At 70.6% G+C, this 56,935-nt stretch carries 52 protein-coding genes (2 of these 52 running past the window's edge); 18 read left to right on the top strand and 34 right to left on the bottom strand.

Features of this window, described 5'->3' with window-relative positions:
• Positions 1–1,066, bottom strand: partial view of a type VII secretion-associated serine protease mycosin gene (gene mycP / locus EFE23_RS00550; RefSeq protein ID WP_123238851.1) — the 5' portion only. It extends 140 nt beyond the left edge of the window; only the first 1,066 of its 1,206 coding nucleotides appear in the window; the start codon lies at positions 1,064–1,066; its stop codon lies off the left edge, out of view.
• A 152-nt stretch (positions 1,067–1,218) separates the two neighbouring features.
• Between mycP and EFE23_RS00540 the strand changes: the two genes are divergently transcribed.
• Together EFE23_RS00540 and EFE23_RS00535 are read left to right on the top strand one after the other, a co-directional pair.
• Positions 1,219–4,551: an SseB family protein gene (locus EFE23_RS00540; protein WP_233600793.1), complete on the top strand. Its 3,333-nt coding sequence runs from the start codon at positions 1,219–1,221 to the stop codon at positions 4,549–4,551.
• Positions 4,548–4,913 carry a UCP033725 family protein gene (locus tag EFE23_RS00535; protein WP_123238850.1) on the top strand — a complete coding sequence of 122 codons (366 nt, stop codon included), beginning with the start codon at positions 4,548–4,550 and terminating at the stop codon, positions 4,911–4,913. The genes EFE23_RS00540 and EFE23_RS00535 overlap by 4 nt, the downstream gene beginning before the upstream one ends.
• On the opposite strand, the gene EFE23_RS00530 is transcribed toward EFE23_RS00535, so the two are convergent.
• The 5 genes from EFE23_RS00530 to acs form a co-directional block, all read right to left on the bottom strand.
• Positions 4,910–5,842, bottom strand: coding sequence for an alpha/beta fold hydrolase (locus tag EFE23_RS00530; RefSeq protein WP_123238849.1), 933 nt, complete (start codon positions 5,840–5,842; stop codon positions 4,910–4,912). The two genes, EFE23_RS00535 and EFE23_RS00530, sit on opposite strands and share 4 nt — an antisense overlap.
• Positions 5,843–6,006: 164 nt before the next feature.
• On the bottom strand, positions 6,007–8,409 hold the full coding sequence (locus tag EFE23_RS00525) for an immune inhibitor A domain-containing protein (RefSeq protein ID WP_123238848.1): 2,403 nt from the start codon (positions 8,407–8,409) through the stop codon (positions 6,007–6,009).
• A gap of 286 nt (positions 8,410–8,695) precedes the next feature.
• Complete coding sequence (locus tag EFE23_RS00520; protein ID WP_123238847.1) at positions 8,696–11,002, bottom strand: immune inhibitor A domain-containing protein; 2,307 nt, start codon at positions 11,000–11,002, stop codon at positions 8,696–8,698.
• A gap of 367 nt (positions 11,003–11,369) precedes the next feature.
• Positions 11,370–14,174 carry an immune inhibitor A domain-containing protein gene (locus tag EFE23_RS00515; protein WP_199736874.1) on the bottom strand — a complete coding sequence of 935 codons (2,805 nt, stop codon included), beginning with the start codon at positions 14,172–14,174 and terminating at the stop codon, positions 11,370–11,372.
• A 224-nt stretch (positions 14,175–14,398) separates the two neighbouring features.
• Positions 14,399–16,387: an acetate--CoA ligase gene (gene acs / locus EFE23_RS00510; RefSeq protein WP_123238845.1), complete on the bottom strand. Its 1,989-nt coding sequence runs from the start codon at positions 16,385–16,387 to the stop codon at positions 14,399–14,401.
• Positions 16,388–16,765: 378 nt separating this feature from the next.
• On the opposite strand from acs, the gene EFE23_RS00505 reads away from it, so the two are divergent.
• The gene (locus EFE23_RS00505) at positions 16,766–17,512 is read left to right on the top strand and encodes a Fic family protein (protein WP_123238844.1); all 747 of its coding nucleotides are present in this window, start codon (positions 16,766–16,768) and stop codon (positions 17,510–17,512) included.
• Positions 17,513–17,634: 122 nt separating this feature from the next.
• On the opposite strand, the gene EFE23_RS00500 is transcribed toward EFE23_RS00505, so the two are convergent.
• The 14 genes from EFE23_RS00500 to EFE23_RS00435 form a co-directional block, all read right to left on the bottom strand.
• Entirely contained in the window at positions 17,635–18,447 is an 813-nt protein-coding gene (locus EFE23_RS00500) for an HAD family hydrolase (protein ID WP_123238843.1), read from the bottom strand.
• Positions 18,448–18,788: 341 nt separating this feature from the next.
• Positions 18,789–20,060, bottom strand: coding sequence for a tyrosine-type recombinase/integrase (locus EFE23_RS00495; protein WP_233600792.1), 1,272 nt, complete (start codon positions 20,058–20,060; stop codon positions 18,789–18,791).
• Entirely contained in the window at positions 20,060–20,329 is a 270-nt protein-coding gene (locus EFE23_RS00490) for a helix-turn-helix domain-containing protein (RefSeq protein ID WP_123238842.1), read from the bottom strand. Before EFE23_RS00490 ends, EFE23_RS00495 begins: the two co-directional genes overlap by 1 nt.
• A 27-nt stretch (positions 20,330–20,356) precedes the next feature.
• Complete coding sequence (locus tag EFE23_RS00485) at positions 20,357–22,135, bottom strand: replication initiator (RefSeq protein WP_123238841.1); 1,779 nt, start codon at positions 22,133–22,135, stop codon at positions 20,357–20,359.
• Positions 22,135–22,401, bottom strand: coding sequence for a hypothetical protein (locus EFE23_RS00480; protein WP_123238840.1), 267 nt, complete (start codon positions 22,399–22,401; stop codon positions 22,135–22,137). Before EFE23_RS00480 ends, EFE23_RS00485 begins: the two co-directional genes overlap by 1 nt.
• Positions 22,398–23,108 (bottom strand): hypothetical protein, encoded by a 711-nt coding sequence (locus EFE23_RS00475; protein ID WP_123238839.1) that lies wholly within the window; start codon positions 23,106–23,108, stop codon positions 22,398–22,400. The genes EFE23_RS00480 and EFE23_RS00475 overlap by 4 nt, the downstream gene beginning before the upstream one ends.
• Positions 23,098–23,394: a hypothetical protein gene (locus tag EFE23_RS00470; RefSeq protein WP_123238838.1), complete on the bottom strand. Its 297-nt coding sequence runs from the start codon at positions 23,392–23,394 to the stop codon at positions 23,098–23,100. The genes EFE23_RS00475 and EFE23_RS00470 overlap by 11 nt, the downstream gene beginning before the upstream one ends.
• Complete coding sequence (locus EFE23_RS00465; protein ID WP_123238837.1) at positions 23,391–23,741, bottom strand: RRQRL motif-containing zinc-binding protein; 351 nt, start codon at positions 23,739–23,741, stop codon at positions 23,391–23,393. The genes EFE23_RS00470 and EFE23_RS00465 overlap by 4 nt, the downstream gene beginning before the upstream one ends.
• The gene (locus EFE23_RS00460) at positions 23,738–24,037 is read right to left on the bottom strand and encodes a hypothetical protein (protein ID WP_123238836.1); all 300 of its coding nucleotides are present in this window, start codon (positions 24,035–24,037) and stop codon (positions 23,738–23,740) included. The genes EFE23_RS00465 and EFE23_RS00460 overlap by 4 nt, the downstream gene beginning before the upstream one ends.
• Positions 24,034–24,480 carry a DUF6197 family protein gene (locus EFE23_RS00455; RefSeq protein WP_123238835.1) on the bottom strand — a complete coding sequence of 149 codons (447 nt, stop codon included), beginning with the start codon at positions 24,478–24,480 and terminating at the stop codon, positions 24,034–24,036. Before EFE23_RS00455 ends, EFE23_RS00460 begins: the two co-directional genes overlap by 4 nt.
• An 86-nt stretch (positions 24,481–24,566) precedes the next feature.
• Positions 24,567–24,776, bottom strand: a complete 210-nt coding sequence (locus EFE23_RS00450; protein ID WP_123238834.1) for a hypothetical protein — start codon at positions 24,774–24,776, stop codon at positions 24,567–24,569.
• Positions 24,773–25,636 (bottom strand): FtsK/SpoIIIE domain-containing protein, encoded by an 864-nt coding sequence (locus EFE23_RS00445; protein WP_123238833.1) that lies wholly within the window; start codon positions 25,634–25,636, stop codon positions 24,773–24,775. Before EFE23_RS00445 ends, EFE23_RS00450 begins: the two co-directional genes overlap by 4 nt.
• A gap of 83 nt (positions 25,637–25,719) precedes the next feature.
• Positions 25,720–26,610: a hypothetical protein gene (locus EFE23_RS00440; protein ID WP_123238832.1), complete on the bottom strand. Its 891-nt coding sequence runs from the start codon at positions 26,608–26,610 to the stop codon at positions 25,720–25,722.
• A 275-nt stretch (positions 26,611–26,885) separates the two neighbouring features.
• Positions 26,886–27,203: a hypothetical protein gene (locus EFE23_RS00435; protein WP_123238831.1), complete on the bottom strand. Its 318-nt coding sequence runs from the start codon at positions 27,201–27,203 to the stop codon at positions 26,886–26,888.
• Positions 27,204–27,374: 171 nt separating this feature from the next.
• On the opposite strand from EFE23_RS00435, the gene EFE23_RS00430 reads away from it, so the two are divergent.
• Together EFE23_RS00430 and EFE23_RS00425 are read left to right on the top strand one after the other, a co-directional pair.
• Positions 27,375–28,133, top strand: a complete 759-nt coding sequence (locus EFE23_RS00430; RefSeq protein ID WP_123238830.1) for an XRE family transcriptional regulator — start codon at positions 27,375–27,377, stop codon at positions 28,131–28,133.
• A gap of 5 nt (positions 28,134–28,138) precedes the next feature.
• Positions 28,139–28,609 (top strand): NUDIX domain-containing protein, encoded by a 471-nt coding sequence (locus EFE23_RS00425; RefSeq protein WP_123238829.1) that lies wholly within the window; start codon positions 28,139–28,141, stop codon positions 28,607–28,609.
• On the opposite strand, the gene EFE23_RS00420 is transcribed toward EFE23_RS00425, so the two are convergent.
• The 11 genes from EFE23_RS00420 to EFE23_RS28375 form a co-directional block, all read right to left on the bottom strand.
• Positions 28,576–29,163 carry an HD domain-containing protein gene (locus EFE23_RS00420; protein ID WP_123238828.1) on the bottom strand — a complete coding sequence of 196 codons (588 nt, stop codon included), beginning with the start codon at positions 29,161–29,163 and terminating at the stop codon, positions 28,576–28,578. The two genes, EFE23_RS00425 and EFE23_RS00420, sit on opposite strands and share 34 nt — an antisense overlap.
• 577 nt (positions 29,164–29,740) lie before the next feature.
• Positions 29,741–30,514, bottom strand: a complete 774-nt coding sequence (locus EFE23_RS27980; protein WP_148058395.1) for a hypothetical protein — start codon at positions 30,512–30,514, stop codon at positions 29,741–29,743.
• 54 nt (positions 30,515–30,568) lie between these two features.
• A complete protein-coding gene (locus EFE23_RS00410) occupies positions 30,569–32,563 on the bottom strand; it encodes a BbrUII/HgiDII family restriction enzyme (protein ID WP_123238826.1) in 1,995 nt (664 codons plus the stop codon).
• Between the two features lie 312 nt (positions 32,564–32,875).
• Positions 32,876–33,652, bottom strand: a complete 777-nt coding sequence (locus EFE23_RS00405) for a GIY-YIG nuclease family protein (protein ID WP_123238825.1) — start codon at positions 33,650–33,652, stop codon at positions 32,876–32,878.
• 238 nt (positions 33,653–33,890) lie between these two features.
• Positions 33,891–34,319 (bottom strand): very short patch repair endonuclease, encoded by a 429-nt coding sequence (locus EFE23_RS00400; protein ID WP_123238919.1) that lies wholly within the window; start codon positions 34,317–34,319, stop codon positions 33,891–33,893.
• A 26-nt stretch (positions 34,320–34,345) separates the two neighbouring features.
• Positions 34,346–35,476: a DNA cytosine methyltransferase gene (locus EFE23_RS00395; RefSeq protein ID WP_199736873.1), complete on the bottom strand. Its 1,131-nt coding sequence runs from the start codon at positions 35,474–35,476 to the stop codon at positions 34,346–34,348.
• A 340-nt stretch (positions 35,477–35,816) separates the two neighbouring features.
• Positions 35,817–36,515, bottom strand: a complete 699-nt coding sequence (locus EFE23_RS00390; RefSeq protein ID WP_148058394.1) for a hypothetical protein — start codon at positions 36,513–36,515, stop codon at positions 35,817–35,819.
• 1,249 nt (positions 36,516–37,764) lie between these two features.
• Positions 37,765–38,025, bottom strand: coding sequence for a hypothetical protein (locus EFE23_RS00385; RefSeq protein WP_123238823.1), 261 nt, complete (start codon positions 38,023–38,025; stop codon positions 37,765–37,767).
• Positions 38,026–38,029: 4 nt separating this feature from the next.
• Entirely contained in the window at positions 38,030–39,124 is a 1,095-nt protein-coding gene (locus EFE23_RS00380) for a hypothetical protein (protein WP_123238822.1), read from the bottom strand.
• A gap of 9 nt (positions 39,125–39,133) precedes the next feature.
• The gene (locus tag EFE23_RS00375; RefSeq protein ID WP_148058393.1) at positions 39,134–39,493 is read right to left on the bottom strand and encodes a hypothetical protein; all 360 of its coding nucleotides are present in this window, start codon (positions 39,491–39,493) and stop codon (positions 39,134–39,136) included.
• Between the two features lie 321 nt (positions 39,494–39,814).
• The gene (locus EFE23_RS28375; protein WP_233600791.1) at positions 39,815–40,405 is read right to left on the bottom strand and encodes a VHL beta domain-containing protein; all 591 of its coding nucleotides are present in this window, start codon (positions 40,403–40,405) and stop codon (positions 39,815–39,817) included.
• 551 nt (positions 40,406–40,956) lie between these two features.
• On the opposite strand from EFE23_RS28375, the gene ssd reads away from it, so the two are divergent.
• The 7 genes from ssd (at position 40,957) to EFE23_RS00335 (ending at position 46,238) form a co-directional block, all read left to right on the top strand.
• On the top strand, positions 40,957–42,060 hold the full coding sequence (gene ssd, locus EFE23_RS00365) for a septum site-determining protein Ssd (RefSeq protein WP_123238820.1): 1,104 nt from the start codon (positions 40,957–40,959) through the stop codon (positions 42,058–42,060).
• Positions 42,057–43,268 carry a TadA family conjugal transfer-associated ATPase gene (locus EFE23_RS00360; RefSeq protein WP_123238819.1) on the top strand — a complete coding sequence of 404 codons (1,212 nt, stop codon included), beginning with the start codon at positions 42,057–42,059 and terminating at the stop codon, positions 43,266–43,268. Before ssd ends, EFE23_RS00360 begins: the two co-directional genes overlap by 4 nt.
• Positions 43,265–44,182 carry a type II secretion system F family protein gene (locus EFE23_RS00355; RefSeq protein ID WP_123238818.1) on the top strand — a complete coding sequence of 306 codons (918 nt, stop codon included), beginning with the start codon at positions 43,265–43,267 and terminating at the stop codon, positions 44,180–44,182. The genes EFE23_RS00360 and EFE23_RS00355 overlap by 4 nt, the downstream gene beginning before the upstream one ends.
• A gap of 290 nt (positions 44,183–44,472) precedes the next feature.
• Entirely contained in the window at positions 44,473–45,084 is a 612-nt protein-coding gene (locus tag EFE23_RS00350; protein WP_123238916.1) for a type II secretion system F family protein, read from the top strand.
• Positions 45,085–45,106: 22 nt separating this feature from the next.
• Entirely contained in the window at positions 45,107–45,274 is a 168-nt protein-coding gene (locus EFE23_RS00345; RefSeq protein ID WP_076470820.1) for a DUF4244 domain-containing protein, read from the top strand.
• 113 nt (positions 45,275–45,387) lie between these two features.
• Positions 45,388–45,705: a TadE family type IV pilus minor pilin gene (locus tag EFE23_RS00340; protein WP_123238915.1), complete on the top strand. Its 318-nt coding sequence runs from the start codon at positions 45,388–45,390 to the stop codon at positions 45,703–45,705.
• 113 nt (positions 45,706–45,818) lie between these two features.
• On the top strand, positions 45,819–46,238 hold the full coding sequence (locus tag EFE23_RS00335; protein ID WP_123238914.1) for an Rv3654c family TadE-like protein: 420 nt from the start codon (positions 45,819–45,821) through the stop codon (positions 46,236–46,238).
• 139 nt (positions 46,239–46,377) lie between these two features.
• On the opposite strand, the gene EFE23_RS00330 is transcribed toward EFE23_RS00335, so the two are convergent.
• The 3 genes from EFE23_RS00330 to EFE23_RS00320 form a co-directional block, all read right to left on the bottom strand.
• Complete coding sequence (locus EFE23_RS00330; protein ID WP_123238817.1) at positions 46,378–46,956, bottom strand: LURP-one-related family protein; 579 nt, start codon at positions 46,954–46,956, stop codon at positions 46,378–46,380.
• Between the two features lie 96 nt (positions 46,957–47,052).
• Complete coding sequence (locus EFE23_RS00325; protein WP_123238816.1) at positions 47,053–47,259, bottom strand: hypothetical protein; 207 nt, start codon at positions 47,257–47,259, stop codon at positions 47,053–47,055.
• A 182-nt stretch (positions 47,260–47,441) separates the two neighbouring features.
• The gene (locus tag EFE23_RS00320; RefSeq protein WP_373683947.1) at positions 47,442–50,048 is read right to left on the bottom strand and encodes a DEAD/DEAH box helicase; all 2,607 of its coding nucleotides are present in this window, start codon (positions 50,046–50,048) and stop codon (positions 47,442–47,444) included.
• A 124-nt stretch (positions 50,049–50,172) separates the two neighbouring features.
• Between EFE23_RS00320 and EFE23_RS00315 the strand changes: the two genes are divergently transcribed.
• The 6 genes from EFE23_RS00315 to topA all read left to right on the top strand — a co-directional run.
• Entirely contained in the window at positions 50,173–50,529 is a 357-nt protein-coding gene (locus tag EFE23_RS00315; RefSeq protein ID WP_089011584.1) for an STAS domain-containing protein, read from the top strand.
• Complete coding sequence (locus EFE23_RS00310) at positions 50,529–50,963, top strand: ATP-binding protein (RefSeq protein WP_123238815.1); 435 nt, start codon at positions 50,529–50,531, stop codon at positions 50,961–50,963. Before EFE23_RS00315 ends, EFE23_RS00310 begins: the two co-directional genes overlap by 1 nt.
• Positions 50,964–51,283: 320 nt before the next feature.
• Positions 51,284–53,632 (top strand): sodium-translocating pyrophosphatase, encoded by a 2,349-nt coding sequence (locus tag EFE23_RS00305; protein WP_123238814.1) that lies wholly within the window; start codon positions 51,284–51,286, stop codon positions 53,630–53,632.
• 109 nt (positions 53,633–53,741) lie between these two features.
• Positions 53,742–54,281: a hypothetical protein gene (locus tag EFE23_RS00300; protein WP_123238813.1), complete on the top strand. Its 540-nt coding sequence runs from the start codon at positions 53,742–53,744 to the stop codon at positions 54,279–54,281.
• Entirely contained in the window at positions 54,272–54,883 is a 612-nt protein-coding gene (locus tag EFE23_RS00295; RefSeq protein ID WP_123238812.1) for a hypothetical protein, read from the top strand. The genes EFE23_RS00300 and EFE23_RS00295 overlap by 10 nt, the downstream gene beginning before the upstream one ends.
• A gap of 326 nt (positions 54,884–55,209) precedes the next feature.
• Positions 55,210–56,935 carry the 5' portion of a type I DNA topoisomerase gene (gene topA / locus EFE23_RS00290; RefSeq protein ID WP_123238811.1) on the top strand. 1,097 nt of this gene lie beyond the right edge of the window, so only the first 1,726 of its 2,823 coding nucleotides appear in the window; the start codon lies at positions 55,210–55,212; the stop codon falls past the right edge of the window.

Raw genomic sequence — 56,935 nt, 5'->3', positions numbered from 1 at the left:
GCTGCGCCGCCCCGGCCGGATCGGGCCGCTCCACCGCCAGCGCGGCCCGCTGCTCCGGCCGGGCGGCCACCGGACCGGGCGACTCGACGACGGCCCGGTACGGGTTCAGCACCCCGGCGCCGTATCCGTCGCCGCGTCCCGGTGCCGGATCCGTGCCGGCCACGATCCGCCCGGCGACCTCGGCGGCGCTCAGCTCCGGGCGGTACTGCCGCAGCAGGGCCGCGGTGGCGGCCACGAACGGCGTCGCGTAGCTCGTCCCCTCCGCCCGCTGGTGGCCCTGCCCGGGCGCGGCCATCAGCACGTCGCTGCCCGGGGCCACCAGGTCCACGTACGGGCCGGTCTGGGAGAACGGGGCGCGGGTGCCGTCCGCCCCGATCGCGCCCACCCCGAGCACCCCGTCGTACGCGGCCGGGTACGGCCGGGGGTCACCGCCGTCGTGCAGGTTGCCGACCGCGGCCACGACCACCACGTCCCGGCGTACCGCGTAGGCGATCGCGTCCCGGACCGCCGGGTCGTCCGCGTACAGCACGACGGAGAGGTTGAGGACGTCGGCGTCGTGGTCCACCGCCCAGCGGACGGCCCGGGCGAAGCCGGCCGCGCCGACCGTCCGCCCCGACTCCCGGCCCTCGACGACCTGCTGCTCGCTGACCCGTACCGGCAGGATGCGGGCACCGGGGGCGAGCCCCCGGAACGCCACGCCGGGGCGGCTGCGCGCCGCGATGATGCTCGCCACCCCGGTGCCGTGTCCGGCGCAGTCCCGGGTGCCGTCGCCGCCCCGGTCGAGGAAGTCGGCCCCGTCGAGCACCCGCCCGGCCAACTGCGGGTGGGTACGGTCCACGCCCGAGTCGATCACCGCGACGACCACCCCCGTGCCGTCGGCGAGCGGGCTGAGCCGGTCCGGCGCGTACCGTTGCTGGGGCCACGGGGTGGCCGCGACGGGGCGGGCCGGCGCCGGTGGCGAAGCACACCCCGACGGCGCCCGGGCCGCCGCCGGTGCGGCCGGCACTGCGGCGGCGACAATGGTGACCAGGGCGGCCAGGACCGGGTGTGCGGTGGGCCGGAACATCGACCGCCTCCGTAACGTGTCGGCTCCGGAACGGGATGTTAGCGCCTCACGCGACCGGCGGCGGACCGGTGATGGCCAGCCATTGTGATCTTGTTACCACCTTGTAGGTTGTAGGCGATGCCTGTGGCCTGCGCGCGGAAGGAGAGGTGGCCGTGACCGAATGGGAGCCGGCCACCGAGGCCGAGGCGGCGATGCGGGACGCCCTGCGTGCGCAGGACCAGCAGCTCTACTTCCGCATCCTGACCAGGGTCGATCTGCTGCTGCCGGTCGCCGGGCCGGCGCCCGCCGGGCCCGCCGCGGCCGGCTGGGGGACCTGGACGACCGGCGGCCGGACACACGTCCTGGCATTCACGTCCGTCACCGCGATGCGGGCCTGCCTGGGCGGCGACGCGGGAGCCACCCGCCGCGTCCCGTACGCCGACCTGGCCGCCGGCTGGCCCAACCACGAGTGGTGGCTCGCGGTCAACCCCGGCCTGCCGATCGAGGGTTACCTGCCCGCCTGGTTCGTGGCCCAGCTCTCCCGGGGCGACGTCCGGTTGCCGGGGCGGACCATGGGGGCCCGCGCCCGGTTGGAGCGGGTGGAGAAGGCCGCCCGGCCCCGTCCCGACGCGCCGGGCCGGGACGTTCCCCCGGCCGCCGTTCCCCCGGCCGCCGTTCCGCCGCAGGCCGGCGCGTCGACCGGCCAGGCGCCGTCGGCCCCCGCCGGTCGAGTGCCGGGCGAGCCCGCCACCGTGCCGTTCCCGGCGGTGCCGGGCACGCCGACGCGCGCCCCGGTCCCCGGCCGGGCCGAGCCGTCGGTGCCACCGGCGGTCCCCCGTCGCCCGGACCCCGCGAACGGTCAGCTCACCGCGGAGCGCCTGGCGCGGCTCGGTCCGCGCGAAGTGGACGAGGGCGCCACCCGCGACGGGTGGTCCGGGCGCGTCACCAGCGGCGATCCCGCCCGCCGTGCCGGTGACCTCGCCGCGCCCGTCGAACGCGTCGCCGACCGCCCCGACCCGGGGCCGGCCCCGGACAGTCTCGCCGGCTGGGTCAGCGACCTGCGGCGGCGCCAGGACGAGCCGGATCCCTTCGACACCGCGGCCCGCTCCGGCACGCCCAACGGCCGATCCGCCCCGCCCCCGGCCCGGTCGTTCTTCGAACCCGCCTCGGGCCGGACCGCCCGCCGTCCGTCCCCGCTGGACCAGCCGCACCAGGCCGGTGACCGGGCCGTCCCGCCGTCCCGGTTCGCCCAGGGCACGCAACCGTTCCCCCGCCGCCGGCCGCTGCACGAGCCGGTGCCGGAGGATCCCACCCAGGCGTTTCCCATGGACGCCGCCGAGGCCACGCCGGCGCTCGGCCCGAGCCGGCCGGAGGAACCGCCCCGGCCGTTCCGCCCTGCGCCGCCACCGGCCTCGGCGGCTGAGGCCACCCAGGCGTTGCCTCGGCGCCGCCCCCAGGCCGGGGACGCCTCCGACGTGGACGAGCCCACCCAGCCGATCCCGGCAGGGGACGACCGGTCCGCCGTACCGCCCGAGGCGGAGGAACTGCCCCCGTCGATCGCCGAGCCGGTGTCCGGGCCGCCCGCCGGGCGTCGGGGCTTCTCACCGATCGTCATCGAGGGCACCATCATCGAAGCCCGCGACCTCACCGGGCCGGTGGAGGCGCCGACGGCCCGCGCGGGCGCCGGCGCGGGTCCGGTGGTCCCCGAGGCGTACGCGGTGCCCACCGTTCCCGCGGCCGCCTCGGCGATGGCCACCGCGACGGCGCCACCGGCGTACGGGGCGGACGGCGAAGGCCATGCCGAGCCCTGGGCGGGCCCCGCCGAACCCACCGTGCCGTTCCACATCGACCCGGCCGCCCGGGAGAGCCGGTCCGAGCCGACCGTTCCGGCGGCCCGCCCCGCCGAGACCACGGACGTGCCGGCGTCGGCTGCCGAGCCGACCGCGCCGCTGTCCGGCGGCTCCGCCACGGCGGACCGGCCGCCGTTCGAGCCGGTCGCCCCGACCGGCGAGCCGACCGAACCGTTGCTCGACGCCTCCGCCTCGGCGGAGAGGCCCCTGTTCGAGCCGGCCGGCCCGGCGCAGCGGCGAACGGAGCCGCCGTACCCGCGTGCCGCGGCGGTGGCGGACCGGACCGAGCCGCTGTCCGCGCCCGCCGTGCCGTTCCCGGATGAGCGGACGGAGCCGCTGTCCACGCCGGCCGTGCCGTTCCCGGACGAGCGGACCGAGCCGCTGTCCGCGTCCGCCGGGCGGCCCACGGCGGTCGCGCCGCCCGCCTGGACGGCACCCTCCGGGGATCGGGCGGCGCAGCTCTCCGCTCCCGACGAGCGGCCCACCGCCACTCCGTCACCTGCCGCGCCGCTCGCCTGGACCGCGCCGACGCCCAGACCGACCGACGGCACGCCGCCCGCCGACCCGGTCCTGCCCGGGCACGCCGACCCGGTCCCGGGCGGGCACGCCGACCCGGTCCCGGGCGGGCACGCCGACCCGGTTCCGGGTGCGGAGCCCGGCCCGGCTGCCGTGGTCCCGGCGCCGGCCGACTTCGTGCCGGCGAACGAGGTCGAGGAGGAGCTGCTCGGTGCAGTGGGCAGCGGCAGCACCGACGGATTCCTCTCCACTCTGCTGCTGGCCCGAGTGCTGCTGCCGGTCGCGGCCGAATCCGCCGCCGGCAGCCGGCCGGGTGACCCGGGCTTCGTCTGGCACACCGAGCAGCTCGACGGCGGCCCGTACGTGGTGGTCTACACCTCCCCGGAGCGGCTGGCCGACCGCGCCGACGGTCCGGTCGACACCGTACGCGTGAAGTTCGTCCAGCTCATCCGGCGCTGGCCGGACGAGAGCTGGTCGTTCGCGGTGAACCCGGGCACCCCGGTCGGCGCGACCTATCCCGGCGAGCAGGTGCTGGCCCTGGCCAACTGGGCCGCCGAGGTCGGGCTCGGCGACGACCCGGAGGGCGATCCCGAGCCGGCGGCCACCGGGACGACGTCGGCGGAGACTCGGCCCGCCCCGCCGCCGGTGGATCCGACCCGGCCGGTGACCATGCAGAAGGCTGTCGCCCCGAGCCAGCTCGCCTACTACCTGGAGCGCGGCTACGACCGGGTGTCCGGCTTCGTGCACCGGGCCAACGAGCTCGCCCATCTCGGCACGCCGGCCGAGCTGTACGACGCGCTCGGCCTCGGCTACCCGGACACGCCGTTCTCCCGTGACGCCGAGGAGATCTACGTGCTGCGCTGGCCGGCGTACCGGCCGAGCCTCTACCGCATCCCCTACGGGGGGCAGAATGAGGCCGCGATGCGGGCCATGGAGGGCTGGGTGATCGAGCGCCCGCCGTTCCGGGGCAACGGTTTCGCGCCGGGGGAGAGCAGCGACGTCGTCGCCGAGTTCAAGGTGGACAGCGCCCGGCTGCCGCACGGGGCGCAGCTGTGGCGGATCGGCGCGGACCGTAGCGAGCGGGTGGTGGCCACCCTGGACACCGACGCGCTGCTCTGGCGCCGGGTCGGTGCGCCGTGAGCCGCGACGGCTACGTGGCCCGCTGGCGGGGCCGGGAGTACCAGGCCAGCCCCGACGGCGAGGACGTCCGCCTCTACCAGCCGGAACCGGGCGAGAGCTTCGAGGAGGTACGCCCCGGTCGGTTCGTCCGGGTGGTGCCGGCCGCCGAGGTGGAGGACCTGGCGTACGTCCGGACCACCTGCACCTGGCAGGGGCAGCCGTTCATCGTGCTGGCCGAGCACGAGGGCTGGCTCCGGGTGGAGTACACCGGCGGCCGCTGGCCGGTGGCCCGGGCGATGGGGCTGGAGGCGTTCGACTTCGGCGTCTACCAGGGCTGGGCGCCGGCCAACGAGGTCGTCGACCTGCGCGAGAAGCGGGTCTAGGCCTTCGCCCAGCGCAGGATCTCGCCGAGCACCACGTCCCGGGCCTCCACGTGCGGGAAGTGGCCGACCCCGTCGAGCAGCCGCCACTCGTACGGCGCGCTGACGTAGCGGCCGGACCCCTGGGCGGTCCGCGGCAGGGAGGCCTCGTCCAGCGCGCCGTGCAACTGGAGGGTCGGCGTGACCAGCGGCTTCTGCATCAGCTTGACGAACCGGTAGCCGTGCAGTCGCAGCACCGACCGGAACGCCCAGCGGTAGCCCTCCATGGCGCAGAAGGCGGCCTGCGGGATCTGCATGGCCACCCGGCAGCACCGGGCGTACGCCTCGAACTCCGGGCCGGCGACCCAGCTCGGCCCGCCCCAGCGGCGCAGGATCGACTCCACCTCGACGGCGTCGTCCCGGGTCAGCACGTGCTCGTAGCGGGGCAGCTGGAACTTCAGCGTCCGGGTGGCGGCGGCGAACTGGCCGCGCGGGTCGGCGAAGATGGCCGCGCGTAGCCGGAGCGGGTGCGGCGCCCCGAGCACCACCAGCCGGCGGACCAGGGTGGGGTGGAACGAGGCGGCGGTCCACGCGATGAGCCCGCCGGCCCCGGAGCCCACCAGGGTCGCCGACCGCTCGCCGAGGGCGCGGATCAGCCCGGCCACGTCGGCGGCGAGGGTGTAGCCGTCGTACCCCCGGGGTGGCTTGTCGCTGGCGCCGTACCCGCGCAGGTCGGCCGCGACGGCCCGGAATCCCGCGTCGGCGACCGCCGGCAGCAGCTCGTGCCAGGCGTACCAGTATTCCGGGAAGCCGTGCAGGAAGAGCACCATCGGGCCGGTGCCGGCCTCGACGACGTGGAAGCGGCTGCCGTTGGCGCCGACGAACCGGTGCGTCCACGGTCCCTCGGGGAGGACGCAGGACTCGTCGACGGGTCCGCCACGCTGGTCGGTCATGGGGCACAGCCTAGGGCCGGCGATCCGTTGCCGGCCCCGCAGGTGGCGAGGATCAGGGGATTCTCCGGGACACCCGGGCGGGTGCCGCGGGCCGGCCGGAAAGGGCGATGCCCGGGCAGGTGGCCCTGCCCGGGCATCGCGTGGGTGTCGCGGCGATCAGCGGCTCAGGAGAAGCGCACCTTCATCGAGGTGCCGTTCTGCTCGAGGACCTTGATCTTGACGCCGACGGCGGGGAGCTTGACGCCGTGGTTCGGCAGCTCCGGGTACCAGAACTGCTTGGTGTCGTCGAACAGCGGCTGCGCGGCCTGGCCACGGATGTACTGCGGCTGGCTGTTGATGTGCAGCGTGAACGAGTCCGCCTTCTGGAGGCTGAACGGCGCGTCGTAGACCTGGACGCGGGCCCGCCAGGGGTTGCCGGTCAGGTTGTAGATCGGCCGCGGGTGCGCGTCGATGATCATGTTCCGACCCTCACCCGGGTGCTGGAACGTGTCGTTGTCCGCCCAGCGCAGGTTCCAGTAGGAGATCAGCAGACCCGTCTGGTACGCGTAGTGGTCCACGTAGTCCGGGCGGGTGTTCGCGTACCCGAAGTAGTACGGGCCGGTCTTGAGGTACTTGTCGTACGAGACGTACGACCGGTTGCCCGCGATGTAGTAGTTGTCGAAGTCGCGGGTGTAGGTCGCGGCCTGGATGCTGAAGCCGTTCAGCGCCCAGTCACCCGCGCCCGCCTCCGCGCCGTCGGTGAAGACGGGCGCCCCGTCGGCGGTCACGGTGATCGCGTCACCGTAGAAGCCGCCCATGGAGACGCCGCCGTCGGTCTGGTAGCGGAGCCGGAACTGCACGGTCTTGCCGGCGAGCGAGTCGAGCGGGATGTTGACGTCGACCCACTTGTCGTCGCTGGAGCCGTCCAGGGCGAAGCGCCCGGGCGAGATCTCCTTGAGGGCCTTGCCGTCGACGGTGCCCGGCAGCGCGGACCAGTTCTGGCCGCCGTCGGTGGACGCCTCGAAGAAGAGGTAGTCGTAGTCCTCTTCGATGTTGTAGCGACCCTTCATGGTGAGCGCGGCGCTGGTCTTCCCGGTGAGGTCGATCGTCCGCGTCATCGACGTGTTCAGGTCGTCCTCGTTGCCGGAGAAGTACTGCTTCTCGCCCTCGAACGGCTGGCCGTTCTCGAAGGTGTACGTCCGCTTCGGCAGCACGACGACCGCGCCCTGCGCCTCCTTGGAGTTGTACTCCTGCGGGCCCAGCTTCAGCGTGCGCTTCTGGCCGGCCTTGATGACCTCGTAGTCGAGCCAGTTGAGCTGGAGCTTGTTCCAGGCGCCGAGGTCGCCGCCCCGCTCGCCGATGCCACCGTCGTTCTTGCCACCGAGCCGGCTCTGGGCCATCAGGGTCCAGTGCTCGTTGTTGTTGTCCCCGCCGCTGGTGACGTTGTAGTCGTCCGGCAGGCCGAGGTCGTGACCGTACTCGTGGTAGAAGACGCTCCGGCCGCCGTTCTCCGGCTGGATGGTGTAGTCACCGATCCACACACCGGTGTTGCCGATCTGGGTACCGCCGGCCGGGAAGTTGGCCGGGCCGGTGTTGCCCTGGTCGGACGCGAAGGCGTACCAGCGGTGGCTCCAGATGGCGTCCTCACCCTGGTACGGGTCGCCGTCGGCCTCGTCACCGCCGGCGTGGACGATCTGGAAGTGGTCGATGTACCCGTCCGGCTCGTTGAAGTTGCCGTCGCCGTCGTAGTCGTACCGGTCCCACTGGTCCATCGACTTGACGTCGGCGGCGATCTGCTCGTCCGTGCGGCCCTGGGCCTTCTGGTCGGCGACCCACTGGTTGGCGGCGTCGCGGACCAGCGCCCAGGTGTTGGTGCAGACGTTCGAGGCGCAGGGGTAGCCGCCGGAGCGGCCGTACCGGGCCTCGTTGTACTTCACCTTGACCCAGTCGGTGACCTCGCCGTCGACGCTGTACCGGCCCGAGGACTGCGCCTCGTAGTACTGCTTCAGCGACTCGTCGCCGGGTGCGGTGCCGAAGTAGAGCTGCCGGTAGTGGTCGGCGTCGAAGTTCGGCTGCCAGACGGTGGAGTTGTCCACCGCCCGGTTGGGCTGCGGGATCTCGTTGTTGAGCGGGCCGTCGAACCGGGTCGGGCCCGGGGTGTTCGGGTTGGTGTCCTGGTCCGGGTAGTTCGGGTGCCGCTCGTTGCCGAACTCGGCGAGGATCACAAAGATCTTGTCGGTCCGCTCGCGGGAGAGTTCGACGTACTGGTCCTTGACCGGGCCCTTGCCGGCCTTGGTGCTGCGGGCCGAGCGACCGGCCGCGGCGCCCTCGGCCGCCTTCTCGCCCACCTTGACGACCGTGCTGCCGTTGATCCGCTGCGGCGTGGCCTTGCCGGACAGGACCTCGCTCAGGCCCTCTTGGCGCAGCGCCCGCCGCTTGGTCTCGAGTGGGTTCGGCAGATCGTGATCAGTCTGCGCGGGCTCGGCGACCGACGGAGCGGCGGCCGGGAGCTTCGGCACCGGCGCGGCACTGGCGGCCGTGCCCGCCACCAGTCCCGTCGCCGTCAACGAAAGCCCGAGCAGACCCACTGCGACTTTGCGCACGTGGTACCTCCGGTGTGAGGGAACCGGCCCAACGGGGGTACGGGCCGGTGAAAACGTCCCACGTGTGGGACCAATGGTGAACATAGACATTCCGGTGACGCGTGGGAAGAGTGGTGCGTCGATTTGTGGCAACTTTTTGTGGGGAACGCTCCTCACCGTCACATCCGGATCGGTCGATCGGACGGGATGAGCAGGGCGAACTGTCCCGGGGTACGCGAAAGGGGCCGGTGGCGTCGCCGCCACCGGCCCCTTCCGGTCTGGTGCTACCCGATCAGTTGGTGATCTTGATGACCATGTCGCTGGTCGGGGTGGTGCCCTGCTCCAAGATCTCGATCTTGGTGCCGGTGCCGGCCACCTTCACCGAGTTCCACGGGTTGTTGCTGTTCCAGTACTTGTTGATCCCGTTGTCGGTGAACACCGGGGTCGGGTCGAGCTCCGGCACCGTGACCTCCACGCCGTTCTTGTGGAAGGTCTGGGCCGGCTTGGCGTACAGGCTGAACGTGGCGTCGTACCCGTTGCGCCGGTTGGTGATGGTGCCCTGGTTGCCGACCTGGATCTTGCCCGGGCGGACGTCGACCGGGAGGTTCAGCCCGTAACCCGGGTGCTGCGACGTGTTGTTGTCGCCGTACGCGTAGTTCACGTACCAGACCAGCATGCCGGGCTGGTTCGAGAACCGCTCCACGAAGTCCGGCCGGGTGTTGCCCCAGCCGAAGTTGTAGCCACCGGTCCGCAGCGTGTCGTCGTAACCGAAGTACGTCCGGTTCTCGGCGATGTAGAAGCGGGGGTAGCTGGCGGTGACCGAACCACCCATCCGGGTCCAGCCCTTCGCGGTCCACTCCGCGGCGAGGGTTTCCGCGTCGTCGGTCCAGGCGATGGTGCCGTTCTTGGTCAGCGAGATGTTGTCCAGGAACGGACCGGCCAGGTGCACGCCGCCGTCGGTGGCGTAGCGGTAGCGGAACGTCACGCTCTTGCCGGCGTACGCCGACAGGTCGTAGGTCAGGTCGACCCAGTTGCCGCTGGTGGAGCCGTCGACCCCGGTCTCGCCGGCGTCGATGAGCGAGTTGTGCAGGGCGGCCCAGGTGGCACCGCCGTCGGTCGACACCTCGGCGTAGAGGAAGTCGTAGTCCTCCTCGATGTCCCACTGGGCCTTCGCCGTGATCGACGCGGAGGTCGCGCCGGTCAGGTCCAGGGTGCGGGTCAGCGTGGTGTTCAGGTCGTCCGCGCTGCCGCCCCACCACTCGTACGACCCGCCGAACGGCGTGTTGTAGTTCGTGGTCTGGGTCTGGGCGGGCAGGTTGACCACGACCGCCTGGGCCTTCGGCCCGTCGCTGTCACCGGCCGGGCCGAGGGTCACCTTGGTGGTGCCCGAGCCGTAGTCGACCGTGCTGTGGTTCAGCCAACCCAGGTAGAGCTTCGACCACGGGTCCATGTAACCCGGGGTCGAGCCGATGTCGTCGATGCCGTGGCTCAGCCACGAACCCGAGGACATCAGCGTCCAGAAGCCCGTGCCGTTGTCGCCGCCCGCGGTGTCGTACAGGTCCGGCAGACCGAGGTCGTGACCGTACTCGTGGGCGAAGACGCCGAGGCCACCGTTCTCCGGCTCCGTGGTGTAGTCACGGATCCACATCCCGGTGTCGCCGATCTGCACCCCACCCGCGAGGTTGCCGGCCGGGCCGGCCTTGCCCTCGAGGTTGGGGAACGCCGCCCAGCGGTGCGACCAGATGGCGTCCTCGCCCTGGGCGCCGCCGCCGGCCTCCTCGCCCTCACCGGCGTGCACCGCCTGGAAGTGGTCGATGTAGCCGTCGGGCTCGTTGAAGTTGCCGTCGCCGTCGTAGTCGTACCGGTCCCACTGGTCGAACTGGGCCAGGTAGTCCTTGATCTGCTGCGGCGTCTTGCCGGCCTGGACCTGGGCGTCGTACCAGGACGTGGCGCTGTCCTTGACAAAGTTCCAGTAGCCGTCGGCCTCGGAGATGGCGTTGCTGCCGTACCGGGCCTCGTTGTAGGGAACGGTGACCCAGTCGCTCACGTCACCGTTGACGGTGTACCGGCCGCCGGACTGCTTGAGGTAGAAGTCCCGGAACGACTCGCCCTCACCGTAGAACATGTCCATGTAGTGCTCGCGGTGGAAGTCGGAGCGCCACAGGGTGCTGTTGTTGTCGGTGGAGCTGCCGTCCCAGTTGCGGTCCGGCTCGGGGATCTGGTTGACCACCGGGCCGGCGGAGCCGCCGGTACGGGGGTCGGTCTTGTCACCGAAGTTGACCAGCATCGTGAAGATCGGGTCTTCCTTCGGCGCCTGCTGGTACTCGACGAACAGGTCGTCCTTGACCTGGATGACCTTCGAGCCGTTGCGCGTCTGGAGCTTGGCCTTGCCCCGCAGCAGGTCGGAGATCGCCTGCTTCTTGATCTCCCGCTGCTGATCCGCCTTGGGATCCGGGAGATTGTCCTTGCCGTGCTTGGCCTTGTCGGCGCCGGGGGCGGCCTCCGCCACCGGGGCGGCGGACGCCGGCGCCGTGACGACACCGGCCGCCAGCAGCGCGGCCGCGGCCGAGGCCAGGCCCGCTGTGACTCGTCTCCTCAAAGGTCCTCCTCCTTTGTGGATCTGTTACACGACAGAGACAGCTAAAGCCATCGCTGTCATGTCATGCGTCACTCACAATGACAGGTGTTTTCATCGTTGTCACCGGTCAATCACCGGGAAGACCGCCCCATTTTCCTGGGCAAAACGGGACCAAAGCGTTCACTGATTCGGCGTCGAATTACATTACGTTTTGGCCACGATCACCGAAAGTGACGGTGATTATGAGGTCCCCAACAGGGAGCGCTGTCGCTCCGAGAAATGTCACGCGGATTCGAAAGATATCTGTGCCGCGCAAGACGACGGGGCCCGTCCGGAGCAGTGTGCTCCAGGCGGGCCCCGCAGGTGTCCCGACGCGCGGGCGGTCAGGTCACGGGGTCGCCGAGGTCACGTACACCGTGGCGTACGAGTTGTCCTTGGCGGCCCGCTTGATGGTGATCGAGACGCCGTACGCGACGCCCGCGTCACCGGGGTTGCCCGTGCCCAGCACCGTGGACCCGACGCGGGCCCCGTACAGGCCGGTCGCCGGCGTGCCGTCCGGGTTGGTGATCCGGGTGGTGTACGGCTGGTTCTGCCGCGACGGCACCACCACGGAGGCGTCCGCGTCCCGGTAGTACAGGCTGCTACCGCGGATCTCGATGCCCGGGTACCAGCCCTTGGCGTCGGTGAACGCCGGCACCGGGGCCTGGGCGCCGAAGTCGGTGCAGTACTCGCTGTACGGCTCGTTCGCCGCCTCCAGGCACTCCCGGAAGGGGTACGTCTGGTTCAGTGAGAAGGCCGCGTTCGACGACTGCGGGCGGCTGGGCAGGTTGTCCTGCAGCGACGTGTCCTTGACCGCCGCCTCGCCCTGCCGGCGCAGCGGGTCGTTGTGCGAGTCGACGATCAGCAGGCCGCCCTTGGCCCCGTAGCTGGGCAGCGAGGTCAGCTGGGCGGTCGTGTGGTTGACGTTGCCCAGCGCGGTGTCCCGGTACCAGACCAGCATGCCCGGCGCGTTGTAGGCGACCTTCTCCACCTTCCACGCGTCGCGCGAGTAGTTGGTGTCGTAGGCGTACTTCAGGCCCTTGTCGAAGCCGTCGAAGTTGCGCCACTCGGCCAGGTAGTAGTGCGACTTGACCTGGGTGCCCGAGTCGGTGTGCCAACCGGTACCGGTGGTGTCGGTGAAGGTGCCGAGCGCCTGGCTCCAGCCGTTGGCGCCGCCCTCGACGTCGTCGCTCCAGGTGGTGGCGCCGCCGCCGGTGACCGAGAAGTCGTCGGCGAACCAGCCTCGCTCCACGAACGCCTCGTCGGTGGCGTACCGCAGCCGCAGCTGGACCGTCTGGCCGGCGAAACCGGACAGGTCGACGTAGTCGTGCCGCCAGCCGCTCGTGCTGCCGGTGAGGCCGTACTTCTTGCCGCCGAAGTCGACCATGCGGCCGTTCGGGTCGGCGTAGCCGTCGTTGGTGGTGACCAGCTTGCCGCTGGCGTCGTAGACCTTCTGCTCGGTCCAGGTGTTGCCGCCGTCGGTGGAGACCTCGACGAAGCCGAAGTCCCAGTCCGCCTCGATGACGTAGTTGTTCCACATCCAGAACTTCGCGTCGGCGGCGTTCGGGACGGTCACCGTACGGCTCAGCTTGACGTCGGCCCAGTTCTGGTCGGCGCCGGAGTACCACATGTTGGCGCCGCTGTGCGGCTGCGCCAGCGTGACCACCTTGTCCGGCAGGTTGATCTTGATGCCGTCCTTGGTGCCCACCGGGGTGTTCGAGGTCTGCCCGAGCTGCACCGCGCGGGCGTCGTCACCCGGGTTGATCTGCAGCGGGTCGGCCCAGCCGAGCACCCACTTGTCCCAGATGCCCATGTGGGTGGGCAGCGCCTGGAAGACCTCGCCGGAGTGCGAGCCCGAGGCCATCAGGTCCCAGAAATCGACGTCCGAGTCGGCCGCGCCGGAGGTGTCGTACAGGTCCGGCAGGCCGAGGTCGTGGCCGTACTCGTGGGCGAAGACGCCGACGCCGGAGTCCTCCGGCTGCACGATGTAGTTCGACACCTTGAGGTTGGTGCCCGGGACGGTGTAGCCGCCGGCCACCGTCGAGGAGTGCGCCCAGATCGAGTAGGGGCCCTGGGCGCCACCGCCACCGGACTTGTCCTCACCCGCGTGCACGAGCACCAGGTGGTCGATCACGCCGTCGGGCTCGTTGTAGTTGCCGTCGCCGTCGGCGTCGGCCTGGTCCTCGATGTCGTAGTCGGCCCACGGGAAGTTCGGGTCCATCTTGGCCAGCGTGTCCACCGCGTCGGTGGCGAGCCGGCCGGCGCCCTGCGGGTTGTCCGGGTGGCCGTTCATCGACTGCTCGCGGCCGGCGACCCAGTTGCCGTTCTCGTCCTGGAAGCAGCGGGAGGCCGCGTACCAGCCCTCCGAGTGCGGCACCGTGATCCACGGGCTGGCCTGCCCGTCCACCGTGTACGCGCCCTTGGACATCTCCAGGTACATGTTGTGCATGGTGCGCCCGGAGATGTCGACGCCCGGCTTGCCGTCCGGCCCGGTCAGGTCGGTGCGGACCCGCTCGGTGATGCCCTCCTTGCTGTAGAGCATCTTGTCGAAGTGCTCGGGCGAGAAGTCCGGCACCCACATGGAGTTGTTGTCCTTGTGGGGCAGTGCCGCCGGGTTCGGGATGTTGTTGTGCTTCGGGCCGTTCTGGACGCTGCCGAGGACACAGCTCCGGTCCTCGAAGACCGTCTTCGGCACGTACACGTTGCTGAAGTCGTCGTTCGCCTGGTCGTTGAACTCCACCAGCAGGGTGAGCAGCTTGGCCGTCTGGGTGCTCTTGGCCTTCTTGATCTGCCGGGGGCTCTGGCCCGTCTTGATCGCCTTGGCCTCGAGCTTGGCCAGCTCCCGCGCCGCCACCGGGTTGCCGCCGGCGAACTTGCGGTCGTAGGCCCGCGCCTGGTCGACCGGCGAGGTGTAGATGCCGTCCTTGCCCTTGACCTCCTTGCCGGCCGTGTCCGGCTGCACCTGCGGCTCGGCGTAGTTGATGTAGAACTCGTCCGCCCCGATCGTCCGGCTGACACCGGATTCCTGGGCGGCCGCGCTGCCGGTCACGGTCAGTGACGCGGCGGCGAGGGCGATGGCGGGCAGCGCGACAAGTAGTCGTCGGCGCGACCCGGACTGCGGAAATGTGTGCATGCCGCTCCGTTCGTGGGGCATGGGAGGAGAGAACCGGCCGGTCGAAGTGACGCCCGTCGACCCGGCCCGGTGCGGCTGAACCTAGAGGAAGCAGCGCTGCCACTGGGAGGGGTGACAGCGTCCCTCTGCCCGTTCAGCCCGGCACGCCTCCACCGAACCTCCGATGGGCGCCCTTCCCCGGAAACGACGGTGGGTGACGGCCCGCCCGGGCCGTCACCCACCTTCAGGGGTACGTACGTCTGCCGTCAGTCCTCGTCGGACTTCCCGCCACTCATGCCCGAGGAGATCAGCTCCATCACCGACGAATCCTGGAGGGTGGTGACGTCACCCAGCGAACGGTGCTCCGCGACGTCCCGCAGCAGCCGGCGCATGATCTTGCCGGAGCGGGTCTTCGGCAGCTCCGGCACCAGCATGATCTGCCGCGGCTTGGCGATCGGCCCGAGCGTCTTCGCCACGTGGTTGCGCAGCTCGGCGATGAGCTGCTCGCCCGCCTCGCCCGAGGTCTCCGCGCTGCCGCGCGGGATGGCGAACGCGACGATCGCCTGGCCGGTGGTCGGGTCGGTCGCGCCCACCACCGCCGCCTCCGCCACCGACGGGTGGCTGACCAGCGCCGACTCCACCTCGGTGGTGGAGATGTTGTGGCCCGACACCAGCATCACGTCGTCCACCCGGCCGAGCAGCCAGATGTGCCCGTCGTCGTCCTTCTTCGCCCCGTCACCGGCGAAGTAGACCCACTCGTCGCCGGAGTTGGCGCCGGCCCCGAACCGCGACCAGTAGGTCTCCAGGAACCGGTTGTCGTCGCCCCACACGGTGCGCAGCATCGACGGCCACGGCTCCCTGAGCACCAGGTAACCGCCGCCGCCGTTGGGCACCGACTGGCCCTGGTCGTCCACCACGTCGGCGACGATGCCCGGCAGCGCGGTCATCGCCGAGCCCGGCTTGGCCTCGGTGACGCCCGGCAACGGAGAGATCATGATCGCCCCGGTCTCGGTCTGCCACCAGGTGTCCACGACCGGCAGCTCACCCCGGCCGACGTACTGGCGGTACCAGATCCACGCCTCCGGGTTGATCGGCTCGCCGACGCTGCCCAGCAGCCGCAGCGAGGAGAGGTCGTAGCCGGCCGGGATGTCCTCGCCCCACTTCATCATGGTGCGGATCAGGGTCGGCGCGGTGTACAGGATGGTGACCTGGTATTTGTCCACCAGCTCCCAGAACCGGCCCTTGTGCGGGGTGTCCGGGGTGCCCTCGTACATGACCTGGGTGGCGCCGTTGGAGAGCGGGCCGTACACGATGTAGGAGTGCCCGGTGACCCAGCCGATGTCGGCGGTGCACCAGTAGACGTCGGTCTCCGGCTTCAGGTCGAAGACCGCGTGCGTGGTGTACGACGTCTGGGTCAGGTAGCCGCCGGTGGTGTGCAGGATGCCCTTCGGCCGGGCGGTGGTGCCGCTGGTGTAGAGGATGAAGAGCGGGTGCTCGGCGTCGAACGGCTGCGCGGTGTGCTCCGGGGCGGCGGTCTCCACCGTCTCGTGCCACCAGTGGTCCTTCGCCGACCAGGCGACCTCCTCGCCGGTCCGGCGGACCACCAGCACATGCTCCACCGAGGGGCACTTCGCCACCGCCTCGTCCACGGTCGGCTTGAGCGCCGACGGCTTGCCCCGGCGGTAGCCGCCGTCCGCGGTGATCACCACCTTGGCGCTGGCGTCCTGGATCCGGTTGGTCAGCGCGTCGGCGGAGAAGCCGCCGAAGACCACGCTGTGCGTGGCGCCGATCCGGGCGCAGGCCAGCATCGCCACCGCCGCCTCGGGGATCATCGGCAGGTAGATCGCCACCCGGTCGCCGGCGGTCACGCCCAGCTCGGTCAGCGCGTTCGCCGCCTGGCAGGTGAGCTTGTGCAGGTCGGCGTAGGTGAGGGTGCGGGTGTCACCCGGTTCGCCCTCCCAGTGGATCGCCACCTTGTCGCCCCGGCCGGCCTCCACGTGCCGGTCCAGGCAGTTGTACGCCACGTTGAGCTGCCCGCCCACGAACCACTTCGCGAACGGCGCGTTCGACCAGTCGAGCGCCTGGTCCCACTTCTTCGCCCAGGTCAGCCGGTCGGCCTGGCGCTCCCAGAAGGCGAGCCGGTCCTCGGCCGCCTCGGCGTACGCCTCGGCCTTGACGTTGGCGTTCGCGGCGAGCTCGGCCGGCGGCGGGAACTGGCGCGTCTCGTTCAGCAAGTTGGCCAATGCCTCGCTCATGCGATGACTCCTTCGTCGCGTGACCTGCGTCTCCTACCCGGGAGAGGTTAGTCCGGCCGTACCTCCGCCGCGAGCGCCCAGGGACCGGCCACGCGCTCAGCGGCCCTCGCCACGCGCCGGACGGGCGCCCACCCCGCCCGGTCGCCGGCCGGCGGCCTGGCCCGGCCGAGGTCGGTCCCGGCCCGCGGCCTGGCCGAGGTCCGTCCCGATATGCGGCAGACCGGTCCTTCCCGGGCCGGGGAGGGCCCGGTTCGCCGCAATCGGTGCCGATCACCGAGGACCGCGTCGCCTGCCCGCCGGGTGCCGGTCACCGTGGCCCGGGTCGCCTTCCGGCCGGGTGGCGCCCGGCGGGCAGAGTGCGATGGATAGCGTGGCGGGGTGACCACCGATCCGCTCGCTCCGCTGCTCGCGCTCGCCGATATCGCGCCCGCCGTCGAGCGGGCCCGCGAGCGGGTCGACGAGGCCCATCGGCACCGCGCGCTGCGCCGCCACGGCGGTCAGGTGGCCGCCGAGGTCAGCCTCCGTTCGGCGGTGGCCAGCGCCGCCCTGGAGGGCCGCCCGCACGACCGCGAGGAGGTACGCGCCGGCACGGTCACCGACCCGGTGCTCCAGGGAGCCTTGCGGGTGGCCGGGGCGCTGCCCGGGTTGAGCGAGCTCTGGCCGAAGGCCCCCCGGCAGGCCCTCGCCCGGCTGCACGTGCTCGCCGCCCGGGACGTCGTCGCCGAGGCGGAGTTGGGCCGGCCGGTGGCCGACCCGGTGGTCGCGGGGCGCCTCGACGGGCTGGCCGCGCTGGTCGCCGGCGGGACAAAGGTGCCCCCGCTGGTGCTGGCCGCGGTGGTGCACGGCGAGCTGCTGAACCTGCGTCCGTTCGCCGGCCCGTCCGGGGTGGTGGCCCGGGCCGCCGCCCGGCTGGTGCTGATCTCGACCGGCTTCGATCCGCGCGGGCTGGTCGCCGTGGACGTCGGCCACCGGGAACGGGAGCCCGAGTACGTCGGTGCGGCCGGCGCCTTCGCCACGGGTACCCCCGACGGCCTGCGCTCCTGGCTGCGCCACTACATGTCGGCCGTCGAGGTCGGCGCCGACCAGATCCCCCTGATCGGCGACGAGATCCTCGCCGCCTCCTGAGGACTCTCGCCGACCTCACCACCCACCCGGTATCCGCGCTGATTCGCGGAAAGAGTGGTCATTCCACGGTGAATGACCACTCTTTCTCTGTATGAGCGCCCTTCCCCGGGGGCGGGGGCGGGTCAGGCGGTCGGGGCGGTGGTGGTGGTGCGGGTGCGGCGGTGCCGGCCGTACCAGGCGATGCCGATGGCCACACCGACGCCCACCCCGAGCGCCGCGGCGGCGACCGGGACGGCGGGGCGGGCGCGCAGCCGGCGGCCCAGCGGGACCGGGTGCCGGAACTCCAGCACCGGCCACGAGTTCTCCACGGCCAGCTTGCGCAGCGCCCGATCCGGGTTGACCACGGTCGGGTGGCCCACGCACTCCAGCAGCGGCCGGTCGCTGTACGAGTCGGAGTAGGCGTACGAGTCGGCGAGGTCGTACCCGCGGGCGGTGGCCAGCTCCCCGACGGCGTCGACCTTGCTCGGCCCGGCCGCGTAGAACTCGACCTCGCCGCTGTAGCGGCCGTCCTCGACCGCCATCCGGGTGGCGATCACGTCGGTCACCCCGAGCAGCTCGCCGATCGGCCGGACCATCTCCTCGCCGGAGGCGGAGACCAGCACGACGTCCCGGCCGGCCGCCTGGTGCTCCTCGATAAGGGCGGCGGCTTCCGCGTACACGTAGGGGTTGATGAGCTCGTGCAGCGTCTCCGCGACGATCTGGCGGACCTGCTCCACCTGCCAGCCCTTGCAGAGCGTGGCCAGGTAGTCCCGGGTGCGGGCCATGGTCTGCTCGTCGGTGCCGCCCAGCCGGAACATCAGCTGCGCGTACGCCGACTTGACCACGTCACGCCGGGTGATCAGCCCGTCCCGGTAGAACGGCCGACCGAACGCCAGAGCGCTCGACTTGGCGATGACGGTCTTGTCGAGATCGAAGAAAGCGGCACTTCGGCCCACGGCGCGAAAGTCTAGCCGGACGGGCGGCCTCCGGCGGGTGCCCGGGGGCATCCGGAGCGCGGGAGTGATCGTCACGCTCTGCACAGAGTGATGGCGGTCACACTCTGCGAACATAATTTAGCAATGGGTGGAGCGGGGACCACTCGACGTATACGGGTCCGCTGCGGCATGCTTGTGCGCGACGAGAGTTCACTTCTCGTCGACCGAGAGGCCCTCGGCGGTTGCACCCCCCGTGACCGCTGAGTCGGTTCGGCTCGACCCCCCCGGAGCCGAACCTCCGACGACCCCCGTCTCCCCCCGACGGGGGTCGTCCCTATCTGGGAGCGATGCTCCGTAGGAGGTCACAGGCCCTCCTCGTCCTCGTCCAGAGCCTTCTCCGCCCCAGTTTCCTCGGCCTGAGGCAGCAGAGAGGCAGCAGAGCTGTCGAAGGCCGCTAGGACGCGGGCCGCGTAGTCGTCCGGGGTGTGCGTATAACGATCGAGCGTCGTGGACGCCTGCTCGTGGCCCATCACCCGCTGCACCAGGTTGATCGGCACGCCGTCGGTGACCAGCCAGGTGGCGTAGGCGTGCCGCAGGTCGTGAAACCGCATCCCGCCGGCAGCCTTGGCCGCCACGCAGGTGACGGCCTCCCGCTCGCTGGTGAACTCCGCCGACCACTCCATGCCTTCCCGGTCGGGCCAGGTCGCGCGGTAGCGGTGTGGGCCGGTGCTGACGACCTGGCCGAGCAGGCCGGCGCGGACCAGCGAGGGCAGCCAGACCCGGCGGCGGAAGTTCGAGCGGCGCAGTGGGCGGCCGACCCGGTCGCGGAAGACGAGCGTTCGCGGGTCCGGGTCACCGGACTCGGTGTGCAGCTGGCGCAGCGCGGAGGCGAGGAAGTCGGGCAGGGGCACGGTCCGGACGCCGGCCCGGCTCTTGGGGTACGGGCGGAGCAGGATGCCGCCGTGGGTTTCCTCGGCGACCTGGACCACGCGCAGCAGGGCCCGGTCGAGGTCGACCGACGACCAGGTCAGCCCGGCGCATTCGCCCCAGCGCAGGCCCGCGCCGGCGGCGGCGCAGACGATCGCCCGGTGGCGGGGCGGCACGGCCGGGAGCAGCTTGCCGAAGAAGTCTTCCCGGCTGATCGTGACCGGCTTGACGTCTCGCGAGCGGTCCCGTGGCAGCTTCACGCCGTCAGCCGGGTTGGTTCCGATCAACCGGGCTTGAACGGCTGTGCGGAGGATCATCGAGAGCAGTTGGTAGCACTTGGCGACGGTGGTCGGAGCCAGGTCGCGGCTCAGGCCCGTCACCCACTCCTGCACCGACATGAAGTCAACCTTCCCGAGCGGCCAGTCACCCCACTTGGGCAGGATGTGCGCGCGGAGCATGGAGACCGTTCGCTCGGTGGTGCGCGCCTCGACCGTCCTGGTGGCAAGCCACTGCTGGGCGAAGTCACCGAACCGGGTCCGGCCGGCGTGCGGGTTGACGTAGGTGCCCCGGTTGAGGCTGCCCTCAACCTCCGTCAGGAAGGCGTTGGCCTCCCGCTTGGTGCGGAAGCTCCTCGACTTCTGCTTGCCGGCCGGGTCACGCCAGCAGGCCCGAAAGGTGCCGGCCGGGGTCTTGCGGACGAATCCCATCAGCGCCCTCGCCCGTCGGTGCCGGTGGCGGCCGTCGTCTCGGTGACGCCGTCGAGCCAGGCATGGAAGCGGGCACGCGGGATCAGCCAGCGGCCACCGAGGCGGGTCGCGGGGATGGTGCCGTCGCGGACGAGGGCGTAGGTGCTGCCCAGCGAGATGCCGAGCAGCTTGGCGACTTCTCGCACGGTGTAGGTGACCGGCTCGACGATGACTGCGCCGGAGCGGGGAACGAGCCGGACGACTGGACTGGGGCGGGCGGCGGTGCTCATAGGGGTGACCTCCTCAGGTCTGTGGGGTCAGGCGGCAGCCGGCACGGTGCCGGCCGGGGTGGTGGCGATTTCGTGGGCGAGTTCTTCGCAGCCGGTGGTTCGTCGCTCTCTGGCCATGGCGGCGGCGGTGTTGGCGAGCAGCGCGTCTCCGGTGGTGTGCCAGCCGACTCCGGCGAAGGTGAGGGTCCCGACGATGAGCGTGGTGTCCTCGGCGACCTGGTCGACGGGCTGGCCGCCGGCGGCGGGGTGCTGGTGGGCTTGGTGCTCGTGCCGCCGGTACGCGATGCGGGTGTCGCGGAGGAGTTGGAAGGTCACCGAGTAGCGGCGGCCTTTGGTGAGGAAGTGGCCGCCGTAGCCGAGCATGTGCGCCCAGCGGCGCAGCCGGGCGTATGGGTTGGCCGTCGCTGGTTTCGTCGGTTCGATGTCAAGGGCGGCTTGACGCGCGGCGGTGCAGACGGGGCAGGCGGCGTAGCGGGTGTGGGTGCCGCAGTCGGGGCATTCCCAGCGCTGGACGAAGCCGGGTCGGGGCCGAGGCTGGCGGGGCCGCTCAGACAGGGGAACCGGTGTGCCGGTGGGTCGGCCGATGCGCCAGCAGGCGTCGATGAGGCGGGCGGTGTGGTCGCCGTCGGGGTCGGCGTAGTCCCCGATCGAATCGGCGGTGAGGCGGGTGGAGGTGTGCCCGGTGGCCTCGGTGCTCTTGGTGGCGTACTTGGCAAGGTAGCCCGCGACCATGCCATCGGTGACTTCACCCGAGCCGTCGGTGGCGATCGGTTCCAGGTCGATCTGCTCGCCCCAGGCGATGAGCCAGCCTTCCGGCCGGTCGGGGTGCGGCGGTGAGTCGAAGGCGATCTGTCCGGCGGCGTGGCGTAGCGCGTCGACGAGGTCGGTAACGGTGAACCCGGCCGGCGGGGGTACGACCTTGTCGGGGTCCTGGCCGTTAACGCCGTCGAGGCGGGCGATGGCGTGGAAGTGGACCGCTCCCCGCGCCTGGAGTTCGGCGACCTTGCCCGGCGACAGCCGCACCGGGGGCACCTTGCGAGTCTTGCCGGAGGCGGTGACGACCTCGACGCGGGGGATGCCGCGGCGGCGGGCGAGCTTAGCCAGCCACCGTTCCGCGGCTTGCTTGGTGCGGTGCCACAGTTCGCCGGAGAAGATGTTCCAGACGACTTGGTGGTTGTGGTCGTAGCAGTCCAGGCACAGCGGATGCCCGAGCGCCGCATCACCGGCCTCATGCCGTGCCCAGCAGACAGCCGGCCGACCGTGGGGGCAGAGACCGGTGTCGCGGCGAGCGTGGCAGGGCTCGGCGCGGCAGTCGCAGCGGCGGCGGTTGGCGCAGGTGTGCCGCTTGACCACCCTGGCGTGAACGGTGCCGAATGACGGGGCGGTGAAGGTCGCGAACACCGCCGGGTGCTGCGCGACGGACTCGGGGACGCCCTTGCCGCCGACGAGGCCGGCGCGCAGGAGTTGGAAGGCGTCGCGTTGGTAGGTCTGGGCGCAGGAGGGGCAGACGGTGGCGCGGCGGTTGCCGCAGGCGGTGTAGATCGCGGCGTCGGGCATGCCGTCGGTGTGCCGCTGCTCCAGGACCCGACCCGTCGAGGCGTCGACGGTGAGGAGTTGGCCGGCGAGGCGGATGGGGCGGGTGCAGCCGGCGGCGGAGCGGATGTGTTCGAGCCAGCCGAAGTAGTCGGGGCGGGTGGCGCGTTCGAACGCGGAGCCGGCGACGGTGTAGCCGTAGACGATGGTGTCGGCGTTCGAGCCCACCCCTCGGGCCGAGGTCCGGGGGGTGAGGTCCAGCGTCGAGGCCATCAAGCCGCCACCCCGGTGGGGTGGTGGTTGGCGATGGTGCGTTCGGTGACGATGACCCGGCAGGCGCCGCATTGGCGCTTGGCCGGCTCGTGCCGATGGCAGGGAATCTGGACGGTCGTTCCGCCGCAGCGGATGGTGACCGGTGCCCGGCAGGGTCCGCCGGGGATGACGTCGACGAGCGTGCGGCGGATGTCGTAGGGGTGCGGCTCCGGCTCAGCGGGGCAGGTGTGCATGATCTGGACGATGTCGACGACGTGGATGGTCATCGGGCACCACCGGTCAGGGTGGTGAGGAGCTGCCCGGCCACGGCCGGGGCGACATCCAAGCGGTCGGCCAGCTCGGTCGGGGTGATCGGTTGGCCGGTGGATTGTTCGTGCTGCACGGCCGCGAAGCGGGCCATGGGCAGCAGGTGGGTAGGGACGTCGACCGGCTCCGAGGCCGGCACGGTGACAGGCTCCGGCTCCACAGCCGGGGCGGGAGTGATGGCAGCCGGCGGTGCCGGCTCGGTGGTGACCTGCTCGGCCACCTCAACCCGGATCGGTTCGGCCGGCTCAGCCGGAGGGGTGTCCTCCCGCATGGGGGCGGGAGCGAGGACGAGCTTCACCAGGGCCATGAACGCCAGGGCCGGCACGGCCGAGAGGAGCCAGCCGGACGGGCCGGGTTTGGCGACCGCGAGTTGGGCGGACAGGGAGAGTCCGGCGGCGGCGATGAGCAGGAACAGCGGGTAGCCGATCGGCGCACCAATGCGTCGGCGTCGGCGGATGGTGAGCAGGGAGGCGATGGGGACGAGTTCGGAGATGACGGCGTTGGCCCAGCCGAACCACTCGCCCGTGCCGGTCGGGGAGTTGGCGAGGGTCCAGTCCTTGACGTGGGTGAAGGAGGCGGCACCGGCGAAGCCGGCGACGGCGATGAGGATGAGGACCAGGACCAGGCCCTCAACACGGGTGCCGGTGGTGGGGCGGTCAGCGGCCATGGGTGCTCACCTCCCCGGAGGTGACGGCGCGTTGCTCGGCGGCCAGACCTGCGAGGCCGACGCGGATGCCGGCGCAGGTGTTGCAGCCCTGCCCGTCGGGGACGGTGCAATCGGCGAGGTGGGCTTCCTGGACGATGCGCAGGGATTCGGCGTAGTAGCCGGACAGGAACCGTTCGAAGGACAGCTCACCGCGGGCGGCGAAATCGCGTGCGAGGGCGGTGACGACGTAGTCGTCCGGGGTCATCCGCTCCTGGGCGGCGAAGTTGACGGTGTTGGTGGTGGTCATCGGGCACCTCCCGAGGTGCAGTCGAGGCAGGAGCCGGTACGGCGGGGGATGTAGTAGGGCTTGATGTGGCCGCAGTGGCGGCAGGTGCGCCGGGCGCGAAGTGCTTTGGCGATGGCCTCCCGCTGGGCGGGGGTGGCGGTGCGTTTGGGTGCGGCGAGGTCGAGGCGGTAGAGGTAGGCGACGCGCTTGCCGCGGCGCCAGAGGATCTGCGCGACCGGGTCATGACCGCCCGGTCGAAGGCCGGCGGCCCGTAGTTGCCGGCGAGTGGCCAGCCCGTTCGGGGCGAGCCGGTAGGGGTAGGTGGGCATCCCGTAGCGGGTGCCGGCCGGGTCGTAGAAGACGGTCATGGCTGGCCTCCCCAGCGCTGCTGGGCGGCTTGGCGGGAGATGCCAAGCCGGGCACCGATTTCGGCCCAGGAGTAGCCGAAGGCCCGCAGACCGAGCACGGCTTCGCCGATGGCTTGGTCGAGGTTGGCCGAGAGGGCGACGAGGTCGCGGAGTGCTTCGACGTCTCCGGTGGCGACGCGCCGGCCGTGGGCGGCGATGACGCGGCGAGCGAAGGCCGCGAACTGGTCGTTCTCGACGGCCTCCCGACGGCGACGCTGACGGGGAACCGGTGTCAAGGTGTGCTTGACGGTGCTCATCGGTTCTCGCCTCCCTGCATGTGGAGGCGGTCCCACTCGTCAGCGGCGCTCTCAAGCGCGGTGATGACCTGCTCGGCGGTGCGGGCCGGGTCGTCGTTCCACGAGTAGGGGGAGGTGTGCTCGTCGATGAGGAAGCCGTCGTCGTCGATCGCGCAGATGGGTTCGTGGTCGTCGAGGTAGGTGGTGAAGACGCCGACGGTCTGCCGGAAGGTGATCTGGGTGTCGATGTCGAGGGTGTAGAAGTGGTCGGCGCGGTGTCCGGCGCAGGCCATGCCGATGGCCCCGACGGCGCAGGCCGGCGGGGTGGGGAAGTCGGTGGGGAAGAGGTTGTTGTAGTAGGTGCCCTGGTGCCAGCCGTGCCGGCGCAGGTAGAGGGCAGCCATCCGCAGCAGGTCAGCAGGAGTGACCGGCGCGGTGGTGGGTGGGTTGTGGGTAGCCTTCATGGCAGCCACGTCCTTTCGAAAGGGCTTGGTGGGAGGTCGGCAGGACCGGCGAGCTTGCGAGGCAGATCCGGTCCTGTCGGCCGATTTCAGGTGGTGCGCAGCCGCAGGTAGCGGCGGTGGCGGGTGTCGTCTCCGCCCATCTGCTGGGGCGGGCCGAGGTAGACGAGTCGGCCACTGGCGGAGGCGACCTGGACCATGGCGGCGATCTCCGCCGGTTGGGCGATGATCCAGATTTCGGCGTACTGCGCGGCCCGTTGCTGGTTGGCGCGGGCGTAGGTGCGCTCCCGGGTGGTCATGCCGCCATCTCCCATCCGGTTGTGTCGCCGGCCGGGGTGCTGGTGGGGCGGCGGGTCCAGGCGGCGTAGTCGGCGATGTTGTAGATGTCGGTGTCGCTGAGGTAGGCGGCCTTGATGCGGCGGGGAACGCCGCCCTCGGCGAGGAGGTAGGCCGCGCCCTGGTTGGTGGGCGAGATGTCTGAGGCGGTGTAGCCCTGCTCGGCCCAGCCCTGGCCGAGGATGATGTTCGAGCTGTTCAGCGAGGTGCAGCGGAACGCGGCCCGGTAGCCGAACAGGTCCCGCAGACTGGCGGGGATGATGTCCCAGGAGGGCCGCTGGGTGGCGGCGACGACGGGCATGCCGCAGGCGCGGCCGAGGGAGACGAGCCCGCGCAGCAGGGCGGAGAACTCTTCCTGCTGGGGCTTGGTGCCCAGCACGGTGGAGTACATGGCGAGTTCGTCGATGATGGTGACGATGACCGACATGCCGTCACCGGGGGCGAGCTTGCGGCGCCGGTTGGCGAGAAGCCAGGTGTAGCGGTTGGTGGCGACGACCAGGAGGCGGCGCAGCACGTCGATGCCCTGGTCGATGTCGGGGCCGATGAAGGCGTCGGCGAGGTCGCGCCAGGGGCCGAGTTCGACGAGTTTGGCGTCGAAGAGCACGAGGCGGGTGTTGTCGCACAGGACGCCGTGGCCGCAGATGTTGTTGACCAGGCCGGACTTTCCGCCGCCCGGCTCACCGGCGATGAGGATGTTGCGGTAGATGACATCCAGGTAGACGGGCTGGCCGAACTCGTCGATCCCGATGAAGATCGGGTCGAACATCGACAGGCCAGGACCCACCGGCACCCCGGCAACGGGGGCGGGAACCGTGGTGGACATGACTGCCCTCCTTGGGCGAGTAGTGGGCGCGAGAAGCCACACGAACGAGCCGCAGGGCTCCTCGCGTCCCGGGTGGGTGTGGGTCAGATCCAGTCGGAAACGTCGTCCTCAGGGGCCGAGGACGAAGCCGCGGGCTTGCTGCCGTTGGCCGAGGTGGTGGGGGCCGGCTTCTTGCCGGCGGGCTTGCCCTGTGCCGGGAGGGTGATCGTCGGGGCGTCGACGTCCGGCAGGTCCAGGGCGGTGGGCACCGTCAGCGGCGATGCCGAGACGGGCGCGGTCGGGTCGATCTGGTCGACCAGCGGGGAGCCCACGTGGGCGGTCAGCACCTCACGGCGCTTGATGTCGAACCGCAGGTACGCGGCGTTGTTCTCCGCAGCGCGCTCGATGAGCACGGTGGAGGCGTGGCAGGTCACGGCGATCTTGTCGAGCCGGCCTTCCAGGTCCTTGGCCGACAGGCCGGGGCGCAGGTACACCCAGACCCGCTCACCGACCGGTGTGGGACGTGCCCACAGGATCAGCGGCAGGCTGCCGGACTGGTTGGCGATGATGAACTGCGCGAAGCACACCCGCAGCCGGTGCCGGACGACCAGGCACCACGCCCAGGCGATGACCTGGCGGCGGATGACCGGCACGGCGGCCGGGACACCGACGACCAGGGCGACCACCAGCAGCGTCACCACCATCGGCGTGTGGCCGGCGAGCTGCACCCAGCCAGTGAGCAGCAGAACCGCGAGGAGAACCTCCGTGATCCACCACCACAGCAACCGCAGCACCGGCCAGATACGCACGAGCAGCCAGGCAGCGGCACCGCACGGGACACCGACCAGGGCACCCACGATCAGAGCCACGATCGGGTGCCAGTACGACGCGGCCACCACAGCCGCGAGAACACCCACGACGACCGCCGTGAGGATGAACGCCACCCTGGCGTTCCGCGCGGACGAACGGTGAACCCTGGCCTCGATGACCGTCACCGTTCCGGTTGACTTGCCGGCGAACCGGCGGGGACTAGACTTGGACACGACGAGTCCTCCCAGGTAATGGGCGGGATGAGTTGGAGGGCACGGGGTCGGCAGATGTAGGAGTCGGACCGACCCCGCGCCAGCTCTTGCGGGGATGTCACCACCACAGGTGGCGACCGGCCGGGAATGTAGGAGTCGGAACCACTCCCGGACCGTTTGAATTCAGCGGACGTCAGGCCGCTTGAGGTGAGACACCGCAGGCTTCACACAGCACGCTGTGCGAAGGACTACTTGGCCGCCGAACCAGCCTTCGGCTTCAGCGACACGGCACGGAACGCGACGCCGTTACGCCCGTTGGTCGCCCACGGAATTGCCTCCAACTGCTCGACCTCGATGAGCTGCCCCACCATCACGCCCGGCTTCTCACCCGCCGTGGTGATGGTGATGACCTCACCGCCCGTCTCGTCGAGAACGAAGACCTGGGTCGACCACATGAGCCGGCCCGTTCCCTTCTCCGACCGCTGATTGCCGTTCTGGTCGTTCTTCGGCTCCGGGTCCCTCGACACCGTCACCTGCTTCGCCTTGGTGTCCACGTACAGCTTCACAACAGACCTCCTGTGTCTCGGGTCAGCTTGAGCGTGTCCCCGGTGGACTGTGCTCGTGACCTCTGCCAATAAGGCTCCTTTATGGAGCGGGACGAGCCACCCGACCACGTAGACAACTAGGGACGTCTTTGTTACCTTGAATGCGTCCTAGTCGTCCCTTGGAGGCTCCTGATGCCGAACGACCGACTGCGCGACGCCATCCTTCGCAACGGCATGACCCCTGCCTTGCTCGCCGAGAAGATCGGGGTAGATCCGAAGACGGTGGAGCGGTGGATCACGCAAGATCGGACGCCCTACCCTCGTCACCGGCACGCCATTGCCGCAACCGTGCGTGAGTCTGAGTCCTACCTCTGGCCGAACGCGGTCACACCCGAGAAGGCATCACGGCTTGGACAGAGCGAAATCATCCAGATCTACTCCCGTCGGTCCTCTGTGCCGTATGAGGTCTGGCACCGACTCATCGAAAGGGCGACAGAACGGATCGACGTTCTCGCGTATGCGGGACTCTTCCTGGTTGAGCAGGACCCTGGACTGATCGACACCCTGCGGCAGAAGGCACTTGACGGTGTCTCCATCCGCGTCCTGCTGGGCGATCCGGCCAGCCCAGCTATCGAGCGAAGGAGCGTCGAGGAGGGGGCACCTGGCGTTATGGCAGCCAAGATTCGGCAGGTCCGGGGGTACTACGACCGTCTGAGCGGCACCCCACGCGTCGAGGTCAAGTACCACGAGACGACCCTCTACAACTCGATCTACCGGTTCGATGACGAGATGCTGGTCAACACGCACGTCCTCGGAATTCCGGCGCCCCACGCTCCGGTGATGCACCTGCGCCAGCTATCCGGCGGGGACATGTTCAGGACCTACGCCGACAGCTTCGACCGGGTCCTGTTGTCCTCGTCCCCACTTGACGAAGCAGAGGTGGCAGCCTAGATACCGTGGCGAGAACCGAGCACTACCACGACCCGAACGCGCCGAGGGCCAACAGCATCGTCGTGGCCGTCTCCGTGTTCGTGAGAGACAATCACGGCCGCGTGTTGTTGATTCACCGCACGGACAACAACCTGTGGTCCCTTCCTGGCGGAGGCCAGGAGATCGGGGAGACAGTGGCACAGACGGCGGTCAGGGAGACAAGGGAAGAAACCGGGATCACCGTCGAGGTGACCGACATCGTGGGTGTCTACTCCGATCCGGGCCACGTCATCGCGTACTCCAACGGCGAGGTTCGGCAGCAGTTCTCCCTGTGCTTCCGAGCTACACCGGTCGACGGGGTGCTGACGACCAGCGACGAATCGAGCGATGTCCGATGGGTGAGCCGCGACGAGCTCGACGGCTACACGATCCATCCGTCGACCCTGCTGCGCATCGCGCACGGCTACGAAGAGCGCCGAGAACCGTACATCGGCTGAGGGGTGCTCCCCGCGAGCCGGGCCTCCGTGCGGCGTACCGCGGAAACCATCTCTGGCTCCGCCCGGACGATAAAACGTGTCACCAGGTGATCCGGGCCGTAGCGAGATCGGATCTCCGCCAGTCGATCCAACACCTCGAAGTTCTGGCCGTCGGGACCCGTCGTCATGTCCGAGAAACACAAGGCATCAGCGACCGGCGAGTCTTCCCGGGGAAACTCGGAGACCAGGACGTCATAGAGGCCGCGCTCTTCCGCTTCCAACCAGGCACACGAGTGGTGAGCGACCAGGCCAGCAATGCGGTCATCGAACCGCTCACGCCGCAGCCACCTCCCACCGTCGAGAGAGTGAAAGCCCGTGTCAACGAGATCAGGGCTGTAACCCACGTCGTGGAGCCAGGCAGAGGCCACCAGCACATCACGGTCCTCCGGGGCAACGGCTCCACTGACAGCGTGGGCCTTCGCTGCTACCGCCCGGACGTGACTCCACCGGCGAGGCAATGGAGCCTCCAGCTTCCGCCGTGCGATCTCCCGGGCGACATCGACGAAGTTGGCCATGGACTCAGCCTACGGAGGGCCGACGCTCCCCACCATCCCGCCGGGGCAGGCAGGTGCCGACCGGCTGCCGGCTGCCGGAGAAGTGGTTCAAAGTTTCTGTACGTCTTCAAGGCGGCCCTGAACGGGCCGCACGCGCCGCCGCCTGGGCGCGAGCCGGCCGCGCCGCTGTCGCTCTGCGGCCGTCACGCCTGATGCCCGACGGCTGGCGCGGAGAGCGGGAAGCCCGGAGGGCCGCCGCAGAACGACAGGCCGTTGACCGGGGGTGTGGTGGGCCGGCAGCCGGCCGGGGCGCGGCGGCCGTGGCACCCGCCACGCCGTAGGGCGAGTCACCGCCGGCCGTGGTGGGGATGCGGCGCGGAGGATGCGGGGCCGCCCCTCCGGCCTCAAGGGTGCTTCGCATCGCTGACGCGACGGCCCTGCGGGCCGCCCTTGACCCCGGAGCCTCTGCGACCCCTCGGGCCGGCGTTGCCGGCAGGCGGGGGCCTGCCCGTGATGCTCGCGCCGCATCCCCCCCACGGCCTCGTCGGCTTGCATGCGGTCCGCTCGCGAGAGTGCAACGTCAAGTGGCGGTTGACAGTCAATCGTCAAGCGCGTCAGGGGGGTACAACGCCTCTATCAGGTACGACATGCGTTGAAGGTCGTTGAGCAGTACTCCGGACCGAAAGGGGCAGTTCGAATGTTCGGCAAGGCCGCCAGCGAAGGGCGTTACCCCATAGGCGGCAAGGGTGCCCATCAAACGAGCTGGGCTCGTGGCCACTAGTCCCAGCTTGGTCAGTGACGGTCCCACCTTCAGTATGTCAGCGTCCCTTGTCAGGAAGACGTGCATGTCGCTATCTAGCGCCTGCCCGATCAAGTCTCGGTCTGCACCTTTCGGCAGCCTCCGAAGAACGTTTTCCCTACCTTCAACAGCCTCCCCCGAGAATAGGTCGAGCTGGCCATCCAGTTCACCACAGCCCGCGGCTTCAACCGGCAAGTACCACTCCGACGGATCGCAGTCGGACCTCTGGCCTTCGAGGAGCAAGGCGCTAACGAGTCGATCTATCATGTGTTCTCTCGTCTGGCGCCGCCTAGCCGTTAGCTTCCGCTTCGCGTCATCTACGGTCCGGGGCATGATGTGGAAACTCACGTCTCGCGTTGACCAGACCTGTATCAGTTGGCCGAGTGCTTCGACCTCTTCGCGGTACCCGAGGTCCTTTAGTGGGAGCGGCTCACCTTCCCAGAGGGATAAACCGAAATCCTGGTAGTCAATGAGGACGTTGGTATCCCAGACAATGTTGAGCGGCCCGCATGCCCGTCTTCCCAAAAATAAAGACGGGCATGCGGGGTAGCAAAATCCGAGAACTTCAACCATTCACCGGACTCCAGCTGGCGTAGCGATTGTTCAGTCGGCTAATACAGCCTCGGCTCAGTCACCTTCGGTCGACTGCCCGGTCGAGTCGTCGGCGATATAGTCGAGCAACTTCCGCACTCGCCCAATGTCCTCTGATCGATTGATGTATTCACGATAACCGTCGTATGCGTCCTGCAACAGCTCTTCGTACTTAAGCACTCGAATGTTCTTGGCGGCCAGGACCTGTCGTGACTCCTCCCGGCCGTATGGCTGCACCCAGTCGCGCAGGTCACGTCCGACGATACAGACCACCTCGACGGGTTCGTCCCGCCCAACGTCTCGGAGGTGGCGGAGTAGCGCGTTTCGGTATTTATCAACTTGTTCAAGCAGCGTGGCAGTGCTAGTAATGACGGAATTTCGCTTAAGCTCTACGATTACGTGTGTGCCAGTGACCTTCTTATACCGGATGTCGATGCGCGAATTTGCTTCTTCATCGGTCAACTGATCTCTGATTTCGGCGAATCGCCTCCCGATCCTCTCCTCCATTGCTCGATCGGTGGCCCGTTCCCAGGACGGGTCTAGAAGCCACATATTTTCGAAAAGGTATTCCTGGAGCACGCGCTCCAAAGCATTCTCGTCCATATGTGCGCGCAGCTTGTCAATCACCCGAAGGCGTTGTACGACAATCTGATGGTAGAGCGCCGACTCTAGGTCCTCAATGCCTGTGAACACCGAGGCGACCGCAGCGTAATCGCTGGCCTCCATGTCGTCGAGTGCATCGAGATTGTCCCGGTATCGGAGCGTCTCGAAGGCGAGCACTGAGTGGGCGAACAACTCTTGGCGCTGGCGCTCATCATCGACAGTAAGCTGGTTAATCTTGCCAAACAGCCGTTGCGCCCGCTGACGACTCTTACCCCTCAAGGAGTCGAACCAGTCCTTGATATGCGGGTTGTCCAGGGCCGCCTTGGTTCCCGCAGCGTTACGGAAGTCGTTCCAGGCATTACCGATGGCTGAGATCTCCTTGCGAAGCCATTGCAGTAATGCTTGGTATCGAGGATCGTCCTCAATAATCCGCTGCCTGCTGCTCGTGGCAATGTCCGACTCTTCATCAGTGTCGAGGAAGTCGGCATGAATTTCGCCAATCAGATAAGCGCGGAAGATCTTGCCTTCATTAAACTCTTCGAGAAGGTCTTCATGTCCTAACTTCCCGCGCACCATCAGGTGAATGCTATTGATATTCTCCCCGTCGGGCTCTTTCAGAGACCCGGCGTTAGCGACCGTGCCGATCCAGCCAGTCACTCGCCCGCCGGCGACCGTCGGTGCCTCTCCAATCAGCTTTTCGGTTGCGTTGCTGCAACGCGCGAGGATCTTCCGGCCCTCTTCGTCGTCGCCATAGGCCCAGACGTACTGGAGTTTGTGGAAGTAGTCTCGGTCTTGGACGGTGACTTCCTCGCCGTCCATGAAAAGGCGGAATGAATGCTGCGCACCGAGCACCGAGAAGCGTCGGGCTAACCGCTTTCGCAAACCTGCCGCGACGTTGGTCAGGCCCTTCTTCAGGTCCGTCAGCACAATCCGAGTGCCTCGCTCGAAATCCACCAAAGCCGGGTCGAGCACCTCTGGACAGTAGGGCTTCGAGTTGGTCGGGTCATCGCCGATAGCTTCGCGGATTCCGTCAATGGTCATGCGGAGGGCGTTTCGCTGACCGTCCTTGCTCGTGTGAACCTCTACTGTCTCCGCGATCGAGAAAAGAGAAAGCTTGCCGATTCCCTTCCTGCCCATCACAGCTCGGCCGAACTTGGCCGTGGTCTGACGGTTATCCTTACGTCGTTGATAGCCGACGTGAAGATACCGATCGTTGATGTCGGCCTGGACCATCCCTTCGCCGTCGTCCTGGATGACTAGGCGGCCGCGGTCCCGATCAATCGTGATCCGAACTTCGGTGGCGTCTGCGTCATACGCATTCGCCACAACTTCAGAAAGGACGGCTGGAACATTGCTGTAAAGGTTCAGACCGAGGTGGTTGAGTACGTTGAGGCTGATCCTCATGTAGTAAGCGGGCTCGTCAGCCACGAAGCACTCCCCTCGTAAGCGGTGCGAAGTTCTCAGGCTAGTTGGCAGGGAGACTCCCAGGAAGACCCCTGGTGAGGAGCCGGGCACAGTTGGTTGCGCAGTGGAGCCGGTTTCGGCCGGGTATCACTCGTTTTGCCGGAGCCCGGTCGGTGGAGGGAGGTCAATGCGCCGTACCGGAACGGGTGCACGTCGCCTCTAGAGCGCTGCTGACGTTGATGGACCTCCGGGTGGTGGCTTCTCGCCGAGCCCGCCCGTTGCTCTCGGTAGGAGCAACGGGATGAGCTGGACTTCTATGGTTTCCCGCTGGCGAGCCTAGTTGTTGGAGCCATCGTCGGCTTCCGACTCCCGCAGCACGGTCCCGACGAGCGCGTGCACGTCAATCGCGTCAGGAGACGGCCGGGCTCGCCCTTCCGCGAAGGCCAGGCGCGCAGCCGCCAAGTCAGCGAGACGGACCGCTTGGATCACGATGACGCGCCGCAGGCCAGGCGAGACCTCGCCGCGTTCGTGCGCGACGGCCGATACCCGCGCCAGGGTTTCGGCGCGTCGGGCGATACGAACGTCTGGGTGCTCGCGGTCTTCTCGTAGGTGCTCCGGAACCAAATTGAAACGATGCGAGGGCGGCGCCTCCACCAGCTGCGAAACCGGGGGAATCTTCTCGTTCAGGATTGCCTTATACTTCGAATCGAGGATCGCTTGACGATATACCGAGTACTCGATCGCGTTGAGCTTCGCCTGCTTGTCCGGGTCGTCGCGCAGATGCTCGGTTGGCCAGAACTCCAACTCTGCGACCTCGAAGGGATCGAGAATACGATACGCCAGCGTGTCGCTTCGCTGGCCGGTCAGGTGTCGGCCGATACGATCTCTGAACTTCAACCACGTCTGCCCGACGTAGATTGGCTCTGCATCGTAATCGTAGAAGGCGTAGACGCCGATGCAGTCGCCGAGGGACTTGCCGCTCGCGCTATCCACGGCCCCCATGGCGTCCTTCAGCAACCGTCTGAAGCCTTGGACGAACTCGGTCGGCAGCGAGGCCTTCGATGGCGGGTTGTGATCTGGCTCGTTGTACGACGCGACGCCGCGACTAGCCACTGGGCACCCCTCTTACTTCTTACCCATCCATGATCGGGAGCAGGAGTCTAAGGGCTAGCTTTGCTGACGGTGGGGGACGGGCCCGGTGCGGCGAGCTGCGGAGCGCCCCTCTCCCTCGCGGAAGTCCAGGCAGGAGCCACATGCCGGCGGCGAGTGTCGGCAATCCGACCGGCTGCCGTCCTGGCCGTCACCCTAAGACTCGCACCGGCACTGCTGGCCAGGGACGCCTGGCGACGCCCTATGTGCTTGTTCCTTGAGCCAGTGCAGCGTCGATGGCTCGCGCCGCATCGTCCGCGGGCTCATGTTCCCAGACCCTAAATACGGTCCAGCCCGCAGCGCGCAGCACCTCATTGACGACTAAGTCGCGCTTTCGGTTGCGATCAATCTTCTGGTGCCAGTACCCGCTTGGATCAGACGGCATCCGACAGTGGAGCGGGCATCCGTGCCAGAAGCAACCATCCACAAAAATTGCGACCTTACGGCGCGTGAAGACGATATCTGGCCGGACCGCGCGTTCCGGCAGGGAAATTCGGTAGCCGACCCGATACCGTAGCCCTCGGTGAAAAAGTTGTCGTCGGAGCGCCAGCTCGGGCTTTGTGTCCGTGCTCCTATTTGACCTCATGGCGCGCGAGGCTGATGACGGTGGCGGCGTGGGAGGTAGCGTCATCTCGCTGTCTTTCGCGCCAATTAAGGTCACTCAGGGCCGGCTGGCCGTAGGACCGGCAGGAGGTAGTTGTTGCCGATCCACTCGATGACGTCAACCACGACGGCGTCGCCAAACCCGAAGAGTTGCTGATTGGGCGTGCCAGCAAGGAGTTTGTAGTCGTGGGCACCCATGAGGTTGGCGTACTCGCGCGGCGTCATCCACCGAACCGCCTGGCTGCCTCTCCCCAGCCGGACGAGTGCCTGCTTGCTTGATCCGCCTCCGGTAGTCCGAAGGCACCCGGCGATAGCGTCCTTGCGGAGCTCCCACGTCGAGACCCCCTGCCTGGTGCGGCGGTAGGCAGTCCGATAGCTGATCGTGTCCGCTGCAAGAAGCGTGTCGAAGCGAGCCTTCTGAACCTCGCTGAGCGACCCGACAAAGGCTTCTACGCGCTCCTCGCCCCACCACAAGTCCGAACTGACCTCCGTCTCGACGAAGCCGTCCAGGTCCTTCGGGCCCTCCGGCAAGGCTCGGAGGTTGACGTAGTGCATATCCAGCGTCTCGCGGTGCTTCTCGTGGATGGCTTGCACCCAAGCAGGACGTACATCGCTGATCGGTGGCACGCCGCGCCGCGCTTGCCTTGGCAGCTTGTCAGCCTGAATGCCGACGATGAACATCCGTGGTCGAGACTGCGGCACGAAGTGCCGAGCGTCGACCGCAAGGACGTCCAAGGAGTAGCCGAGCTCCGACAAGCTAGCCAGTGCGGCGGTGAGGTCCTTGCCGCCGTGGCTGGTGGCGAAGCCGTGAACGTTCTCAAGGAGGATCACTGACGGCCGGGGGGACATGCCCTTTACGACCTTGGCGAACTCCCAAAACATCCCGGATTGCTCGCCGACCAGGCCGCGCCTGTTCCCAGCGAGTGACAGGTCGATGCACGGGAAGCTGCTCGTCGCCAGTTCGATCCCGGGCGGCAGGTCCGGAGCCTCAATGTTGCGGATGTCTTCAACGATGAAGTGATCTTCGGCATCCGGGAAGTTGGCGGCGTAGGCGTCGCGCTTAGCCTGCTTGATGTCGTTTGCCCACACCACCTGGACCTGTGCACCCTTCACGCGCTCAAGGGCGGTGCGGACGAGTCCAATCCCGGCAAAGAACTCAGCTGCCCGGATGGGCGCGCTCTCCATGCTTCCTCCCTCGCCCATCATCGCTGCAGCCTATAGCTGCGCTGGGGGGAGTCCCCAGGCATGACACTCATCTGTGATGATTCGATCATTCGTTCGACCCAACCTGGTTGTGCAGGTGCTGAGGGCTGATGTGCGGTGTGACACATCCTCATGACCAGGGGTGCTGGCGGAAGAGCTGTCGACAGCAACGCTGACAGCAACGCCGCCGGACGGCGGCACGCTGACGGAAGCCGGCACGGACGAAGCTTCGAGCGTGCAGCCGTTGCCGGACGTGTCCGGACGCGGTGCACAGAGCTTGTAAGCGAGATGTCAGGCCCGGGACGAGCGCGACTGTGTCTCATCAGCCCTGATCGCTTTGCGGATCTTCTTCACCAGGCGTCTGCGCCGCGTCAGAGCCGGAGCTTCGTCTGCGCCGCTCCCGCTCCTCACGTCTCTCGCGGTCGATTTCCTCAAGGATCGCCTCTTCTTCGGCTAGGGCTGCCTCGTAGGCGGCGACGAAGCTGGGCGGTGCGGGAGCCGGGTCACCTTGCACGTAGGCCGCGACAAGTGCGAGACCGTACCGATTGCAGTTAAGGGCGATGAGCCAGTCGCGGTCGCCTTCGAAGTTGTTGATGGCGCTCCTGCTGTAGAACCTCGTGAGCTGGTACAGCCGCTCACGTAGCGGCTTTGGCGCGGCCGCCGTGTGCGCTTGGATCTCCCGGAGGAGACGAATCTCCGTATTGCGACCGTCGGGGGTGAGGGAACCATCCTCGTCTCGCTCGACGACGTACAGGTGCTCAACGTCCAGCAACAGCTGCCGGATAGCCATGACAGCCTGCCGCTCGTGATCCTGCCTGCGGAGCCATGCCTCTCGCTGCCAGCCCAGTGCGAACAGGACCGTAGCCGTCGTTGTGCCTATACCACCGAGCCAGTCTGGAAACGATCCCCAGTCGACAGCTCGATGAGCGACGACGGCGGACACGCTGAGGACCAGACCGGCACTGCTCAAAGCGATGCAGCCGATGAGTAGGTGCCGGGTTTTCGGAGCAGGCTTCTTCACTAGGGCATCTTTGCCGGGCTCCACCACCCGTAGCGATGTCGGGTGCACGACAACAAGCCGGGCACCGCGGTTGGCCACGGGTTCGGGTGAGGGCACGGGCACCATCGAGGCGCTACCACCGCAATTGCACGAGGTCGCTGAGCTGCGGCGCACCCGGCGGACCATCCCCTACTTCGGCGGAACCGCGACGAGAACCAGGTCCAGGCCGTCACCAGGCCGTCGGAGGCCGATCGTGAGCGACCAAAGACGACCACTGGTGACGACGTCTGCCCAGGTGACGAGGCGTGGTCGGCCCGATGACCAGGCAGGCGGTCGCCTTGCTACCTGTAGTTCGTGAACTGGCGGCCTTGACCTTCCGGCTTCAACGGGCGCGCCGCGCGGACCTCATCCTGTCTGGTCCAAGCCAGGAGAGCCGATCCTGTCCCGCCGCACCCAGTGGTGTAGAGGCAGTGGCTGTCACGTGCTTCAGCAGCGGAACGGACGTGCGAACTGGATGGCCGATACCGACCGTAATCATCACGGCACCAAAGTTGAGCCGACGGGAACTCGTTGGGGGTTGTGGTCTTCGTCTCAGTACGATCTACGGGACTGGTTCACGTCATTCACGTCGCACAGTCCCAGACGGTTGCGGACAGTGATGGGTGACCAGATCAACCCATATCGACGCAAACCGTCTGTCATATGCAACTTGCGGATGGCAAATCGTCGCACAGCCTGTCCGTCTTGAAGGCACAAAAGCGTGCGAATCGGGCGGGTTTTGTCGCACAGCTGAGCCACAAGGCGGATTTAGGAGACGTGTGTCCTCACGTCGACTTGGTCGTTTGTGAGTGAGCGGGCAACCGCGCGCATGGGAAGGGGCGGCACCGATGGCTTCGCGGGCCCGGGGTGCCGCCCCCAACCTGCACTGACACCTAAGTAGGAGCGCAGGTCTAATGACCGTAACGAAGGTTAGGCGCAAGAGGCTTCGGCCGAAACGGCGCAAGCATGAACGCAGCCGGCGTAAGAACGAGCGGAAGCGGTGGTCGCATGCTGAGTGGATGGCCATGCTGGGCGCCCTTGAGGCGTTCTTGACCGCGATAGCAACTCTGGTGCTTGCAATCTCTCAGCTGATCAATCGCTGACACCGTGTCCTGGTGGGAGGGTGACTCGGCGCAGCCGCCCTCCCACCGCTCCGAGCAGCAGCCGTTGCCGGACGCGTGCGAACGCGACGCACAGCGCTTGTAAGCGAGGCTTCAGGTGTGGGAAGGCCTCAGAAGCGCGAGGCGAGGTCGTCGCGCTCCTGGGTGGTCAGATCCTGGTAGGCCCTCCAGAAGGCCCGGAAGGGCTGGCTCAGCTCGCCGCTGTAGGTGCTGCTGCTCGCCGCCTGCCGGAGGCTTAGCTCCCCGTGTTGAACGGCGGTGGCCATCTCGCGAAGTAGCGGGTTGTCGCTGCGGCCGAGCTGCTTGACGACGGCGCGGAGGGCGTCGGCCCGCCTCTGATCCCCGCCGGTGATGTCGTCCAGGTCGTCCACGAGGTCAGGCCTTCGCGCCGGCGAGGGGGTGGTCGTAGCGGCCGCCGTCGGGCAGTGCGGGGAGGGCAACCGCGTCGAGGTCGCTGAGTTCCCGGGTGAGGATGGCGCGGAAGACGAGGACGGCTGCGGCGATCTGCTGGCAGAGTTTGGTGGCTTCGCCCCACAGCCGGAACATGTTGGCTACCTCAGCGGCGGCGAGCCCGTAGCCGACGACAGCGCCGATGCCGGTCTCGCTGGTGATGGTGCCAGCAGCAGCGGCGACACCGGCGATGATGGCGGCGTCGATGAGGCTCTTCACGACCCCGCCGAGGGCTTCTCCGGCGGACCAGACGGCGTCGGCCATGTCGAGGTAGGCCTTGCTGACGCTCCCGAGCGGCGCGTGGAGATCGGCGACAGCGTTGGCGGTGGTGGTGAAGTACCGGAAGGCTCCTTCGCCGGCGATGCCCTGCCAGAGGGGGTGCAGGGTGATGGTGCCGGATTGGAGGTTGTAGGCCAGGTCGTGCAGGGCTGCGCCGATGTTGTCGACGACCGGTGCCATCTGGGCCAGCGCTTCCCAGTCGCCGGAGACCTTGTTCTGGATCTCGCCGATGGGGTCGAAGCCGAAGACGTGGTCGAAGACCTCGTTGAGCCAGGACGCGGGGCTGATGTAGTCCATCCAGCCCAGCGCATTGGACGGGTTCTTCGCCTCACCGGGTGCGTCGAGATGGCCCCGGACGTCGCGGGGGTCGACGAAGTTCGCCGGGACGCACGGGTTGTTGGCCAGTTCCAGTTCGAGCGGGGTGATGCAGCGGTCGACCGCCGTGGGAAGGGTACGGTCGAGCCGGTCAGCAGCGGTGAGGTCGGTGGTGCGGTAGTAGCCGGCGGATGCCCGTAGTTCCGGGGCGGAGTTCTCGAGGAGGCAGGCGAGCCGGTTGAGGGTGCCGTTGATGACCTCGACCGCGTGTTCGTGACTGGCCTTGGCGATCTGGAGCTGCTCGCCTCCGGTTGCGACGTCGGCGTACCGGTTGAGGTAGCCGCGGATTTCCCACACGTCGTTGGCGGCGCGGTCAACCTGACGGGCGAAGCCGACCAGCGCGTCCGGCTCGACATGCAGCGTCACCTTCGGTCCCTAGTCGACGAGGAAGATGCCCGCCAGGCCGACGAGCGCGAGAGCGACCGCAGCGGCGAGCACGTAAAGGCGAGCGCGAGCGCTCCGCACGCCATAGGTGGCCAGGCCAAGGGCCCCGCCGACGATTGAGGCTGCGTACCAGGGCAGGCGCGCGGGGGTGACTTCACCGATGAAGATCATCCAAGTTGCGAGGACCGCGAGAAAGATCGTGGCGAAGGCGATCGTCTGCCGTAGGTTGCGGTAGGCGGTGCCCTGCAACCTCGTCACCGATTCGCGGTAGGCCTCCACCGCCTCGGTCCGTTCTTCTTCGGTGACCCGCCGCCGAACAACCCGGCCGCCGGACCTTCGCCCCCGACTCATGCCGGCGAAGATACCAACGACAGTCATCCTGCCGCTGCCCTGAGTGACCGTCAGCGGCGAAGCGGCCGAGTCGGCTCTCCGACAGAGTTGGACCGGACCGACAACATGATCCGGCCCCGCCGGGGAGGTGTCCCAAGTCAGGGCAGCAGGAAGGCAGCGAAAGCCCTGACAACAGTCCGTCGGTAGACGCAACCGACGAAGCTGCCTGCCTGCACCTCAATGTCAGTCACCACCGGTTGATGACAGCCGGCGGACTTGAACCGGATCCCCCCGACGGGGGTCGTCCCTATCTGGGGAGCGCTCCAACAGCGCCCCCGCGGCTCACCGCACCACGGCCCGCAGCGTCCGGTGGTCGGGCAGGAAGCACACCAGCCCCACGCCCCGGACGGTCGTCACCACCCAGGGGTGGCCGACGTACGTCTGCTGCCGATAGCCCTCGCCGGGCTGGAGCACCGCGTACTGCCGGCGCTGCCCGCCGTAGTCCAGCCAGTGCACGACGGCCGGCTCCGACCGGGCGTTGGCGAAGTCGATGAAGGTCTCCGGGCCCCCGCCGGCCGACCGCAGGTTGGGCTCCTCGGAGGGCGGCAGCGGGGTCAGCTCTCGCGGGCGGGGCGCGGTCGACGGCGGCTGCGGCGACCCCGCCGACGGCTTCGGGCTCGCCGGCCGGCTGCTCGGCCTCGGGCGGTGACTCGGCGACCGGCTGGGCGGCGTCGCGCGGCTGGACAGGGAGACCGGCGCCGGCGAATACGAGACGGTCGGCTGCTCCGCCGGCTCGACCAGCCCCGGGGAACTCAGGATCGCCTCCCCGGACATCGGGGGCGGCAGCTCCGACGGGCGGGGGTCGGAGAGGAAGGCCAGGAGACCGACCGTCGCCACCACGACCAGACCCGCCGCGATCGAGGTGAGGGCCACCGGCGAGAAGTCCCGCGACCCGGCACCGCCGCGGGTGCGGGAAGGCGCCGACCCGGGGTCGGGGCGGGACCGGCCGCCGCGCGCTGACGGTGCGGTGTGCAACGCGGGCCCGCCCGTCCGGCGGCGACGGCGCGTGCCGTCCGGCAATTCCGTCATGGCCCCGATCCCGAATGGACGGTGCCACCCCGGTCGGCGGCACAGGGAAACGATTATGTGTGCCAGGCAATCCCTGCCGTCAATGGTTTGGCTCGCTTGTCCGGCGTCCGGCGTTTTCCGGTCCGCGCCGCCGAAAGTCCTGGTGAGGACACCTTCCGGACGCTTTCCGCCCCGGCCGGACGGTACTCGTCAGGCCGCCGGCCCGCAGCTCGCCACCGATCGGCGAATCGGCAACATTGTTGCCATATTCCGGCGTCCATAGCAGATCCACTCCTCAACCGTGGGCTGTCCACAGTCGCCCGGGCTGTCCACAGGGCGGCGTCACCGGTCGGCGGACCCCGCCCGGCGCGGCGAGGCTTCCCCAGCACCCCCGAGCCCGACCGCTGGAGGCCGCCATGCCGCCCCGTACCCCGCTCCCACCGCGCCACCGGTTGCCCCTGCTCGTCACCGCCGACGGTGACCTCCTCGACGAGCTGCTCCGGCTCGCCGCCGCCGGCGGCACGGAGGTCGAGCTGGCCGCCGACCCGGCCGCCGCCCGGGCCCGCTGGGCGCCGGCTCCGCTGGTGCTCGTCGGTGCCGACCAGGCGCAGGCCTGCCTGCGGGCCCGGCTGCCGCGACGGTCCCGCACGGTGCTCGTCGGCCGCTCCGGGCACCTCGACCCGGGTACGGAGCTCGCCGAGCTGATCGGCGCCGAGCACGTGGCGACCCTGCCGGCCGCCGAGCCGTGGCTGGTCGACCGGTTCGCCGAGTGCACGGCCGACCCGTCCGGCAACCGGCCCGCCCGGGTCGTGGCCGTGCTCGGCGGCCGGGGTGGCGCGGGCGCCAGCGTGCTGGCCGGCGGTCTCGCGGTCACCGCGGCCCGGTCCCACCTGCGCACCCTGCTGGTGGACGCCGACCCGCTCGGCGGTGGGCTCGACCTCGTGCTCGGCTGGGAACAACTGGAGGGCCTGCGCTGGCCGGGGCTGACCGGCACGGGCGGACGCGTCGACCCGCCCTCGCTCGTGCGTGCGCTGCCCAGTCGTGGCGACCTCGTGGTGCTCTCCTGGGACCGGGGCGACCTGCTGCCGCTGCCGGCCGAGGCGATGGCGGCGACCATCGACGCCGGCCGTCGTGGCCGGGACGTCGTGGTGCTCGACCTGCCCCGACACCTGGACGACGCGGCCGTCGTCGCGTTGCAGTCGGCGGACCGGGCCCTGGTCGTCGTACCGGCGGAGCTGCGGGCCACCGCCGCCGCGGCCCGGGTGGTGGCCGAGGCCGCGCCGCACTGCGCCGACCTTGCCGTCGTCGTGCGCGGCCCCGCTCCGGGCCGCCTCAAGGCCACCGAGGTGGCCCGGGCGCTCGGCCTGCCGCTCGCCGGCACGCTCCGGCCCGAGCCGGGGCTCTGCCGGGGGCTGGAACGCGGTGAGGCGCCGGCCGCCGCCGGCAAGGGTCCCCTCGCGGCCCTCTGCCAGCGGATCGTCGGCGAGCTGACCGGCGAGTCGACGACGGGCGCGGCATGACCCGCCCCGCCGACCCGGAGGAGCTGGCGGTCCGCGTCCGGCACCGGTTCGCCGCCGAGGCCACGCCGGTGACGCCCGCGGCGATCGTCTCCGCCGTACGCGCCGAGTCCGGCGCCGCCGTGCTCGGCGACACCGCCCTGCTGCGGATCGCCGACCGGGTGCACGACGACCTGGTCGGCGCCGGGCCGCTGGCACCGCTGCTGGCCGACCCGGAGGTCACCGACGTCCTGGTCAACGGGGTCCGGGTGTGGGTCGACCGGGGCGGAGGGCTGCGGCAGGTGGCGGTGCCGCTCGGCACCGTCGACGACGTACGCCGGATGGCGCAGCGGCTCATCGCGTCCGCCGGGCGACGGCTCGACGACGGCTCCCCGTACGCCGACGCCCGCCTGCCCGACGGCACCCGGCTGCACGCCATGCTGCCACCCGTGGCGACCGACGGGCCGTACCTCTCGCTGCGCACGTTCCGGCAGCGTCCGTTCACCCTGGACGAACTGGTCCGCCAGGGCACCGTGCCCCGGCCGGTGGCCCCGCTGCTCGCCGCCGTGGTGGCGGCCCGGCTGGCGTACCTGGTCACCGGGGGGACGGGCTCGGGCAAGACCACCCTGCTCAACACGCTGCTCGGGCTGGTGCCCGGCACCGAACGGATCGTGCTCGTCGAGGATGCCGCCGAGCTGCGTCCGGTCCACCCGCACGTGATCGGGCTCCAGGCACGCACCTCGAACGTGGAGGGGGTCGGTGCGGTCGGGCTGAGCGACCTGGTCCGCCAGGCGCTGCGGATGCGCCCCGACCGGCTGGTGGTGGGCGAGTGCCGGGGCGCGGAGGTGGTCGATCTGCTCGCCGCGTTGAACACCGGCCACGACGGCGGGGCCGGCACCCTGCACGCCAACGCCCCCGGCGACGTACCGGCCCGGCTGGAGGCGCTCGGCCTGCTCGGCGGGCTGCCCCGGGCGGCCCTGCACGCGCAGGTCACCGCGGCGCTCCAGGTGCTCCTCCAGGTGCGCCGCACCGCCGAGGGGCGGGTGCTGGAGTCGGTCAGCCTGCTGCTCCCCGACGGGCCCGACCGACTGGCCACCGTGGTGCCCGCCTGGGTACGCGGGCGCGGGCTGGGTCTCGCCGCCCGGCGGCTCGGCGCGCTGCTGGAGGAGCGTGGCGTGACCGTCCCGCCGATTCTCGCTGCCGCCTGGCCCGGCTCGGCGGGTCCGGCGTGACCGGGCCGGCCTGGTTGGCGGCCGTGCTCCTGCTCGGCGTCGGGGTGGTGGTGGCCTGGCCGGCACGCCCGGTGCGGTCCCGCCGGCGGGCCCTCCTCGGCACGGGAAGCCGCACCGGTGCGGTTCCGGCCGGCACGCCGCTCCGACGTCGGGTCGGAGTCCCGCGTGGACGTCGCGGCGACCGGTCCACCCCGGACCGGTCGTGGCCGGCGGGACCGCCCAACCGGCGGGACGCGGCCCGCCCGTTCACCGACCTGCCGCCCGGCCGGTCGCGCGTGGGGGCACCCGACCGGTCGATCGCGGGTCGAGGCGCTGCGCTGGGCGGACAACCGGCGCGGCACGCCCTGCCGGCGGCGGCCCTGCTCGGCGGTGGGGTCGGGCTCGTGCTGGGCGGGCCGGTGGGCGCGGTGGTGCTGGCCGCCTACGGTGGCCTCGGGGCTCGGGCGGTCCGCCGCCGGCACGCCCGCCGATCGGCCGAGCAGGCCCGCCGCCGGGAACTGGACCGCCTCTGCGCCCTCGCCGCCGACCTGCGGGCCGGGCTACCGGTCACGCTCGCGCTCGCCGACGGGCCCGAGCGGGTGGCTCGGCTGGCCCGGGCCGCCGTGCGGCTGGCCGACCGCACCGGCGCGCCCCTGGCCGAGCTGCTCGAACGGGTCGAGGCGGACGCCCGGGCGACCGACCGGGGTCTGGCCGCGGCCGCCGCTCAGGCGGCCGGTGCCCGGGCCACCGCCTGGCTGCTCGCCGCGCTTCCGCTCGGCGGCATCGGGTTGGGTTACGCCATCGGCGTCGACCCGGTCACCGTGCTGCTGCGGACGCCGGTGGGCGGTGGCAGTGCCCTCGCCGCCGTCACCCTGCAGATCGGCGGGCTGCTCTGGGCGGAGCGGCTCGGCGCGACGCCGGGGCGGGCGGCCTGATGCCCCGGCACCTGATCGCGGCGGTCTGCCTGTTGCTGGCGGCCCCGCTCGCGGTGGTGGCCGGTGGCTCGGCGGTCCGGCCGGTCCGCCGGCTCCGCCAGCTGAGCCGACCGCCGACGGCGGAAGACGCCCGAGACGCCGAAGGCGGCCGTGGTGCTCAGCACGGCCGTGGCGCTCAGGGCACGCACGGTGGCCAGGCCGCGCGGGGCGCGCACGGTGGCCAGGCCGCGCGGGGCGCGCACGGTGGGCAGGGCGCGCACGGTGGTCAGGCCGCGCGGGGCGCGCACGGCGTGGGCCGGCCGGCCTGGTGGCCGGACCGGATCCGGCTCGGCTCGGGCCTCGCCGGCGTGGCCGTCTTCGTACTGGTCGGCGGCTCGGCCGGCCTGCTCGCCGGGGTGCTGACCGGCGTGGTCGCGGACCGCCTGTTGCGGAGGTTCGAGCCACGTGCCGCCCGCGAGCGGCGACTACGGGAGCTCGCCGACCTGCCCCTCGCCGCCGATCTGCTGGCGGCCGCGCTGCGGGCGGGCGCCCCGGTGGACCGCTCGGTGCTGGCGGTCGCGGAGGCACTCGGTGGGCCGCTCGCCGAGCGACTCGGTCGGGTGGGTCGGACGCTCGAGCTTGGCGGTACGGCCGTCGAGGCCTGGGCGCACCTGCATCCGGTGTCCGGTGCGGAGCGCCTGGCGGCCGCCGCGGTCCGGTCCGCCGACAGTGGCGCCGCGTTGGCCGGCGCGCTCACCCGCCTCGCCGACGATCTCCGCTCCGATCGGGCCACCGCCGCCGAGGCGGCGGCCAGGCGGGCGGGCGTCCTCATCGTGCTGCCGCTCGGGCTGTGTTTCCTGCCCGCCTTCATTCTCGCCGGTCTGGTGCCGGTGATCGTCGCCGTCCTCGGCGACGTGCTGTGATCCCTCGAGACAGGAGTACGACATGCGCAAACTCCTCGCCCGCCTGCGTGGCGACGCCGGGATGAACACGGCCGAGTACGCCGTTGGCACCCTCGCCGCGGTGGCCTTCGCCGGCATCCTGCTGAAGGTGCTCACCTCCGGCAACGTCCAGTCCGCCCTCACCGCCGTCATCGACCGGGCGCTGAAGTGACCGGGCGTCGGCGGGCCGGCCGCCGCTGGGCGGGTTCTGCCGGACGGCGGGCCTCCGTCGCCGGGCGGCGGAGACCGTGGGACGGCGGGGAGCGGGGTTCCTTCACCGCCGAGCTGGCGGCCGGCCTGCCGGCGCTCGTCCTGCTGCTCGCGGCCGGCCTCACCGCGGTGGGGGCGGTGACCACCCGGGCGGGCTGCCTCGACGCGGCCCGGGAGGCGGCGCTCGCCGCCGCCCGGGGAGAACCCGGCTCGGCCGCGGGTGGCCGGCACGCCCCGGGCGGCGCCGAAGTCTCGGTAACCGTCTCCGGCGACCGGGTCACCGCGACGGTCCGGGCGCCGGTTCGCACCCTCGGCGCACGGCTGCCCCGGATCACCGTCTCCGCAACCGCCGTGGCCGCCGTCGAGCCCGGTACGCCGGGACCACGCCCGTGACCCTGGCGTCCACCTCCGGTCGGAGCGCGAGCGCCGCACCCCGGCGGCGGGTCAGCGCGGGCGAGGTCGCTCCTGGTGGCGGCGGCCCGCAGGCCGGCGCCACCGCCCGGCCGGTGGGGGACCGGGTCGGCGCGGGCGAGGTCGCTACTGGTGGCGGCGGCCCGCCGGCCCGCCCCTCCGCCCGGCCGGTGGCGGACCGGGGCGGGGCGACCGTGTGTCTGCTCGCCATCGGCCTGGTCTACGTGGTGGTGGGGCTCTTCGGCGCGGCGCTCGGGTCGGCTCGGGTGGCGCGGCAGCAGGCCCGGGCGGCGGCCGACCTCGGCGCGCTCGCGGGCGCCGGCCGGGCGCTCGACGGGGAGGGGGCCGCCTGCCGGCGGGCCGGTGAGTTCACCGGGGTCAACGGCGGCCGGCTGGTGGCCTGCCGGCTCGACGGGCTCGACCTACTGGTCACGGCGGAGGTGACAGTCTCACCCCTGCCCTGGTTGACCCGTACCGCCGTGGCGACCTCCCGGGCCGGCCCGATCCGTGGCTGACCGTCACACCTCGGCCCCGGTGCCGCACAAGGTGGTGCACGCCCGGGCAGGAGGAGCCGGGGCCGGCTGGTCGGCACCTCGCGGACCGTCCGGCTCCGACCCTGCCCGGGCGTACGTGACGCGCCCTGGCCGGCGCGGGTCAGCGAGCCTGGAGCGCGTCCAGGCCGACCGCCATGGCGATCACCAGCCGCCGGTCGATCTGCGGGTTCTGGATCTCGACGACGTACCGGTCGCGCAGGCCCCACTTCTTGACCACCGAGAACACCGGCTGGCCCCCGGCGGCGAAGTCGAAGTGGTACGGCAGCCAGGAGAGCGAGTCGACGAACCGGCGCAGCAGCGCCACCGGCAGGCTGCGCTCCTGCCCGGTGATCTGGGGCAGGCCGGCCTGCTCGACGTGCCAGGTCGACCGCAGCAGCGACTGGGCGAAGTCCTTGCGGAACAGGCCGATGGGGTTACCGGCGTGGTCGGTCACGTCGTACGTGGCGCCGAGGTCGAGCCGTTGGCGGGCCTTGAAGCCGAGCAACGGGTACTGCTTGGAGTCATCGGTGTAGATGGTCACCTGCTCCTTGAAGGCCAGGCGCTTCTGCTGCGCGAACGCGAGCAGCGGGCCCTCGGTGCCGTCGGCGGCCACCGCGCGGACCTCGTACTGGTTGACCATCATCCGGATCCGTTGCCGGATGAAGAACTGGTGCTGGGCCTGCAGGCTGTCGAGCTGCATGGAATCTCCTTCGAGGGTGAACGCCGGAGTCTCGCACAGCTCGACCCTCGGCGTCCGCCCCCGCGCGCGTGTCCCCATCGATCGGCGCCGAACCGTTCAGCGTCCGCCGTCGACCGTCGCCTTCAAAGCCCAGGCGTTGAGCACCTGATGGATGCCGCGCAGGTGCTCGTTGATCTGTTCCAGGCGCTCGGCCTGGGCCAGGTTGGCCAGCGCGCTGCCCAGCGCGATCTGTTGGTCGGGGGTGAGGTTCTCCTGGTCGATCGTGTAGAGCAGGTCGACGGTCTCGGCGATCGTGTCGGCCATGGCTTCTCCTCCCCGGGCAGGATCTCAAGGTCTCTCGGGAGCACCCGGCCACCGGCGGGTGGTCATGGAAGCGCTCCCATATATCAATGATGCCCCGTCTTCCCCGGACTCATGCGCCTTTCCTGGCCGCCACCGGACCTGGTTGATCCGAGCGGCACCCGTGCGCCGTGCCGTGGTCGGGGTCAGTCGGCGACGACGCCGTCCGGGGCGGGCCGCCCCGACAGCCGCTCGTCCTGACGGGGCAGTGGTGCCCGCGCCGAGCCGTCGGCAACCAGGCCGGCGGGACCGGACGGCGGGGCGCCGTGGGGAGCGGCAGCGGTACCGCCCGCCGCGCCACCGGTGGCCGACGCGGGCGCGGCCGGGTCGGGCAGGTTGGCGAGCACCACGTCCAGCACCTTGACCGCGTCCGGCTTGGCGAGCGGGTTGTTGCCGTTGCCGCACTTCGGGGACTGGACGCAGGACGGGCAGCCGGTCTCGCAGCCGCACTCCGCGATCGCGTCGCGGGTGGCGCGCAGCCAGGCCGACGCCGTCCGGTACGCCCGCTCGGCGAAGCCCGCCCCACCGGGGTGGCCGTCGTAGACGAACACGGTGGGCGCCTCGGTGTCCGGGTGCAGCGCGGTGGAGAGGCCCCCGATGTCCCAGCGGTCGCAGGTGGCCATCAGCGGCAGCAGGCCGATGCCGGCGTGCTCGGCGGCGTGCAACGCCCCCGGGATGTCCGCCGCCTCGATCCCGGCCGCCGCCAGCGATCCGGGTGAGACGGTGAACCAGACGGCGACGGTGCGCAGCTCCCGCGCCGGCAGGTCCAGCGGCCGGGTGTCGATCACCTCGCCGGTGGCGATCCGCCGCCGCTGGTACGACACCACCTGGCTGGTCACGTCCACCTCGCCGAGGAAGAGCCCGACGGGGCCGGCGTCGACGTACGAGCGGACCGACACCACGGACAGCGAGGTGACGTCCCGGGCGTGGGTGGACCAGTCCGGCTCCTCGGCGTGCACCAGCGCGCACCCGTCGGCCAGGTCCAGCGAGTCGACCACGTACGAGACGCCCTGGTGCAGATAGACCGCGCCGGGGTGGAGCAGGAAGTGGGACGAGCCGCCGTCGACGGTGCCGAGCAGCCGGCCGGTGGACTCCTCCACCACGCAGACCGGCGCGCCGTCCTCCCCGCGCAGGTCCACCTCGGGGCGTTCCCGGTGCCGCCAGTACCACCCGGTGGGCCGCTGCCGCAGCGCCCCGGCCTCGACCAGCGAGTCCACCGCCTCCTTCGCGCCCTCGCCGAAGAGTTCCAGGTCGGCGGGGGTGAGCGGGGCCTCGTGCGCGGCGCAGGCGAGCTGCGGGGCGAGCACGTACGGGTTGGCCGGGTCGAGCACGGTCGCCTCGACCGGCCGCCCGAACAGCGCCTCCGGATGGTGCACCAGGTAGGTGTCCAGCGGGTCGTCGCGGGCGACCAGCACCGCGAGGGCCTCGTCGCCGGAGCGGCCGGCCCGGCCGGCCTGCTGCCAGAGCGACGCCCGGGTGCCGGGCCAGCCGCAGATCAGCACCGCGTCCAGCCCGACCAGGTCGACGCCGAGTTCCAGGGCGTTGGTGGAGGCGAGCCCCAGCAGGTCGCCGTGCAGCAGGGCGCGTTCCAGCTCGCGCCGCTCCTCGCGCAGGTAGCCGGCCCGGTAGGCGGCCACCCGGTCACCCAGCCCCGGCACCGCCTCGTCGAGTGCCCGCCGGGCGTTCGCGGCGACCACCTCGGCGCCGCGCCGGGAGCGGACGAAGGCCAGCGTGCGGACTCCCTCGACGACGCTGTCGGTGAGCAGGTCGGCGGTCTCCCGCAGCGCGGAGCGCCGGACGGACACCAGGTCGGCGAGCTCCTCGTCGGCGGAAGGAGGGGGAAGCAGGGGCGGTTTCCAGAGGGCGAAGGTCACCCCGCCGCGCGGCGAGGTGTCCTCGGTGACGGCGGTGACCGGCAGGCCGGTGAGCCGCCCGGCCGCCGTCGCCGGGTCGCCGGACGTGGCCGAGGCCAGTACGAAGGTTGGGGTACTGCGCGAGCCCGCGAGCGCCTGGCCGGGGGGACGCCCGTAGCGGGCGCACTGCCGGCGCAACCGGCGCAGCACGTGCGCGACGTGCGAGCCGAACACGCCCCGGTAGGTGTGGCACTCGTCGATCACCACGTAGGCGAGCCGGCGCAGGAAGCCGGACCAGTGGGCGTGCCCGGGGAGGATGCCGTGGTGCAGCATGTCCGGGTTGGTCAGGACGAACCGCGAGTGCCGGCGGATCCACTCGCGCTCGGCGCGCGGGGTGTCCCCGTCGTAGGTGGCGGGGCGTACCCCGTCGAGTTCCAGTCCGGCGACGGCGCGTAGCTGGTCGGCGGCGAGCGCCTTGGTCGGGGCCAGGTAGAGCACGGTGGCGCGCGGGTCGGCGAGCAGCGTGGCCAGTGCGGGCAGTTGGTACGCCAGCGACTTGCCGGACGCCGTCCCGGTGGCCACCACCACGTGCTCTCCGGCGTACGCCAGCTCGGCGGCCTCGGCCTGGTGCCGCCACGGGGCGACCACGCCGCGCCGCGCGAGCGCCGCCCGCAGCTCCGCCGGGGCCCATTCCGGCCACGGCGCGGGCTCCCCGGCGCGGGCCGGCACCCGTTCGACGTGGGTGACCGGGTCGGTGGCGTGCCGGAGGCGGAGCCGGCGCAGCAGCTCGTCCGGCGGGCGGCCGGGACCGACGCGCGTCGATCCGCTGGCGGTGGACGACGGCTTCCGGTCGGGCGACGGAGCCGCCGAGCTGAAGTCGTCGAACGTCACGTCCTGCACTCTCGCACTGGTGTTCGGAATTGGGAACCCGGGGTCTGGGTATGGGGAAGCCGCCACCGGTGACCCGAAAGGGTCACGCGTGAAGATGGTTAGATGCCCAGGAGAGCTTACCGAGGAGGGACCGATGGAGCTGTCGCTGGCGACCCGCACCGTGGGCGAGCACACGGTGCTCGAGGTCGGCGGTGAGGTGGACGTCTACACCGCGCCGCGGCTGCGGGAACGGCTCCTCGAACTGATCGACGGCGGTGCCCGCCGGGTCGTGGTCGACCTGGGCCGGGTGGACTTCCTCGACTCGACCGGCCTCGGCGTGCTGGTCGGCGCGCTCAAGCGGCTCCGCTCGGCCGGCGGTTCCTTCGCGCTGGTCTGCGACAAGGAGCCGCTGCTCAAGATCTTCCGGATCACCGCACTGGACCAGGTCTTCCCGCTGCACCCCACGGTCGATGCGGCGATCAGCGCCGACCCGACCGGCGCCGGCGCGTGATGGCGACCGTCAAGCTCTCCTTCTCGCCCGCGCCGGTGCACGTCCGTACCGCACGCCTGGTCGGCGTGGCGGTGGCCCGCCGGGCCGGGGTACGTGAGGACCTGCTCGACGAGGTGCGCCTGGCGATCGGTGAGGCGTGCACCCGGGCGGTGGCCCTGCACCGGCAGTACGGGCTGGCCGATCCGGTGTACGTGGAGATGTCCGACAGCGGGGCGTACACGGTGCGGGTGGTGGACCGGGCCCCGATCGAGGCGAGCATCGGGCTGGCCGCCCTGCCCCCGGACGAGCTGGCCAAGGAGTCGCTCAGCGAGGACGCGTTGACCACCGGCGTGGGCTTCGCGCTGCTCGCCGGCTTCGTCGAGGATCTCCAGGTGCGCCCGGTCGAGGAGGGCGTCGGCACCGAGGTCCGGATGGTGTGGCCGGTTCGCCGCTGACCTGACGATCCACCACGCGGGCCGCGTTCCCCTCGGGGAGCGCGGCCTGGTCGTGTTGGCCGCCCTATATATCAGATTTCTTCACATAGCACAGCGATGAAGATCATCGAGGCTGGGTGCCCCCTGCCTGTGACCCTCAACACGTCAGAGGGCTACAGTACGCGAGTTGTCAGCAAGTGATCCGTCCCGCAGCCAGCGGGAACGGGTGTTCATCGCTGGTCCGCCGGGGTGGGTTGGCGGGCGCTTGCGAGTCCGCATCCAGGCGTCGGCCCGTGCGTCTCCACGGGCCGACGCGAGTTGTTCGGTACAGGAGGACATAGATGTCCGGGACCTTGGCCGCCGACGGCGGCGCACTGTCCCTTACCGGAGCCAACGTGACGTACGTCGTCATCGCCGCGGTCATCGCGCTGGTGGCGCTCGTCTTCGCGGCCGCCTTGACCAGGGCGGTACTGGCAGCCGGTACGGGAACCACCAACATGCAGGAGATCTCCGGGGCGGTGCAGGAGGGCGCGTCCGCGTACCTGCTGCGGCAGTTCCGTACCCTGGCGATCTTCGTGGTCATCGCCGTCGTGCTGCTGTTCCTGCTGCCGGTGCACGACACCGACGGCAGCCAGACCTGGGTGAAGATCGGCCGATCGCTCTTCTTCGTGGTGGGCGCCAGCTTCAGCGCGTTCATCGGCGGCGCCGGCATGTGGCTGGCCACCCGCGCCAACCTGCGGGTCGCCGCGGCCGCCCGGGAGCGGGAAGGCGGCCGTGAGGGCGCCATGAAGATCGCCTTCCGGACCGGTGGCGTGGTCGGCTTCCTCACCGTGGGCCTCGGCCTGTTCGGTGCGGCGCTGGTCGTCCTGATCTTCAAGGGCGACGCCCCGACCGTGCTGGAGGGCTTCGGCTTCGGTGCCGCGCTGCTCGCCATGTTCATGCGGGTCGGCGGCGGCATCTTCACCAAGGCCGCCGACGTCGGCGCCGACCTGGTCGGCAAGGTCGAGCAGGGCATCCCGGAGGACGACCCGCGCAACGCCGCCACCATCGCCGACAACGTGGGCGACAACGTCGGTGACTGCGCCGGCATGGCCGCCGACCTGTTCGAGTCGTACGCGGTCACCCTGGTCGCGGCGCTGATCCTCGGCCGCGCCGCGTTCGGCGAGACCGGGCTGGTCTTCCCGCTGATCATCTCCACCATCGGGGTGCTCGTCGCGATCATCGGCGTCTTCATCACCCGGCTGCGCACCTCCGACCGCAACGGCCTGACCGCGATCAACCGGGCCTTCTACCTCTCCGCGCTGATCGCCGCGGTGCTGGTGGCGATCGCCGCCTTCGCGTACCTGCCGGCGACCTTCGGCGAACTGGAGGGTGGGCTCACCGACGTCGACCGCAACCCGCGCCTGGTGGCCATCGGCGCGGTGGTCATCGGCATCGTGCTGGCCGCCGCGATCCAGGCGCTGACCGGGTACTTCACCGAGACCAACCGGCGCCCGGTGCAGGACATCGGCAAGAGCTCGCAGACCGGCCCGGCCACCGTCATCCTCGCCGGCATCAGCGTCGGCCTGGAGTCGGCGGTCTACTCGGCGCTGCTGATCGGCGCGGGCGTCTTCGGCGCCTTCCTGCTCGGCGGCAGCTCCATCACGCTGTCGCTGTTCGCGGTCGCGCTGGCCGGCACCGGCCTGCTCACCACCGTCGGCGTCATCGTCGCGATGGACACCTTCGGCCCGATCTCCGACAACGCCCAGGGCGTCGCGGAGATGTCCGGCGACATCGACGAGGACGGCGCGCGGACGCTGACCGAGCTGGACGCCGTCGGCAACACCACCAAGGCGATCACCAAGGGCATCGCGATCGCCACCGCGGTGCTCGCCGCGACCGCGCTGTTCGGCTCGTACACCGACACGCTGCGCTCCTCGTACGCGGACGCGGGCGTCGGTGACGTCGGCACCGAGATCCTCAACGCGCTCAACGTGGCCAACCCGCGCAACCTGGTCGGCCTGATCGTCGGCGCGGCGGTGGTCTTCCTCTTCTCCGGCCTGGCCATCAACGCGGTCTCCCGCTCGGCCGGCGCCGTGGTGATGGAGGTCCGCCGGCAGTTCCGCGAGCTGCCCGGGATCATGGACCGCACCCAGCGGCCCGAGTACGGCAAGGTGGTCGACATCTGCACCCGGGACGCGCAGCGCGAGCTGATGACCCCCGGCCTGCTGGCCATCATGGCGCCGATCGCGGTCGGCTTCGGCCTCGGCCCCGGCGCGCTGGCGTCGTACCTGGCCGGTGCGATCGGGGCGGGCACCCTGATGGCGGTCTTCCTGGCCAACTCCGGTGGCGCCTGGGACAACGGCAAGAAGCTGGTCGAGGACGGCGCGTTCGGCGGCAAGGGTTCGGACTCGCACGCCGCGACCGTCATCGGCGACACCGTCGGTGACCCGTTCAAGGACACCGCCGGCCCGGCGATCAACCCGCTGATCAAGGTGATGAACCTGGTCTCGCTGCTGATCGCGCCGGCCGTGGTGGCCTGGAGCGTGGGCGACGACAAGAACCCGGCCCTGCGCATCACGATCGCGATCGTGGCCGCGCTGGTCATCGTGGCGGCCGTGGTGTTCAGCAAGCGCAAGGGCGTGGCGATGGCCGAGTCCGACAGCGCCGCGGGCACCCACGACGACCACGTGGAGACCGTCAACGCCTGACGTCGGCGGCCCGGTTCCCGGTCGGCGGCCCGCCGGCCGGGAACCGGAGCGTCCCGGGCGGGAAACCTGACGGGTGGCGCTTCCACCGGGAGGCCGTACGCTGCTTCGCATGCGTACGCGGGGGGCGGGAACCGCCGGAAAGCTCACGGTGGTCCTGGCCACGCTCGTTCTCCTGGTCGCCGGCTGCGGCGGCCCCAGCCCCCGGGCCTGGGCCGCGGCGGTCTGCGAGGCGCTCACCCCGTGGCGCGCCGAGATCAACAAGCTGACCAGCAGCACCCAGCAGCAGATGACCGCGCAGACCACCCCAGCGCAGGCCAAGGAGAACCTGGTCCGGCTCTTCGCCGGGGCCGAGCAGGCCAGCGAGACCGCCCGGCGCAGGATCGAGGAGGCCGGCGTGCCGGAGACCGACCACGGCGACGAGATCTCGGCCGGGTTCCGCGCCTCCCTGAGCAAGGTGCGGGACGCGTACGGTCGGGCCCGGGACACCATCGACGGGCTGGACACCGCCCAGGCCGGCCCCTTCTACGACGGGGTGCGGGCCGCGGTCGACACGCTCAACAAGGAGTACGACGCGAGCTCGCTGGACACCAGCCGGCTCAACTCGACCGAACTCAAAGAGGCCTTCGACGAGGTCCCGGAGTGTCGCTGACGCCCCCTCCCCGAAATCCGGCCCGCCAGCCCTCGCTGTTCTCCACCGAGGCGGCCGATCCATCGTTGGCGGACCTGGCCGGCCTGCTCGCCGGGCCGGGGGATGTGGGGCGGATGGGCGGCACTGCCCGGCTCGCGGTGGTGGTCGACGCCGCCTGGCGGGTGCACGTGCTGGTGGCCGAGCTGGCCGCCCGGGGGATTCCGGCGAGCTGGGAGCCCACCGGGGACGGCCGGCACCTGGTCCGCACCGCGTACGCGACCACGCTGGCCCCGCTCGCCCGGGCCTGGCTGCGGGGCACGGCGAAGCGCCCCCCGGCCGGGTTCCACCTGAACGGGCGGCGGCTGCGGCTCTGGGTGGCGGCCGCGGGGGCGGCCGACCCGGCCGGCTTCCTGCTCCGGCTCGGGGCCGGCGACGAGGAGTGCTGGCCGCCGGTGCGGGCGGCGCTGGCCGTGGTGGGGCTGCCGGGGGCGTTCGTGGAGCCGGGCGAGGGTGGGCCCGCGTACCGGATCGCGGGTCGCCGGCGGCTGGCCCGGCTGGTGGAGTTGGTGGGCGAGCGGCCGGCCGCCGCCCCGGCAGCCGGGTGGCCCGGCGCCGGGGGCTGACCCGGCGGGTGGCAACCCCACCGGCTGTCCGATCCCGGACACCCCGGCCGGTGGTTCGTCCAGGAAAACGGACCGGCGGCGCTCGGCCGTGGGTGTGTGATCGTCACAGTGACCCGCTCGGTGCCCTACCCACGGTGTACGGTGGCGCCGTCCGGCGGGTGTCGCCGTGCGCACCGGCCGGGTGGTCGCGGAAACTGATCGTTTGCCGCCCACGAAACCCGGAACGCGGACGGCGCGTTACGTTGGACATCCGGACCGCCGGTGGCCCGGCCGGTGCAACACGGCCCGAAACGGGCATTGGCGTAGGAGTGAGGTCGGAGAGAGACGTGCCGAGCAACGCTGGAACCACCCGTCTGGTCATCGTCGAGTCACCGGCGAAGGCCAAGACGATCTCGGGCTACCTCGGCCCGGGGTACGTCGTGGAGGCCAGCTTCGGCCACGTCCGGGACCTGCCCCGCAACGCGGCCGACGTGCCGGCGAAGTACAAGGGCGAGCCGTGGGCGCGGCTCGGGGTGGACGTCGACAACGGCTTCCACGCCCTCTACGTGGTCTCGGCCGACCGTAAGCAGCAGATCAGCAAGCTGGTGAAGCTGGCCAAGGAGGTCGACGAGATCTTCCTGGCCACGGATGAGGACCGCGAGGGCGAGGCGATCGCCTGGCACCTGGTGGAGACGCTCAAGCCCAAGGTGCCGGTCAAGCGGATGGTCTTCCACGAGATCACCAAGCCGGCCATCCAGGCCGCGGTGGCCAACCCGCGGGAGATCGACCGGGACCTGGTCGACGCGCAGGAGGCGCGGCGCATCCTCGACCGGCTGTACGGCTACGAGGTCTCCCCGGTGCTGTGGAAGAAGGTCATGCCGAAGCTCTCGGCGGGCCGGGTGCAGTCCGTGGCGACCCGGATCGTGGTCGAGCGGGAGCGGCAGCGGATGGCCTTCCGCACCGCCGAGTACTGGGACATCCTGGCCACCCTCGCGGTCGCGAACGCGGGCGAGGGGCCGCGCAGCTTCAACGCCACCCTGATCGCGCTGAACGGCGACCGGATCGCCACCGGCAAGGACTTCGAGCCGACCACCGGCCGGGTGCGGGCCGGCGCGGGCGTGGTGCACCTGGACGAGAGCGGGGCGCGGGGGCTGGCGGCCCGCCTGGAGGGGCGGCCGTTCACCGTCACCCGGGTCGAGGAGAAGCCCTACCGCCGCCGCCCGTACGCGCCGTTCATCACCTCCACGCTCCAGCAGGAGGCGGCCCGCAAGCTGCGGTTCTCGTCGCAGCAGACGATGCGCACCGCGCAGCGGCTGTACGAGAACGGCTACATCACCTACATGCGTACCGACTCGGTGAACCTGTCGGAGACCGCCATCGCGGCGGCCCGCCGGCAGATCGTCGAGCTGTACGGCGAGCGCAGCGTGCCGCCGGAGCCGCGCCGCTACACCGGCAAGGTGAAGAACGCGCAGGAGGCGCACGAGGCGATCCGCCCGGCGGGCGACAACTTCCGCACCCCGGGTGAGGTGGCCAAGGAGCTGTCCGGCGAGGAGTTCAAGCTCTACGAGCTGATCTGGCGGCGCACCATCGCCTCGCAGATGACCGACGCGGTCGGCTCCAGCGTGTCGGTGCGGATCCGGGCGCTCACCTCCGCCCAGGAGGAGGCGGACTTCGGCGCGACCGGCAAGACCATCACCGACCCGGGCTTCCTGCGCGCGTACGTCGAGTCGAGCGACGACGAGAACGCCGAGGCGGAGGACGCCGAGCGGCGGCTGCCCACGCTGGTCAAGGACCAGCCGCTGACCGCCGAGGAGCTGGCCGCGCAGGGGCACCACACCCAGCCGCCCGCCCGGTACACGGAGGCGTCGCTGGTCAAGGCCCTGGAGGAGCTGGGCATCGGCCGCCCGTCGACGTACGCGTCGATCATGCAGACCATCCAGGACCGCGGCTACGTGTCCAAGCGCGGCCAGGCGATGATCCCGTCGTTCCTGGCGTTCGCGGTGATCGGGCTGCTGGAGCGGCACTACCCGCGCCTGATCGACTACGACTTCACCGCCAGCATGGAGAACGAGC

Origin of the sequence: Micromonospora solifontis (genome assembly GCF_003725545.1) — a bacterium.
Classification (GTDB): Bacteria; Actinomycetota; Actinomycetes; order Mycobacteriales; family Micromonosporaceae; genus Micromonospora; species Micromonospora solifontis.
Note: the sequence above shows the minus strand (reverse complement) of the source record. Positions and strands in the feature narration are given on the sequence as shown.

Coding starts and splice junctions, on each gene's coding strand:
- EFE23_RS00530 (WP_123238849.1), bottom strand. CDS start 5,842: ATGACCGACCAGCGTGGCGGACCCGTCGACGAGTCCTGCGTCCTCCCC.
- EFE23_RS00515 (WP_199736874.1), bottom strand. CDS start 14,174: ATGCCCCACGAACGGAGCGGCATGCACACATTTCCGCAGTCCGGGTCG.
- acs (WP_123238845.1), bottom strand. CDS start 16,387: ATGAGCGAGGCATTGGCCAACTTGCTGAACGAGACGCGCCAGTTCCCG.
- EFE23_RS00495 (WP_233600792.1), bottom strand. CDS start 20,060: ATGGGATTCGTCCGCAAGACCCCGGCCGGCACCTTTCGGGCCTGCTGG.
- EFE23_RS00490 (WP_123238842.1), bottom strand. CDS start 20,329: ATGAGCACCGCCGCCCGCCCCAGTCCAGTCGTCCGGCTCGTTCCCCGC.
- EFE23_RS00485 (WP_123238841.1), bottom strand. CDS start 22,135: ATGGCCTCGACGCTGGACCTCACCCCCCGGACCTCGGCCCGAGGGGTG.
- EFE23_RS00480 (WP_123238840.1), bottom strand. CDS start 22,401: ATGACCATCCACGTCGTCGACATCGTCCAGATCATGCACACCTGCCCC.
- EFE23_RS00475 (WP_123238839.1), bottom strand. CDS start 23,108: ATGGCCGCTGACCGCCCCACCACCGGCACCCGTGTTGAGGGCCTGGTC.
- EFE23_RS00470 (WP_123238838.1), bottom strand. CDS start 23,394: ATGACCACCACCAACACCGTCAACTTCGCCGCCCAGGAGCGGATGACC.
- EFE23_RS00465 (WP_123238837.1), bottom strand. CDS start 23,741: ATGACCGTCTTCTACGACCCGGCCGGCACCCGCTACGGGATGCCCACC.
- EFE23_RS00460 (WP_123238836.1), bottom strand. CDS start 24,037: ATGAGCACCGTCAAGCACACCTTGACACCGGTTCCCCGTCAGCGTCGC.
- EFE23_RS00455 (WP_123238835.1), bottom strand. CDS start 24,480: ATGAAGGCTACCCACAACCCACCCACCACCGCGCCGGTCACTCCTGCT.
- EFE23_RS00450 (WP_123238834.1), bottom strand. CDS start 24,776: ATGACCACCCGGGAGCGCACCTACGCCCGCGCCAACCAGCAACGGGCC.
- EFE23_RS00445 (WP_123238833.1), bottom strand. CDS start 25,636: ATGTCCACCACGGTTCCCGCCCCCGTTGCCGGGGTGCCGGTGGGTCCT.
- EFE23_RS00430 (WP_123238830.1), top strand. CDS start 27,375: ATGCCGAACGACCGACTGCGCGACGCCATCCTTCGCAACGGCATGACC.
- EFE23_RS00420 (WP_123238828.1), bottom strand. CDS start 29,163: ATGGCCAACTTCGTCGATGTCGCCCGGGAGATCGCACGGCGGAAGCTG.
- EFE23_RS27980 (WP_148058395.1), bottom strand. CDS start 30,514: ATGGTTGAAGTTCTCGGATTTTGCTACCCCGCATGCCCGTCTTTATTT.
- EFE23_RS00400 (WP_123238919.1), bottom strand. CDS start 34,319: ATGACGCTACCTCCCACGCCGCCACCGTCATCAGCCTCGCGCGCCATG.
- EFE23_RS00395 (WP_199736873.1), bottom strand. CDS start 35,476: ATGGAGAGCGCGCCCATCCGGGCAGCTGAGTTCTTTGCCGGGATTGGA.
- EFE23_RS00375 (WP_148058393.1), bottom strand. CDS start 39,493: ATGAGTCGGGGGCGAAGGTCCGGCGGCCGGGTTGTTCGGCGGCGGGTC.
- ssd (WP_123238820.1), top strand. CDS start 40,957: ATGCCGCCCCGTACCCCGCTCCCACCGCGCCACCGGTTGCCCCTGCTC.
- EFE23_RS00360 (WP_123238819.1), top strand. CDS start 42,057: ATGACCCGCCCCGCCGACCCGGAGGAGCTGGCGGTCCGCGTCCGGCAC.
- EFE23_RS00345 (WP_076470820.1), top strand. CDS start 45,107: ATGCGCAAACTCCTCGCCCGCCTGCGTGGCGACGCCGGGATGAACACG.
- EFE23_RS00330 (WP_123238817.1), bottom strand. CDS start 46,956: ATGCAGCTCGACAGCCTGCAGGCCCAGCACCAGTTCTTCATCCGGCAA.
- EFE23_RS00325 (WP_123238816.1), bottom strand. CDS start 47,259: ATGGCCGACACGATCGCCGAGACCGTCGACCTGCTCTACACGATCGAC.
- EFE23_RS00315 (WP_089011584.1), top strand. CDS start 50,173: ATGGAGCTGTCGCTGGCGACCCGCACCGTGGGCGAGCACACGGTGCTC.
- EFE23_RS00310 (WP_123238815.1), top strand. CDS start 50,529: ATGGCGACCGTCAAGCTCTCCTTCTCGCCCGCGCCGGTGCACGTCCGT.
- EFE23_RS00305 (WP_123238814.1), top strand. CDS start 51,284: ATGTCCGGGACCTTGGCCGCCGACGGCGGCGCACTGTCCCTTACCGGA.
- EFE23_RS00300 (WP_123238813.1), top strand. CDS start 53,742: ATGCGTACGCGGGGGGCGGGAACCGCCGGAAAGCTCACGGTGGTCCTG.